Genomic DNA, 56946 nt, shown 5'->3' with positions numbered 1-56946 from the left:
GCCGCGCGAGACGCACTCATGGACGCCGCCTTCGCCGCGCTCGGCGAACGGCCCTGGGCGGCGGTGCGCATGACCGAGGTCGCGGCCGCCGCCGGGGTGTCCCGGCAGACCCTCTACAACGAATTCAGCAGCAAGGACGGCCTGGCCAGGGCGCTCGCCCGGCGCGAGGCCGAGGACTTCCTCGCCGGCCTGGACACCGCGCTGGCGGCGGCACGTGTTGCGGGCGGCGACGCCGGGGACTGCTTCGCCGCGGCCGCGCGCTGGACGCTGTACAGCTCCCGCCGCAGCCCGCTGCTGCACGCGGCCCTCACCGGCCCCGGCGCCGCCTCGCCGGTGCCGGGCGCGGGGCTGGTGGCCGCGCTGCACGCCCGTACGGTCGCCGTCCTGTTCGACGGCTGCCCGCGGCTGCTCCCGGAGGACGTCGGCTGGGCGTGCGAGGCGGCGCTGCGGCTCACGCTGTCGTACGTGATCGCGCCGAGCGCCGACGACGAGGAGTCGTGCCGGCGGATCGGCCAGCTGATCCGCGGTCTGCTCGACCCGCCGGTACGGCGCGGGCGGTGAGCGGGACCGGTGCGGTCAGTGCGAGGAGCCGGAGATCTGCAGGCCGATGACGCCGACGATGACCAGCGAGATCGAGGCGAGCTTGAGCGCGGAGACCAGGTCGCCGAGGAAGGCCATGCCGTAGATCGCGGTGCCCGCGGCGCCGATGCCGGTCCACACCGCGTAGGCGGGGCCGACGTCCAGCTTCTTCAGCGACAGCGTCAGCAGGCCGAAGGAGGCGAGCGCGAACGCGGCGAAGGCGATGGTCGGCCACAGCCTGGTGAAGCCGTGGGACAGCTTCAGGCAGACCGCGAAGCCGGTCTCCATGAGACCCGCGACCACCACCAGGAGCCAGGCCATCGGGCGCCTCCGTTTCGGCTCGTTCGTCGGCTCGTTCCAGCGCGCCGGCACGCACCTCGTCCGTACCGTACGCCGGTTGGCGCCGCTCGCCCCGGCGTGCGCTGCTGATCATCACACAGCGCGGCCGGGGAGTGGAGCGGACTACCGAACCGTACCGGTCAGTCGCCCTCGCGCCGCTCCCGGGTGGCCAGCAGGCGGCGCAGCGAGTCGAGCCGGGCCGGTTCGGCGTGCCCGGCGGCGACCCAGGCGTCCAGCGCGCAGTCCTTCTCGTCGTGCGAGCAGCCGCGCGGGCAGTCCACCGTGCCGGGCTCCAGGTCCGGGAAGGCGTGGATGACGCGCGAGGGGTCGATGTGGTGCAGCCCGAAGGAGCGCACGCCGGGGGTGTCGATCACCCACCCGGCAGCGCCGTCGGGGCCGTCGCCGGGCAGCGGCAGCGCGAGCGCGGAGGTGGTGGTGTGCCGGCCGCGGCCGGTCACCGCGTTGACGTGGCCGGTCGTGCGCTGCCGCTCCACCAGGGCGTTGACCAGCGTCGTCTTGCCCACGCCACTGTGCCCGACGAAGGCGGTGACGCGTCCGGCGAGGCGCTCGTGCACCGCGTCCACGCCCCCCGTCAGCAGCGTGTCGCGCCTGGTCACGACGTAGTCCAGGTCGAGGGCGCCGTACGTCTCCAGCAGCGGGCCGGGCGGTGCCAGGTCGGACTTGGTGAGCACCAGGAGCGGCCGGAGCCCGGCGTCGTAGGCGGCGACCAGGCAGCGGTCGATCATCCGCGGGCGCGGCTCGGGGTCGGCGAGCGCGGTGACGACGGCCAGCTGGTCGGCGTTGGCGACGACGACCCGCTCGTACGGGTCGGTGTCGTCGGCGGTGCGCCGCAGCACCGACCGGCGCTCCTCGACCCGGACGATCCGGGCCAGCGTGTCCTTCGCGCCCGACAGGTCGCCGACGACCGCGACCCGGTCGCCGACCACCGCGGACTTGCGGCCCAGCTCGCGCGCCTTCATCGCGGTGATCTCGCGGTCGCCCACGAGGACGGTGAGCCGGCCGCGGTCGACGGTGAGCACCATGCCCTCGGCGGCGTCCGAGTGCTGGGGGCGGATGTTCGTCCGCGGGCGGCTGCCCTTGCGGTTGGGGCGGACCCTGATGTCGTCCTCGTCCGGGTTCTTGCCGTAGCGCCGCACCGCTCAGCCCCGCCCCGCCGTGCCGCCGCCGTCCGCGGGGCCGGGTGCCGGCCCGGGCCGGGCCGACGCCGCCGACGCCGCGCCGCCGGTCGCGTCGCCCTCCGCCACGTCACCGCCGCCGAGCATCGCCGTCCACAGCTCGGGGAAGTCCGGGAGGGTCTTGCCGGTCGTCGCCACGTTCTCCACCCACACCCCTTCCACGGCCAGGCCCAGCACGGCCGCGGCGGTCGCGAGGCGGTGGTCGTCGTAGGTGCGGAACTCGCCGCCGTGCAGCGGGCGGGGGCGGATGCGCAGGCCGTCGGCGGTCTCGCTGACGTCGCAGCCGAGCGCGCCCAGCTCCTTGGTGAGCGCCGCGAGCCGGTCGGTCTCGTGCAGCCGCAGGTGGGCGATGCCGGTCAGCTCCGACTCCTCCTCGGCGAGCGCCGCGACGGCCGCGATCACCGGGGTCAGCTCACCGACCGCGCCGAGGTCCGCGGTGATGCCGCGCACCCGGCCCGTGCCGCGGAAGGTCAGCGCCCGGTCGCTCTGCTCGTACGCGCCGCCCATCCGGGTGAAGATCTCCCGCAGCGCGTCACCCGGCTGGGTGGTGCGGCGCGGCCAGCCCGGCACGGTGACCCTGCCGCCGGTCACGAGCGCGGCGGCGAGGAAGGGCGCGGCGTTGGACAGGTCGGGCTCCACGGTCAGGTCGCGGCCGAGCAGGGCACCCGGGGTGACCCGCCAGACGTTGCGCTCGCCGCCGTCCTCCGCGGCGTCGACCCGGGCGCCGGCCTTGCGCAGCATGTCGACCGTCATCCGGATGTGGGGCAGGGAGGGCAGCGTCCGGCCGGTGTGCCGGACCTCCAGGCCCTTGTTGAAGCGCGGCCCGGACAGCAGCAGCGCGCTCACGAACTGCGACGAGGACGACGCGTCGACGTCCACCGCGCCGCCGGTCAGCGACCCGGCCCCGTAGACCGTGAGCGGCAGCGAGCCGCGGCCCTCGTCGTCTATCCGGGCGCCCAGGGCGCGCAGCGCGTCGATCACGCCGTGCAGCGGGCGCTCGTAGGCGCGGGCGTCGCCCTCGAAACGGACCGGCCCGTCCGCGAGCGCGGCGACGGGCGGCAGGAAGCGCATCACCGTCCCGGCGTTGCCGACGTCCACGGTGGCCGGGCCGTGCAGCCCGGCGGGGATGATCCGCCAGGCCTCGCCGCCGTCCGGGTTGACGGTCTCGTCGATCTGCACGCCCATGGCCCGCAGCGCCTCCGCCATCAGGACGGTGTCCCGGCTGCGCAGCGGGCGCCGCACCCATCCGGGTTCGGCGGAGTGCGCGGCGAGCACCAGGGCGCGGTTGGTCACCGACTTCGATCCCGGCACCGTGACGGTCGCGTCAACGGCGCCCGGCGCGGTGGGGGCGGCCCACCAGAGGGGGGAGTGCGCGGCGCTGTCGCTCATGAGCCCCAGCGTAGTGGGTCGGGTACGGGGAGATAAGTTGGCGAATGCGTCGAAACCTCCCGGAAACCTGAGGTCATCCGGCGGTCATCGGACCGGAAGGCCCGGTTCCGCGATCGCGTACGGTCATCGCCGGTCATCCGGCGGCGGTACGGGCCCGTCCGCCGTCCGCCCCCGGCGTGCGGCGGGCCGATCAGCGGACCAGCCGGTCAGCGGGTGGGCGGACGAGCGGCTCAGCGCATGAGCAGCCAGCGCCCGCCGCCCACCAGGGAGCACACCGCCACGACGTAGAAGAAGAACAGCCACAGCGCCGCCGGCGTGCCGGTCAGCCGTGCCAGCTGGTCGGCGTCCGACGAGCCGCTGCGGTCCCGGCGGCGGCTCGTCTGCAGCTCCGCGACCGGCCGGGCGCCGCCCGCGAGCAGGAACCACACCACCAGGTACGCGAAGGCCGCCTGCACCTGCGCCTTCGTCAGCCACGACACCAGCAGGAACAGCGCGCCGGTCAGCACCACGGTGAGGGCGCCGTACGCGTTGCGGATCATGACCAGCATCACCAGCAGCAGCGCGGTGGCGCCCCACAGCAGTGCCGTTATGTGGCCGGCGGCCAGCAGGGCCGCGCCCGCGAGGCCCAGCAGCGGCGGTGCGGTGTAGCCGGCGGCGGCCGTGAGCACCATGCCCGGGCCGTGCGGCTTGCCGCGCGAGACCGTCAACCCGGAGGTGTCCGAATGCAGCCGTATGCCGTCGAGCCGCCGTCCCATGAGCAGCGCCACCAGGCCGTGCCCGCCCTCGTGCGCGATCGTGACGGCGTTGCGCACGACCCGCCACACCCCGCCGGAGAGCACCGCGGCCAGCGCCACCAGGGCCGTCGCGCCGACCAGCCAGCGCGGCGGGTCGGCCTGGGTCCCCGTGAGCCGGTCCCACATCTCACTGATGTCCGCGACGTTCATTCGGCGCCCGTCTCCCCACAAGCCGGTGGTTCGTCCACTTTTTTCGTACGTCCGTGCGAGTCGGTTCCCGGTGCCGCCCGCGGTCGTGGCAGTGTGTCATTCATGTGCGGTCGATATGCGGCGAGCCGGAAACCCGAAGATCTCACGGCCGTCTTCGACGTCCGGAAGTGGGACCCCACCGAGGCCCTCGCCCCGGACTACAACGTGGCGCCCACCAAGGACGTCCCTGTCGTACTGGACCGCCCGGTGAAGGACTCCGGTTCCCCGGATCCGGTGCGGCAGCTGCGCGTGCTGCGCTGGGGACTGGTGCCGTCCTGGGCGAAGAGCCCGGACGTCGGCGTCAAGATGATCAACGCGCGCGCCGAGACGGCCGCCGAGAAGCCGTCCTACCGCCGCGCCCTGGCCGCACGGCGCTGCCTGATACCCGCCGACGGCTACTACGAGTGGGTCACCGGGGCGGGCGAGCGGCAGCTGGAGGAGCAGGGCAGGCGCAAGCGCGCCCGCAAGCAGCCGTACTTCGTCACCCCCGCCGACGGCTCGGTCTTCGCCATGGCCGGGCTGTACGAGTTCTGGCGCGACCGCACGCTGCCCGACGACCACCCGCGCGCCTGGTGGACGACGTGCACCGTCATGACGACCGCGGCCGAGACCACCGACCTCGCCGGCTACGACGGGCACGGCCCGCGCGCGCTCGCCGACATCCACCCCCGCATGCCGCTCATGCTCACCCCCGACCGCTGGGACGCCTGGCTCGACCCGCGCACCACCGACCCGGACACCCTCCAGGCCCTGCTGGCCCCGCCGCCGCCCGGCCTGCTGCGCGCCTACCCGGTCGGCACCGCGGTCAGCAACGTCGCGAACAACGGGCCCGAGCTGCTGCACGAGCTGCCCGCGCCCGAGGAGGAGACGCTCTTCTGATGCCCCCCGCACCACCCGCCGGCCCCGGCCGCGTCCAGGACGTCGACACCCCGGCCGGCCCGGCCCGGGTCAGCTGGTACGGCGCCGCACGGCCGCGCAGCGTGCTCGCCCTCGGTCACGGGGCGGGCGGCGGCATCGAGGCCGCCGACCTCGTGGCCCTGGCCGCGGTCCTGCCCGCCGCGGGCGTCGAGGTCGCCCTCGTCGAGCAGCCCTGGCGTGTCGCCGGCCGCAAGCTCGCCCCCGCGCCCGCGACCCTGGACACCGCCTGGGGCGCCCTGTGGCCCGCGCTCGCCGCCCCCGGCCTGCCCGTCGTCGCCGGCGGCCGCAGCGCGGGCGCCCGGGTGGCGTGCCGTACCGCCGAGGCGCTCGGCGCCGCCGCCGTCCTCGCCCTGGCCTTCCCGCTGCACCCGCCGGGCCGCCCCGCCTCCTCCCGCGCCGCCGAGCTGACCGGGGCCGCGGCCGTCCTTCCGCTGCTGGCCGTGCAGGGCGGCCGGGACCCCTTCGGCGCGCCGGCCGAATTCCCGCCGGGCCACCGGCCCGTCGAGGTGCCCGGGGCCAACCACTCCTTCGCCGTCCCCAAGCGCGCCGCCCTCACCCAGGAGGCCGCACTCGCCGTGCTGACCGGTGCCGTCACCGACTGGCTCGCCGGGCTCGGCCACGCCACCGCCCCGTCCGGCGGCCGCACCGGCACCCGCAGCGGCCGCCGCTGAGCCGTGCGGCGCCCGGCCGTACCCGGCCACCGGCCGGGAATGGGTGCAGCCGCACCGGCGTTGTGGCAAGCGTCAGGACGAACAACAGCACCGCAGCAGCTTTGGTGAAGTGGCGAGAGAGGCACCCGCATGGTTTCAGCCGCATGCCGGTCCCGGGCCGGGGCCGCCGATCGGGGGGCGGCAACCGCCCCCTACGTGAACTGGGCCGAGTGGACCGCCGGCGGCGAGCGCAAGGACGCCGCCACGGGTGGGTCGGGCATGTCCCTCGCCAGTGCAATATCCTCCGAGACGAGCGTGTCCGCTTTGGGGCTCGCCGGCGTTTCTGAGGAGGTGGGTCCGGTCACCGGCACCGACGACAGCACGGCGGGAACCGCGGGTGCGTCCGGTCAGGAAGCAGCGGAAAGCAGCGCGGAGCGCGCCCTGCGCTTCGAGCGGGACGCCCTCGGGTTCCTGGACCAGATGTACTCGGCCGCGCTGCGGATGACCCGCAATCCGGCCGACGCGGAGGACCTGGTCCAGGAGACGTACGCCAAGGCGTACGCGTCCTTCCACCAGTTCCGCGAGGGCACGAACCTCAAGGCCTGGCTCTACCGCATCCTCACCAACAGCTTCATCAACTCCTACCGCAAGAAGCAGCGCGAGCCGCTGCGCAGCGGCTCGGAGGACATCGAGGACTGGCAGCTGGCGCGCGCCGAGTCGCACATGTCGACGGGGCTGCGCTCCGCGGAGTCGCAGGCGCTCGACCACCTGCCCGACTCCGACGTCAAGGCGGCACTCCAGGCGATCCCCGAAGAGTTCCGCATCGCGGTCTATCTCGCGGACGTCGAGGGCTTTGCGTACAAGGAGATCGCCGACATCATGGGAACGCCCATCGGCACGGTGATGTCCAGGCTGCACCGCGGCCGCCGTCAGCTGCGCGAGCTGCTGGAGGACTACGCACGTGACCGCGGACTGGTCCCGGCGGGCGCGGGAAGCGAGAAGGGCGCGGATTCATGAGTTGCGGCAACGCGCATGAGACGGACTGCTCGGAGGTGCTGGGGCACCTGTACGAGTACCTCGACAACGAGATGTCCGAGGACGCCTGCAGCAAGTTCCGGCAGCACTTCGAGGAGTGCCACCCGTGCCTTGAGAAGTACGGGCTGGAGCAGGCCGTGAAGAAGCTCGTCAAACGGTGCTGCGGCTCCGACGACGTCCCCACCGACCTCCGGTCGAAGGTCATGATGCGGATCGAGTCCATCCGCGCCGAGCAGTCCACCGCCGAGCCCACGGCGTAGTCCCGTCCCCCGCGGGGGAGTTCCACCCCTGCGCCCCCGGCGGCCGCCCCGCGGGGCGGCCGCCGCCGTATCCCCCGTTCGGGGGACGGAGGGGCGTTGCCCCGCGGGGAGGCGGGGCGGGCCCCTACGGTGGGAAGCGTCAAGGGGGACCCACCCGGCGAGGAGGGGGCGACGTGGCCGAGCGGCGAGCGGAAAGCTTTCTGCCGCGCGCCGCCGCCCTGGTCGCCGCGATGCAGCTCAAGGACCCCTACACCCGCGGCCACGGCGACCGCGTCGGCCAGGCCAGCGCCCTCATCGGCGCGGAACTGCACCTCGCCGAGGACCTCGTGGCGGAGCTGCGGCTCGCCGGCACCCTGCACGACATCGGCAAACTCGCCGTCCCCGGCCGCCTTCTGCGCAAGCCCGGCCCGCTCACCCCCGCCGAGCAGGACACCGTACGGCGCCACCCCCGGCACGGCTACGCGCTGGTGTGCGGCGACCAGGTGCCCGCGGTCGCGCGGGTCGCGGTGCTGCACCACCACGAGCGTTTCGACGGCGGCGGCTACCCGCACGGCCTCGCCGGGCAGCGCATCCCGTGGCCGGCCCGCATCGTGTCGGTCGCCGACGCGCTCGACGCCATGACCTCCGACCGCAGCTACCGCGCGGCGCGCCCGGTGAGCGCCGCGCTCGCCGAGCTGGGCCGGTGCGCGGGCAGCCAGTTCGACCCCGCGGTGGTCGCCGCGCTCTGCCGGGCGCTGGCGCGTCATCCCTGGCCACCGCCCGTGACCCGCACGGTGTACGGACGGCCCGCGTACCGCTCGTAGGCCTTTCGGGTGACGGCGACTCGCCCGGGCGCTGGTGGAGCGGCTCGCCCCGGCATGGTTGGATGCCCACGGGTATGGCAAGGAGGCAGGGAGAGCCCGCTGCCGTACGGCGGCGGGGAGCACACGGAAGTCGGGCTGAGAGCGCGGCCGAAATGTGCGAGGTTGGTGTGTGGAGCCGCTTGTCCGACGACGTACGGGCGGTACGCAATGGGGCCGCACCCCCGCGGTGCGGGCCCTCCGGGGGACGACGTGATCGTGGTGCGGAAGGCGACGTCCTGGCAGTGATCGGCTGAGCGGGCAGGCGGTAACGACGTTGAAGATCTTCGGCAGAGTGCGGCACCGGCCGTCACCCACCTGGCGGCAGGCCACCGACCAGGCGTTCTCACTGATCGACGACGGGCGCTACGAGGACGCGGGCGCGCTGCTGACCCGGGCGGCGGACCTGGAGCCCTGGCTCTCCGAGTCCTGGTACAACCTCGCGCTGCTGCACAAGTACCGGCACGACTGGGCACAGGCCCGCATCGCCGGGCTGCGCGCCGTGGCGCTGCTGGACCGGCCGGTCGGCGCGCCCGACTGGTGGAATCTGGGCATCGCCGCGACAGCCCTCCAGGACTGGCCGCTCGCGCGCCGCGCCTGGCAGGCGTACGGCCTGCGGCTGCCGGCCGGCACCGCCGCCCGCAGCGGCGAGGAGTCGGCGCGGCTGCCGCTGGGCAGCGCCACGGTGCGGCTCTCGCCGGAGGGCGAGGCGGAGGTGGTGTGGGGCCGGCGGCTCGACCCGTGCCGGGTGGAGGTGCTGTCGATCCCGCTGCCGTCGTCCGGGCGGCGCTGGGGCGAGGTCGTGCTGCACGAGGGCGTCGCGCACGGTGAGCGCGCCACCGCGGGCGGTTCGGCCGGGTCGGTCTACCCGGTCTTCGACGAGATCGAGCTGTGGGCGCCGTCCCCCGTCCCGACGTGGCTGGTGCTGCTCGAAGCGGAGGAGCCGGCGGACCGGGACGCGCTGGAGCGGCTCGCCGCGGAGGCCGGCTACGCCGCCGAGGACTGGTCCTCGTCGGTACGCCTGCTGTGCCGGACGTGCTCCGAGAGCCGGATGCCCACCGACGACGGCTCCGCGCACCGGGACCCGCACGACCACGGCGAGCCGGGGCACCCCGGGCACCTCAGCCACCTGAGCGACTCCGGGGGCGGCTCGCACTGGTCCCAGGAGCGCGAGTGCGGGATCGCCGCGCCCGCCGGGCTGGTGCGCGGGCTGCTCGACAGCTGGGTCGCGGACTCGCCCGCCACCCGCGCGTGGCGCGACCTCGAAGAGGTCTGCTGAGCCCTGCGGGGCTCGCGCCCCGCGCCCCGGGCTGCCTCCGGGAGGTGCTCCGGGCGGCCTTCCGCGCGCCCGCCACCGGGGAGGAGCCCCCGTCCTGCCGGGAGAGGCGGCCCGCGGCGTCCCCGGCCGCGCCCGCGCACCGTACCCTGGACGGATCAGTGAACCGGCCTGGAAGGCGATAGCAGAACGATGGCGCAGACCGCTGACACCGCCCCTCCGGAGGAGGGGGAGACGTTCGTCGACGACGTGACCGACGGCGCCGCCCGTGAGGAAGCTCACCGTGCGCGCGGCACCGCGCGCCCGATCACGGTCGTCGGCAACCCCGTGCTGCACCGCGAGTGCCGTGACGTCACCGACTTCGGCCCCGAGCTCGTCGCCCTCGTCGACGACATGTTCGCCAGCCAGCGCGCGGCGGAGGGCGTGGGCCTCGCCGCGAACCAGATCGGCGTGGACCTGAAGGTCTTCGTCTACGACTGCCCGGACGACAACGACGTCCGGCACGTCGGCGTGGTGTGCAACCCCGTGCTGGAGGACCTGCCCGCGGACAGGCGGCACCTCGACGACTCCAACGAGGGCTGCCTGTCGGTGCCGGGCGCGTACATGGAGACACCGCGCCCGGACTACGCGGTGGTCCGCGGGCAGGACCTGGAAGGACGGCCGATCGTCGTGCGGGGCACCGGCTTCTTCGCCCGGTGCCTCCAGCACGAGACCGACCACCTCTACGGGCGGCTCTACATCGACCGGCTCTCCAAGCGCGACCGCAAGGACGTCATGCGCCAGATGGCGGAGGCGACCCCGAAGTTCGCGACCGTGCCGAACGACTGACCCGGCGCCCGGGAGCTCAGAAGTCCTCGTCGAGCGCGACCGAGCCCTCCACCGCCACCTGGTAGGCGGAGGGCCGGCGCTCGAAGAAGTTCGTGAGCTCCTGCACGCCCTGGAGCTCCATGAAGGAGAAGGGGTTGCGGGAGCCGTACAGCGGCGGGAAGCCGAGGCGGGCGAGCCGCTGGTCGGCGACGCACTCCAGGTATTCGCGCATGGAGTCGGTGTTCATGCCCGGCAGCCCGTCGCCGCACAGGTCGCGGGCGAACTGCAGCTCCGCCTCGACGGCCTCCCGCAGCATCTCGGTGACCTCGGCCTGCATCCGCTCGTCGAAGAGCGACGGGTCCTCCTTGCGCACGGTGTCGACGACGTCGAAGGCGAAGCTCATGTGCATCGTCTCGTCGCGGAAGACCCAGTTGGTGCCGGTCGCCAGGCCGTGCAGCAGCCCGCGCGAGCGGAACCAGTAGACGTACGCGAAGGCGCCGTAGAAGAACAGGCCCTCGATGCAGGCCGCGAAGCAGATCAGGTTGAGCAGGAAGTTGCGGCGGTCCTCGTGGGTCTCCAGGCGGTCGATCCTCTCGGCGCCGCGGCCGTCGAAGTTCGCCATCCAGCGGAAGCAGAACTGCGCCTTCTCGCGGATCGACGGGATCTCCTCGACCGCGTCGAAGGCCGCCGCCCGGTCGGCCGGATCGGGCAGGTAGGTGTCCAGCAGCGTCAGGTAGAACTGGACGTGCACGGCCTCCTCGAAGAGCTGGCGGGACAGGTAGAGCCGCGCCTCGGGGGAGTTGATGTGCTTGTAGAGGGTGAGCACGAGGTTGTTGGAGACGATCGAGTCGCCGGTGGCGAAGAACGCCACCAGCCGCCCGATGAGGTGCTGCTCGCCCGGTGTGAGTTTGGCGAGGTCGGCGACGTCGGAGTGCAGGTCGACCTCCTCCACCGTCCAGGTGTTCTTGATCGCGTCCCGGTAGCGCTCGTAGAAGTCCGGGTAGCGCATGGGGCGCAGGGTGAGTTCGAAGCCCGGGTCGAGCAGGTTCTTGGTGTTCGTGGTGCTGGTCATCACTGGCAGGCCTCGCAGGACTCGGGGTTTTCCAGGGAGCACGCGACCGCGTCGGCGGCCGCGGGAGCGGGTACGGGGGCGGGCGCGGCGGCGGGCGCGGAGCCCTGGGCGGCGCGGGCGATCCGGGTCGCCGGGCGCGAGCGCAGGTAGTACGTGGTCTTCAGGCCCTGCTTCCAGGCGTAGGCGTACATCGAGGAGAGCTTGCCGATGGTGGGCGTCTCCATGAACAGGTTCAGCGACTGGCTCTGGTCCAGGTACGGCGTGCGGGCCGCGGCCATGTCGATGAGCGCGCGCTGCGGCAGCTCCCACGCGGTGCGGTACAGCTCGCGGACGTCCGCGGGGATCCAGCCGAAGCCCTGGACGCTGCCGGACGAGTCGCGCAGCGCCTCGCGGGTCTGCTCGTCCCACACGCCGAGCCGCTTGAGGTCGGCCACCAGGTAGGAGTTGACCTGGAGGAACTCACCGGACAGCGTCTCGCGCTTGAAGAGGTTGGAGACCTGCGGCTCGATGCACTCGTAGGAGCCGGCGATCGAGGCGATGGTCGCGGTCGGCGCGACGGCCAGCAGCAGCGCGTTGCGCATGCCGCTCCGCGCGACGCGCTCGCGCAGCGCCGCCCAGCGCTCGGGCCAGGCGGTCTCGACGCCGTAGTGGTCCGGGTGCAGCACGCCCGCGGCGGCCCGGGTCTCCGCCCACGCGGGCAGCGGGCCGTGCCGCTCGGCGAGGTCGCAGGAGGCCTCGTAGGCGGCGAGCATGACCCGCTCGGCGATCTTCGTGGACAGCTCGCGGGCCTCGGCCGAGGCGAAGGGCAGCCGCAGCTTGAAGAAGACGTCCTGCAGGCCCATGACGCCCAGGCCCACCGGCCGCCAGCGGGAGTTGGAGCGGCCCGCCTGCTCGGTCGGGTAGTAGTTGATGTCGACGACCCGGTCCAGGAACGTCACCGCGGTGTGCACGGTCTCGTCCAGCCGCGCCCAGTCCATCGTCCCCGCGGCGGTGACGAACGAGGAGAGGTTCACCGAGCCGAGGTTGCACACGGCCGTCTCGGAGTCGTCGGTGACCTCCAGGATCTCCGTGCACAGGTTGGAGGAGTGGACGGTACGGCCGGGCAGCGCGGTCTGGTTGGCGGTGCGGTTGGCGGCGTCCTTGAACGTCATCCAGCCGTTGCCCGTCTGCGCCAGGGTGCGCATCATGCGGCCGTACAACTCCCGTGCCGGGAGGGTGCGCTGGGCCAGCCCGGCCGCCTCGGCGGCGCGGTAGGCCGCGTCGAAGTCGTCGCCCCACAGGTCGACGAGCTGCGGCACGTCGGCGGGTGAGAACAGCGACCACTGCGCGTCCGCCTCGACCCGGCGCATGAACTCGTCCGGTACCCAGTGCGCCAGGTTCAGGTTGTGCGTACGCCGGGCGTCCTCACCGGTGTTGTCGCGCAGCTCAAGGAACTCCTCGACGTCCGCGTGCCACGTCTCCAGGTAGACCGCCGCGGCGCCCTTGCGGCGGCCGCCCTGGTTCACGGCCGCCACGGAGGCGTCCAGCGTCTTCAGGAAGGGCACGATGCCGTTGGAGTGCCCGTTGGTGCCGCGGATGAGCGAGCCGCGGGCGCGGATCCGGGAGAAGGGCAGGCCGATGCCGCCCGCGTGCTTCGACAGCCGGGCCACCTGGTGGTAGCGGTCGTAGATCGAGTCCAGCTCGTCCAGCGGGGAGTCCAGCAGGTAGCACGACGACATCTGCGGGTGCCGCGTACCGGAGTTGAAGAGCGTGGGGGAGCTGGGCAGGTAGTCCAGCGCGCTCATCAGCCGGTAGAGCGCGGCCACCTCGTCCAGCGCCGGCGCGCTCTCGTCCTCGGCCAGCCCCGCGGCCACCCGCAGCATGAAGTGCTGCGGGGTCTCGATGACCTGGCGGGTCAGCGGGTGGCGCAGCAGGTAGCGGGTGTGGAGGGTGCGCAGGCCGAAGTAGCCGAAGCGGTCGTCGGCGCCCTCGGCGAGCGCCCGCTCGACCAGGGCGTCGAGCCGGGCCGCGTGCCGGGCGGCGAAGGCGGCGGTGCGGTCGGCGATCAGGCCCTCGCGGTGCCCCACCGCGATCGAGGCCGTGAAGGACACCGCGCCCTGCGACGCCGCCTCCTCCGCGATCGTGGCGGTCAGCAGCCGCGCCGCCAGCCGCGAGTACGCCGGGTCCTCCGGGATCAGCCCGGCCGCCGCCTCGGTGGCCAGCGCCCGCAGCTCCGCCGTGTCCGCGGCCGCGGAGCGCCCCCGCAGCGCCGCGGCGGCGACCCTGCCGGGGTCGGTGTCGGGAAGGTCGGTACACAGCTCCACGAGGGTGCGCAGCAGTTCGGCGCTGTCGGGCGCGCCGGGGGTGGCGTGGGCTGCGGGGGCTTCGGGCGCGATGGTCACGGTGATGCGGTCTCCCTCGTGAGCGGCGGCGGCCACGCGGGAGGGACGGAGGGGGCCGCGACCGCCGGTGAGGGCATGCCGGACCGCGTCCGCGAGCCCACTCCACGAGGCCCGGACACAGCGGCGTCACGGTCTGCCGACCGGGGCGCCGTCTGCCGGCAGGCGATCGGGCTCCGCCGCCGCGCGCTCCGGCACGCGGCAGCTCACCGTTGCGGGGCAGCGCCGGATTCGCACCGGCTTCCCCTGCGGGCAGCGGAGTTGAGCATACATCTTGTGTCGCGGTGTGCCGCGCAGCCCCAGATGTTGTGTCGCGAGGCCGTGTGTTTTCGGGGGCGCCGCTGCCCCGCCGGATACACCACGGGCGCGGGCCGTGACGGCCCGCGCCCGTGGTGGCGGCTTGCCCGCGCGGTTTCCCGCGCGGCCGCTACGCGGGCTCGGGCAGGCCCGGGGCGACGGCCGGGTCGGCCGGCGCGGTGGGGTTCGGGACCTCCGCGGACGCCTCGGCGGTGTAGTCGGCCGGCACCGTCTCGTCCTCCCCGGCGGGAGCCTTGAACGCGCGCAGAACGAGGGTCAGGACGATCGTGACGCCCGCGTTGAGCACGAAGGCGGTCAGGCCGATGTAACCCTTCTCACCGATCCAGGGGATCATGTCCGCGTTGCCGCCGAAGTGCGACTGCGCGGGGCTGGACTGCTCGTACGCCTTCCACGTGCCGTAGAACATGCCGGCCGCCCAGCCGGCGAGCAGCGCCCAGCGGTGGAACCAGCGGGTGAACAGGCCGCCCACTATGGCCGGGACGGTCTGGAGGATCCAGATGCCGCCCAGCAGCTGGAAGTTGATGGCCACGGTCTTGTCCATGGTGAGGACGAAGACCAGCGCGCCGACCTTGACCACCAGCGAGACCAGCTTGGAGACCTTGGTCTCCTGGGCGGGGGTGGCGTCCGGCTTGATGAGGTCCTTGTAGATGTTGCGGGTGAAGAGGTTGGCCGCGGCGATGGACATGATGGCCGCGGGGACGAGGGCGCCGATGCCGATCGCGGCGAAGGCGACACCCGCGAACCACGAGGGGAAGACGTTCTCGAAGAGCTGCGGGATGGCCAGCTGGCTGTTGTAGCCCTTGCCGCCGATGCCGTCCGCGATGGCCATGAAGCCGAGCAGCGCCAGCAGGCCGAGCATGAGCGAGTACAGCGGCAGGATCGTGGTGTTGCGGCGGATCGTGTCGCGCCGCTTGCCGGACAGCACGGCGGTGACCGAGTGCGGGTAGAGGAAGAGGGCCATCGCGGAGCCCATCGCCAGCGTGGCGTAGGCCCACTGGGCCTGCGGGCCGGTCACCAGCGAGCCGCGGGGTGCGCCGGTGGCGGGGTTCTTGACCTTGAAGGCGTCGTCCGCCTTGCTGAAGATGTCGTCGAAGCCGCCGAGCTTGTAGGGGATGTAGATGATCGCGACCAGGATGACGATGTAGATCAGCGCGTCCTTGACGAACGCGATGAGGGCCGGCGCGCGCAGCCCGGAGGAGTAGGTGTACGCGGCGAGCACACCGAAGGCGATGAGCAGCGGCAGGTCCTTGACGAACCAGTTCGTCCCGTCGCTGCCGCCGACGCCCATGACGTCCAGCACCGACTGGATGCCGACGAGCTGGAGCGCGATGTACGGCATCGTGGCGATGATTCCGGTGACCGCGACGGCCACCGAGAGGCTCTTCGAGCCGAACCTCCCGCGGATGAAGTCCGAGGAGGTCACGTAGCCGTGCCGGTGCGAGACCGACCACAGCCGGGGGAGGAAGAGGAAGACCATCGGGTAGACGATGACCGTGTACGGGACCGCGAAGAAGCCCGCGGCGCCGGCCCCGAAGATCGCCGCCGGAACGGCGACGAAGGTGTACGCGGTGTAGAGGTCGCCGCCGAGCAGGAACCAGGTCACCCAGGTCCCGAAACTCCGCCCGCCCAGGCCCCATTCGTCCAGGTGCAGCGGGTCGGCGGCACGCCGCCAGCGCGCGGCGAAGAAGCCGAGCACCGTGACGGCCAGGAAGAAGAAGATGAAGACGCCGAGTGCGACGCCGTTGACGCCGTCCTTCACTTCCCGTCACCTCCCTTGCGTGCCCGCTCCTCGCGCCGTACGAGGACGTACGCGGTGGAGGTGAGCGCGGCCGCCACCGGCACCCAGGCCATCTGGTACCAGTAGAAGAAGGGGATGCCGATGAAGGCGGGCGTCAGCCGCGCGTAGGAGTCGACCCAGAGCAGGGCGACGATCGGCGCGAGCAGGCAGAGCGCGGCGACGACCCGGGTGGGGGTGACGACCGGTGGCCGTGGGCCCGGAGGTGCTTGTGACATGGTGAGGTGCTCCCGTCCCCTAGAACAGCGTGTAATGGCCAGGAAATCTAGGGGAGGCTAGCGGCGGCCGTCACTACCCGTGCACGGATCCGTTCCCAGGTCAGCCGCGAGAGTGACCGGGAAGCACCGGTACGTGCACCGGTTCAGTCGGTGGGGCGGCTGAGGCGGGCGACGAACTTGTACCGGTCGCCGCGGTAGACCGACCGCACCCACTCGACCGGCTCGCCCGTGGTGTCGATCGAGTGCCGGGAGAGCATGAGCATCGGCAGGCCCACGTCCGTGCCCAGCAGCCCGGCCTCGCGCGGGGTCGCCAGCGACGTCTCGATGGTCTCCTCCGCCTCGGCGAGCCGGACGTCGTAGACCTCGGCCAGCGCGGTGTAGAGCGAGGTGTACTTGGCGAGGCTGCGGCGCAGCGCCGGGAAGCGCTTGGCGGACAGGTGGGTGGTCTCGATCGCCATCGGCTCGGAGTTGGCGAGCCGCAGCCGTTCGATGCGCAGCACGCGGCCGCCCGCCTTCATGTCCAGCAGCCCGGCGAGCCGGTCGTCGGCGGTGATGTAGCCGATGTCCAGCAGTTGGGAGGTGGGTTCGAGGCCCTGGGCGCGCATGTCCTCGGTGTAGGAGGTCAGTTGCAGCGCCTGCGAGACCTTGGGCTTGGCCACGAAGGTGCCCTTGCCCTGGATGCGCTCCAGCCGGCCCTCGACGACCAGCTCCTGGAGGGCCTGCCGGACGGTGGTGCGGGAGGTGTCGAACTCGGTGGCGAGGGTGCGTTCGGGCGGCACGGGCGTGCCGGGCGGCATGGTCTGCGTGATGTCCAGCAGATGGCGCTTGAGCCGGTAGTACTTGGGCACCCGCGCGGTACGGCCGGCGGTGCCGCCCGTCGTTGTGTCCGCACTGGTGACCGCGTCGCTCTCCATGACGTCTACTCCCGACTGGGCTCGTGCTGCCGTGGTCCGGCTCCTCCGCTGATCGCGGCTCACATGGTGGCACGCGCGGCTCCGCGGGAGAGAGGCGGCGGGGTCCTGGTCCCCCTCAGGTGTCGGTCCGATAACAGACCCGACGGGTGTTCTTATACACCCTTGACACCCCTAAAGGTCTAGGCCAAGCTCCCCGTACTGGTCTAAACCATTAACGACCAAATCCCAGACCCACGAGCAAGTATCGGACTCCGCGTCGTACGCGGAGTCCGGCATTTCGGGCGGTGGGGGGAGTTTCGGGCATCCTGAGGAGGGTGGCGTGAAGCGCAAGCTCATCGCGGCGATCGGCGTCGCGACCATGATCGTCGGCATCGCGGCATGTGGATCGGACAAGAAGGACGACAGCAAGGCGTCGTCGGGGGGCGACAAGGGTTCCAGCGCCTCGTCCATCACCGTCTGGCTGACGGTGGACGCCCAGCACAACTGGCCGGAGCTCATCAAGACGGCTGACGACGCCCTCACCGCCAAGCACCCGGGTCTGAAGGTCAAGCACGAGTACTACGCCTGGCCGGACAAGAATGCCAAGCTGGACGCCGTGCTCGCCACCGACAAGGCACCCGACGTCGTCGAGATGGGCAACTCCGAGATGGTGCCCTACATGGCCGAGGGCGCGTTCGCCGAGGTCGACCCGTCCAAGTTCGACAACTCCGCCCAGTGGCTGGACGCCCTCAAGCAGTCCGTCACCTACGACGGCAAGACCTACGGCGTGCCCTACTACGCCGCGGCCCGTATCGCCACGTGGCGCAAGGACATCGCCGCCGCGTCCGGCATCAAGGACACCCCGAAGAACTGGACCGAGCTGACCCAGGCCCTGGACAAGATCCAGTCCAAGCAGGGCCCGAAGTTCAACGCCTGGTACCAGCCGTCGCGTGACTGGTACGCGGCCATGTCCTTCGTCTACGACGCCGGCGGCGCCATCGCCACCAACGAGGGCGGCCAGTGGAAGGGCTCGCTGGAGTCCCCGCAGGCGATCCAGGGCCTCACCGCCTGGAAGGACGCCATGGGCAAGTACATGCATGGCGACCTCACCAAGGACGAGGCGGACCGCTACATCGTCTACGGCCAGGGCAAGTCCGACCTGATCTTCGCCCCCGGCTGGGAGGGCCCGTCGGCGGCCGACCCGAAGTTCGACAAGACCGGCGGCAAGCTCAAGGACAACCTGGTCAACTTCGTGATGCCCGGCCCGTCCGGCAAGAACCTGCCGGTCTTCCTCGGCGGCTCGGACCTGGCGGTCCCGACGAAGTCGAAGAACGCCGACCTGGCGGCCGAGTGGATCAACGACTTCACCAACACGGCCGGCCAGAAGGTCCTGATGGGCAAGGGCAACCTGCCGAACAACAACACGCAGCTGGCCACGCTGAAGAGCGACCCGGCCTCCGCGGTCACCGCGACCGCCGCCGGGTCGAGCTGGTTCGTGCCGACCGCGCCCGGCTGGGGCACCGTGGAGAAGGCGCAGACCCTGCAGACCATGCTGCAGAACATCGCCACCGGCAAGGCCTCCGTCCAGGACGCGGCCAAGACGGCTGAGGAGGCCATGAACAAGGTCCTCAACGTCAAGAACTGACCATCCTCGCAACGTAGACCAGGACCGCTGAGGAGCACGTGATGAGTGCCGCCGAGACCACCACCACCAAGGTGCCGCCGCAACGGCGGCACTCATCACCTCCCGGGCAGGGCTCCGGGAGACGCCGCGCCGCACGAGGCCGCCGCCTCCACCTCAGCCGGGCGTTCACCCCCTGGCTGCTGCTGGCGCCGTGCCTCCTGGTGCTCGTGCTGGTGCTGGGCTACCCGCTGATCAAGCTGGGCGTCCTGTCCTTCCAGGACTACAAGAAGCCGCAGCTGTGGGGCTTCAAACCCGCCACCTGGGTGGGCTTCGACAACTACTCGGCCATCCTCGAGGACGGCGAGTTCTGGGACGTCGTCGTCCGCACGGTCGTCTTCGCCGGTGCCGCGGTCCTCCTCACCATGGTCCTCGGCATGCTGATCGCCCTGCTCCTCCAGCGCGTCTCCGGCTGGGTGCGGACCCTGGTGAACATCGCGCTCGTCGCGAGCTGGGCGATGCCGGTGGTCGTGGCGGTCACCGTCTTCAAGTGGATGTTCGACAGCGACTACGGCGTCGTGAACTGGGTGCTGACCAAGCTGCCGGGCGTCGACTACACCGGGCACAACTGGTTCGCCTCCGGGCCGGAGGGCCTGTCGGTGATCATGCTCCAGGTGGTGTGGGGCGCGATCCCGTTCGTCGTGATCACCCTGGGCGCCGGCCTCACCCAGGTGCCCAAGGAGCTGGAGGAGGCGGCCCGGCTCGACGGCGCCGCCGCCTTCGGGGTCTTCCGCTACGTGACCTTCCCGATCATCAAGCCGCTCGTCGTCATGATGACCACCCTCTCGGTCATCTGGGACATGGGCGTCTTCGCCCAGGTCTGGCTCATGCGCGGCGGCCACCCCGAGCCGGAGTTCCAGCTGCTGACCACCTACTCGTACGAAAAGGCCTTCGGCGTCAACGACTACGCCGCCGGCTCCGCGATCGCGCTGCTGACCGTCCTGCTGCTGCTCGGCGTCGTCGCGGTGTACATGCGGCAGATGCTGAAGATCGGAGAGGTGGAATGAGCGCCCTGACCTCGCGGCCGAGCGCCGCCCCGGTGATCACGGCCACCGCGGCCGAGCGCCGCAGGCGCAAGGCGAAGATCGGCTGGAACGCCCTCGGCCTGCTGGTCTTCGCGGTGACCGCCTTCCCGGTCTACTGGATGATCAACACGGCCTTCAAGCCGGCCAAGGACGCGATCGACCCCGAGCCGCACTTCTTCCCGTTCCCGGTGTCGCTGGAGAACTTCCGCCGCGCCCTGAACATCAGCGACTTCTGGGGGCCGGTCGAGCGCAGCCTCGTCGTCAGCGCCGCCACCGTCGTGATCGGCGCGGTCATCGGCCTGCTCGCCGCGCTCGCGATCTCCCGCTTCGCCTTCCGCGGCCGCAAGGCCGTCATCGTGGGCATCCTGACCGTGCAGATGGTCCCGCTCGTCGCGATGATCATCCCGGTCTTCCTGCTGCTCAACCAGATCCACCAGATCGACAAGCTCAGCGGCCTGGTGCTGACGTACCTGACCTTCATCCTGCCCTTCACGGTCTGGACGCTGCGCGGCTTCATCGTCAACATCCCCAAGGAGCTGGAGGAGGCCGCGATGGTGGACGGGTGCAGCCGCACCGGCGCCTTCGTCCGCGTGGTCTTCCCGCTGCTGGCCCCGGGCCTGGTCGCCACCTCCATCTACGGCTTCATCCAGGCGTGGAACGAGTTCCTCTACGCCCTGCTGGTGATGAGCCAGGAGCACGAGACGGCCACCGTGTGGCTGGGCACCTTCACCACCCAGCACGGCACCGAGTACGCCCCGATGATGGCCGGCTCCACCATGATGGGCATCCCCGTGGTGATCCTCTTCCTGCTCGTGCAGCGCAAGATGGCCGCGGGCCTGACCGCCGGGGCGGTGAAGGGATGACCGCCGCCGTCACCGGTACGGACACGCCGGCGCCGTCGCTCGTACGCGACGCGCTCACCGTCCTGCAGCCCGGCTTCGAGGGCACCGAGGCCCCCGAGTGGCTGCTGCGGCAGCTCGCCGAGGGCCTGGGCGCCGTCGCGCTGTTCGCCCGCAACATCGAATCCCCCGGGCAGCTGGCCGCGCTCACCGCCCAGCTGCGCGAGGTACGGCCGGACGTGCTCGTCGCGGCCGACGAGGAGGGCGGCGACGTCACGCGGCTGGAGGCGCGCGGCGGCTCGTCCTTCCCGGGCAACCTCGCGCTCGGCGCCGTCGACGACGTCAAGCTCACCCGGGCGGTCGCCGCCGAGCTGGGCCGCCGGCTCGCCGAGTGCGGGGTGAACCTCAACTGGGCGCCCTCCGCCGACGTCAACTCCGACCCCGACAACCCGGTGATCGGCGTGCGCTCCTTCGGCGCCGACCCCGACCTCGTCGCCCGCAACACCGCCGCCTACGTCGAGGGCCTGCAGTCCGCGGGCGTGGCCGCGTGCGTCAAGCACTTCCCCGGGCACGGCGACACCGCGGTCGACTCGCACCACGACATGCCGCGCATCGACGTCGACCTGGCGACCCTCCACGCGCGCGAGCTGGTGCCCTTCCGCGCCGCGCTCGCCGCCGGCAGCAAGGTCGTGATGAGCGCGCACATCCTCGTGCCCGCCCTCGACCCCGAACTGCCCGCGACCCTCAGCCCCGCCGCCCTCACCGGCCTGCTGCGCGCGCCCCGTGAGAGCGGCGGACTCGGCCACGACGGCCTCATCGTCACCGACGGGATGGAGATGCAGGCCATCTCGGCGACGTACGGCATCGAGCGCGGCACCGTCCTCGCGCTCGCCGCGGGCGCCGACGCCATCTGCGTCGGCGGCGGCCTCGCCGACGAGGAGACCGTGCTCGCCCTGCGCGACGCGATCGTGGCCGCCGTCGAATCCGGCGAGCTGCCCCGTGAGCGGCTCGCCGACGCGGCCGGGCGGGTCCGCGACCTCGCCGCCTGGGCGGCGGCGCAGCGGCCGGGCGCGGTGGAGGGGACCGCGCCCGGCGGTACGGTGGCGGCTCCCGGCGAGGCCTTCGGTGTCGGCCTGGAGGCCGCCCGCCGGGCCCTGCGCATCACCCGCACGCCGGACTTCACGCCGCTGGAGTCCGCCCCCTACGTGGCGGCCTTCACGCCGGTGGCCAACATCGCCGTCGGCGAGGACACCCCGTGGGGCGTCGCCGCGGAGCTCGAACGGCTGCTGCCGGGCACGGAGACCGGGACGTACCGCGCCGCGGGGAAGGCCGGGCCGGACGCCCCCGGGACCGCCGAGCGGGTGCTGGCGGCCGCGGGGGAGCGGCGGATCGTCGCCGTCGTCCGCGACGTCCACCGGCACGCGTGGATGGCCGAGGCGCTGGCCGGTGTCGTCGCCGCACGTCCCGACACGGTCGTCGTCGAGATGGGCGTCCCCCAGGCCCCGCCCACCGGAGCGCTCCACGTCGCCACCCACGGCGCCGCCCGCGTGTGCGGCGAGGCGGCCGCGGAGGCGATCGCCGGCGCCCGCTGAGCGCCCGCGGGAGCGCTCCCCCGCCCCGGACGCCGGGCCCGGCCGACACTCCTGAGCCGGGCCCGGCGTCCGGCACGCACCCCCGCTTGCCGGGGCGGTGGCATACCTCTGGCCGGCGTTCCGGGCGGGCAGGGCGGCAACTGCCCCCTCCGGGCGGTGCCGGCTCGCGCCGCGGGGGCCTGTGCGCGCAGTCGCGCACAGGCCCGTGGCGGGCTGCCCCTTCGCCGGTGACGGCTCGCGCCGCGATGGCGGGCCGGCCGCGTGGTGTCCCGCGTCGCTGATGTGTCCTGCCCGGCGTAGGGGGTGGTTCGTGCGGGGGTGGTACGGGGGCGCGGGGCCGGTGCGCGCAGCCGCCCACCGGGCCGGTGACGCCCCGCGCCCCGGTGGCGGGCCGCCCGCGCGGTTCCCCCGCGCGCTGAGGCGTACCGCCCGGCGCGAGGGGCGGCTCCTGCGGCCGGGGGCGCGGGGCCGGTGCGCGCCGCCGCGCACGGGGCCGGTGACGGGCCGCGCCCCGGTGGCGGGTCGGCCGCCACCGTTCCCCGCGCGCTGAGGCGTACCGCCCGGCGCGAGGGGCGGCTCCTGCGGCCGGGGGCGCGGGGACCGTGCGCGCAGCCGCCCACCGGCCCGGTACGAAGGCGGGCTGCCCCCTTCGGGCGGCGGGGCGCGCCCCGTCCGCGCGCGGGACGGGGGCGGGTCCCACGCGGCAGGGGCTACAGCCCCTGCCAGCGCGGCTTGGCCGCGTAGGTGGCCCGGAAGTACGGGGCGAGCTTGAGCTTGGACGCGGCGGCCTCGTCGGCGACCACGGTGGCGTGCGGGTGGAGCTGGAGCGCGGACGCCGGGACGACCGCGGCGACGGGGCCCTCGACGGTCTGGGCGACGGCCTCGGCCTTGCCCTCGCCGGTGGCGAGGAGGACGAGGTGGCGGGCCTCCAGGATCGTGCCGATGCCCTGGGTGATGACGTGGTGCGGGACCTGGTCGATGTCGCCGTCGAAGAAGCGGGCGTTGTCGACCCGGGTCTGCTCGGTGAGCGTCTTGATCCGGGTGCGGGAGGCCAGCGACGAGCAGGGCTCGTTGAAGCCGATGTGCCCGTCCGTGCCGATCCCGAGCAGCTGGAGGTCGACCCCGCCGGCGGCGGCGAGAGCCGCGTCGTACGCGTCGCAGGCGCCCTGGACGTCCTCCGCGCCGCCGTCCGGGCCCATGAAGGACTCCGGGGACAGCCCGAGCGGCTCCACGACCTCCCGCAGCACGACCGAGCGGTAGGACTCGGGGTGGCCGGCCGGCAGGCCCACGTACTCGTCCAGCTGGCAGACCCGGGTGCGGGAGACGTCCACCGCGCCGCCGCGGACCTTGGCGGCGAGCGCCTGGTAGACGGGCAGCGGGGTGGAACCCGTGGCCACCCCGAGCAGCGCGTCGGGCTTGCGGCGGATGAGCGCGGCCATGGCCTCCGCGATCACTTCGCCGCCTGCCGCGGCGTCCGGGACGATGACAACTTCCACGCTGGGCCTGCCGTTTCTGGAGCGGTGAGTGTGGTATAGACCAATCTACCAGGTGCCCGCGCGCCGGCCGAGGGGCGTTCCGCGCCCCGCCCGCGCCCCCCGTACTCCTTTGACGCGCCCCGCTCCGCGCGCGGGCCGCCGCCTCCTGTGGTCGACTGTTGGAGTGCTCCCCGGCGGGATGGAGGCGGGTGGACATGACGGACGGCACGGCGCCCCCGGGCCCGGCGCGCGGTACGGACCGGCCCGGCGCGATCATGGCCGCGGAGATGGCCGAGCAGCCCGAGGTGCTGCGGCGCATCCTCGACCGCGCGGTCCCGCAGATCACCGAGACCGCCCGCGCCGTCGCCGCACGCCGTCCCCGCTTCGTGCTGCTCAGCGCGCGCGGCACCTCCGACCACGCGGCGCTCTACGCGAAGTACCTGATCGAGGTCGAGCTCGGGCTGCCCTCCGGCCTCGCCTCGATGTCCACGATCACGGCGTACGGGGCCCGGCCGCAGCTCGCGGACGTGCTCGTGGTGGCCGTCAGCCAGTCCGGCGGCTCGCCCGACCTCTCGGCCACCACGCAGGCCGCCCGCGAGGCCGGGGCGGTCACCCTGGCTCTCACCAACAACCCGGACTCGCCGCTCGCCGAGGTCGCCGAATTCCACATCGACCTCCACGCGGGCCCCGAGCGTGCCCTCCCGGCGACGAAGACGTACACGGCGGAGCTGCTGGCCCTCTACTTCTTCGTCACCGCCCTGGGCGGCCAGGACGGCCTCCCGGCCGCGCGGGCCCTCCCCGAGCTCGCCGAGCGCGTCCTCGCCCGCGGCGACGAGGTACGCGACCTCGCGGGCCGCTACCGCTTCGCCGAGCGCATGGTCATCACGTCCCGCGGCTACGGCTACCCCACGGCCAAGGAGGCCGCCCTCAAGCTCATGGAGACCAGCTACGTGCCCGCTCTCTCCTACTCCGGGGCGGATCTGCTGCACGGGCCGCTGGCGATGGTCGACAACATCTCACCGGTCATCGCGATCGTGACCGAGGGCCGCGGCGGCCAGGCCCTCCAGCCCGTCCTGGACCGCCTCCGCAGCCGGGGGGCCGATCTCGTGGTCGTCGGCCCCGAACACGCCACCCGCTCCGCCGCCGGCGGTTTCGCCCTCCCCACGCAGGACCTCCGGGAGGCCCTGCAGCCCGTCCTCGAAATCCTGCCCCTCCAGCGCCTGGCCTACGAGATCGCCATCGCCCGCGGCCAGAACCCCGACTCCCCGCGGGCCATCGCGAAGGTGACCGAGACCCGCTGACCCCTCCGGGGAGGTGGGGAAGCCCGCGCCTGCGCCGCGGGGCACTCGTCTGCAGGCTGCTCCCGCCGCGCCGGGCAACCACCAGGGGCGCGGGGAACCGCGCGAGCAACCCCCCACCGGCCGGTGGTCCGGATCGAACGGGAGAGACCCTCTGGGCCGGTGTCCGACCCGCGCCCCGGCGGGGGCCGGCCGCTCGTTCTCCCCCGGGGCTCCGCCCGGGGGTACCCCCACGCAGGCCGTGGGGGCGCTTGGCCGGCGGGGCAGGGGAGGGGCCGGGTCTGCGGGAGGCCCGAAGACAACTTCGGGCCGCGGTGCAGAGAGGACCCTCAGCCTCGTCGCACCGCAGCCCGGAGCCTGCGCCGGCAGCCGTGGCCGGCGGGGTGTGCGGTCCCCGCGGACCCGTCAGGCGCCGACAGTGAGGCGGCGGCGTAGTCAGGGCAGAGAACGCCCCGCCTCGTTCCGTGCTCCTGTGCGGGGAGCCCGGACGTCGTGTACTGGCGCTCATTGTGGACTAGACCAATGGCCCCTGTAAACGGGTCGGCACCGATTTCGTGCCGCGCCTGAACAAAGTGTGCCTGCAAATCGCGCCGTGCGCACCCCCCCGGGGCCTGCGGGTACGCTCGCAGGCGTGCCCTCCATGAACGACCTCGTACGCGAGCACACCGCACTCGACGCCTCCGACCTGGAATGGCTGCATCTGCTGGTGTCCGAATGGCAGTTGCTGTCCGACCTGTCCTTCGCGGACCTCGTGCTGTGGGTACCCACCCGCGACGGCACGCGCTACGTCTCCGTCGCGCAGATGCGCCCCAACACCGGCCCGACGTCGTACCAGGACGACATGGTCGGCCATCTCGTGCCGCGCGGGCGGCGGCCGCTGCTGGACGCCGCGCTCGACGAGGGGCGGATCGTCCGCGAGGGCGACCCGGAGTGGCGCGAGGAGGTGCCGGTACGGGTCGAGTCGATCCCCGTGCGGCGGGACGGCCGGGTGCTGGGCGTGATCGCCCGCAACACCAACCTGCTGACCGTCCGCACGCCGAGCCGGCTGGAGCTCACGTACCTGCAGAGCGCCAGCGACCTCGCGCAGATGATCGCGGCCGGCTCCTTCCCCTTCCCGGCCGAGCAGGTCGACATGGACGCCTCGCCGCGGGCCGGCGACGGGCTGATCCGGCTGGACGCCGACGGCACCGTGCAGTACGCGAGCCCCAACGCGCTGTCCGCCTACCACCGCCTGGGGCTGGCCGCCGATCTGGTCGGGCACCACCTGGGCAAGACCACCGCCGAGCTGGCCCCGGCGTCGAGCGGGCCGGTGGACGAGGCGCTCGTCACCATGGCGAGCGGCTGGGCGCCGCGGGAGTTCGAGGTGGAGGGCGGCGACGGCGTCATCCAGCTGCGCGCGATCCCGCTCAAACCCAAGGGGGTGCGCACCGGTTCGCTGGTGCTGCTCCGCGACGTCACCGAACTGCGCCGGCGCGAGCGCGAGCTGATGACCAAGGACGCGACCATCCGGGAGATCCACCACCGGGTGAAGAACAACCTCCAGACGGTGGCCGCGCTGCTGCGGCTGCAGGCGCGCCGGATGGACTCGGCGAGTGCCCGCTCCGCGCTGGAGGAGGCGGTGCGCCGGGTCGGATCGATCGCCATCGTGCACGAGACGCTGTCCCAGACCCTCGACGAGCGGGTGGAGTTCGACGAGATCGCCGACCGGGTGCTGGCGATGGTCGCGGAGATCTCCCCGGGCCGCGTCACCGCCCGCCGCTCCGGCCGCTTCGGCGTTCTGACCGCGCGGACGGCCACCCCGCTGTCGATGGTGCTCACCGAGCTGCTGCAGAACGCCCTCGAACACGGCTTCGGGCCGGGCGAGTCGGGCTCGGTCGACATCACCGCGACCCGGGGCCGGGAGCTGATCACCATCACCGTCCAGGACGACGGGCGCGGGCTGCCGCCCGGCTTCGACGCGCAGCAGACCGGCAACCTGGGCCTGCAGATCGTCCGGACGCTCGTCGTCGGCGAGCTGGGCGGCAGTTTCGACATGGTGCCCGCCCCGGAGCGCGGCACCCGCGTCATCCTGGAACTCCCGCTCGCCGGGTGACGGTTCACCCTTTCCGGTACGGATCCCGGGGTGCCGCCCCGGCAAGCGGGCGGGCGGAACGGCACCCGGACACGCGGAAGCCCCCCGTACCGCCATTGGTACGGGGGGCTTCCGGATGCTGCGTGCTGCGCGTGGGACAGGTGCTGCGCGCTGCGGCTCGGTCGGAAGGCGTGCGCGTCAGGCGCTGGCGTTGCGGGCCCGGTTGCGGGCGGCGCGGCGCTTCATCGCGCGACGCTCGTCCTCGCTGAGGCCACCCCAGACACCGGCGTCCTGGCCACTCTCGAGCGCCCACTGCAGGCACTGCTCCATGACGGGGCAGCGGCGGCAGACGGCCTTGGCTTCCTCGATCTGCAGCAGCGCAGGACCGGTGTTGCCGATGGGGAAGAAGAGCTCAGGGTCTTCCTCGCGGCAAACGGCGCGGTGACGCCAGTCCATGGCTGCTCCAACTCCTCGTGTGACAAGCTCGTTGCTTGTGAATGTGAACGCTTTCACGAATCCCTTCACAGGGAACGGGACGCCACCCAGTCTTCACTGGTGCAGTCCCGCTGGTGTGAGGTCTCAGATTCGGGCTCTCAAGGGGGCCGGTTGGTCGGCCGTCCCGATCGCCACCTAGAGACTCGCAAACCTGGGCTGGAGATACAACCCCTTCAGGGAAGTTTTTTTTGATTCCTCGGTGTCGCGTCGATCACAGCCGTACTTCCATGGGGTGCGGGGCAGCCTAAACGTTCGAGTAAAAGGACTTTAGGCTCTTCGACTTACACAATCACACGCAGTGCACGGCGTACGCCTGTGAAGGTCGCACTCGTACGCAGTCCCAGGTGGTCACCGTCGACCTGGAAGGGCAGTGGCGCCTGCGATTGCAAGGTGAAGTCGGTCAGGTCGTGCAGTGCGACGGTGTGCTTGCCGCGCGGTCCGCGGTCCGGGGTGGAGCGGAGCAACTGTGCCGCGTAACGCGTTCCCGACAAGGCGGACATCTTTCGGATGCCCAGCAGGTCAAGCGCGGTGTCGAAAGATGCGTCGGGAGATGCGTAAATAGGACGGTTGCCCAGATATGTCCACGGTGCGGCATTGCAGACTATCGCCGTCGACAGCCCGGCGACCGGCTCCTCGTCCGGCCGCTCCAGGGTGATCGTGCCGCTCCTGCGGTTCGGGTCCGCGACGAACTGCCGGGCCACCTGCCGCAGATACAGCGCGTGGGTCGAACGCTTGCCCAGCTCCCGCTGCTGCTCGACCCGCCCCACCACCCCGGCGTCGAAGCCCAGGCCCGCGCAGAAGGTGAACCAGCGGTCCGGGACCCCTTCGTCCTCCGTCCCCGGCGTCCCGCTCACCAGCCCCAGGCCGACCGTGCGCGACGACCCGGCACGCAGCGCGTCCAGCAGGGCCCCCGTCGCCTCCACGGCGTCGTTGGGCAGCCCCAGCGCCCGCGCGAAGACGTTGGTGGAACCGCCGGGCACCACCGCGAGCTGCGGCAGCGCCTCCGGGTCGGGCCCGCGGTGCAGCAGCCCGTTGACCACCTCGTTGACCGTGCCGTCGCCGCCGAGCGAGACGACCAGCTCGATCTGGCCGCCCTCCACCGCGCGGCGCGCGAGGTCCCGCGCGTGGCCGCGGTACTCGGTCGTGGCGACCTCCAGCTTCAGGTCGCTGGCCAGTGCGGTGCTGATCACGTCGCGCACCCGGGCGCTGGTGGTGGTCGCTGCCGGGTTGACGACGAGAAGTGCACGCATGGTCGATAGCGTACCTACGGTTTTTCGGCTCGGGCTACGCTGAGTGGTGTGAGCCAGACGCCCCAGGACCCCTCCGTTCCGCCCGCCGGGCACGCCCTTACCGGGCCCGTGGCCGAGGAGCCGGCCGCCGAAGCCGCTGAAGCCGCAGGAGCCGCCGAGGCCGCGGAAGAGACCGCCGAGCCCCTGCCGGCCGCCCCGGCGCCCGGCGGCCGTGCCCGGCTGCTCGGCGCCGCCGCCATCGCGGCCCTCGAAGGACTCGTCATCGCCGTGTGGGGCGTCACCATGTTCTTCACCGGCAGTGACCACGCGGTGCTCGCCGGGCTCACCGTCCTGGTCCTCGCGGCGATCCCGCTCTCGGCGGCGTACGGACTGCGCGAGGCACGCCGCTGGAGCCGCGGGCCCGCGCTCATCATGCAGCTGCTGGCGCTGCCGGTGGCGTGGACGATGCTCCACTCCTCCGGCGGGGTGGTCGCCGGGGGCGCCGTGCTGGGCCTCCTGGCCCTGCTGGGCCTCGTCCTCCTCGCCCACCCGGCGACCACCGACGCGCTCGGCATCCGCCGGCTCAACGCGTAGGAGCCCGTCCTCGCCCCGGGCGGCGAGCGCCCTCGGGGGCGCGGGGAACCACGGGCTCAGCCCCCACCGGAGCGCGGGCCGTCACCGCCCCGCAGGGGCGGTCCGGGCCGGCGGGTGGTGGCCTGCGCGCTTCCCCGCGGCACGGGCGGGCGCCGCCCCGCGCGGGGGCGAGTCCCGGAGCCCGCCGGCGGCGGCTACTCGTCGATCAGCAGCTTGTCGCGCAGCTGCGCCAGGGTGCGCGCCAGCAGTCGGGAGACGTGCATCTGGGAGATGCCGACCTCCTGCGCGATCTGGGACTGCGTCATGTTCCCGAAGAAGCGCAGCAGGAGGATCGTCTTCTCCCGCGGCGGCAGCTGCTCCAGCAGCGGCTTGAGGGACTCGCGGTACTCGACGCCCTCCAGGGCCTCGTCCTCGGAGCCGAGGGTGTCGGCGACGGCCGGGGACTCGTCGTCGGTGTCGGGGACGTCGAGGGAGAGCGTGCTGTAGGCGTTCGCGGACTCCAGGCCCTCCAGGACCTCTTCCTCGGAGATCTTGAGGTGCTCGGCGAGCTCGTGCACGGTGGGGGCGCGGCCGTGGCGCTGGGAGAGCTCGCCGGTCGCGGTGGTGAGGGCGAGGCGGAGCTCCTGGAGGCGGCGGGGGACGCGGACGGCCCAGCCCTTGTCGCGGAAGTGCCGCTTGATCTCGCCGACGACCGTGGGCGTCGCGTACGTGGAGAACTCCACGCCGCGGTCGACGTCGAAGCGGTCCACCGACTTGATCAGGCCGATCGTGGCGACCTGGGTGAGGTCGTCGAGGGGCTCGCCGCGGTTGCGGAAGCGGCGGGCGAGGTGCTCGACCAGCGGGAGGTGCATGCGGACGAGCCGGTCGCGCAGCTCGGCCCGCTCGGGGGAGCCCTCCGGGAGCTTGTTCAGCTCGACGAAGAGGGCCCGCGCGCCGGACCGGTCCTGCGGGTCGTGCTCCTGGTCCTGGCCGTGGTCGTCGTCCCGCTCCGGCTGCCGCGGGTCGTGCGCGTGCCCCTGGTCCATCGTCGTCGCCTGCTCCGCCGCGTCTTCATCCACGTCGTTGTCGTCTGCGTGATCGACGGGGTGGGGCCGGGGCCCCTCGCCCGCCGTACGGCGCCGCTGCCGCCCGGCCGGGGCCGAGCGGTCCGTGGCCTGGGCGGGCAGGGCGGCGCGGCCGCGTGCCGCGGGCACGTCGTGCTCCGCGGGTGTGCCGGGGTTGTCGTCCCGGGACAGCTCAGCACTCATCGCGATATCCCCGTCTTCCCCGTCGATTCCTGCCCGGTTGTACCGTCCCCGGCCCGCAGCCGGACCGGGGACACGCTGGTCCGGGCGGTGCGGGCGGCGGGGCCGCCGCCGCGCCCGCCGGTGTCACGACAGCCCTGGTACGGCGCCGCGCTTCTTGTGCAGACTGATGCTGACCGTCTTGTCCTCGGCGACCGTGGAGTCCACCTCGCCGGCCAGCGCGGAGAGCACCGTCCAGGCGAAGGTGTCGCGCTCCGGTGCCCGCCCGTCGGTGGTGGGGGCCGAGACGGTCACCCACAGCGAATCCCCGACGAGCCGGAAGACGCAGCTCAGCACACTGCCGGGGACCGCCTGCTGGAGCAGGATCGCGCACGCCTCGTCGACGGCGATCCGCAGGTCCTCGATCTCGTCGAGGGTGAAGTCCAGCCGTGCCGCCAGTCCGGCCGTGGCCGTCCGCAACACCGACAGATACGCCCCTGCCGCGGGCAGCCGGACCTCGACGAAGTCCTTCGACCCGGGGTCGCCTGCGCTCTGGGACACCCTCACCTCCACGGTGGCACACAGTGATTGCTCTGGTTCGCAGCGACGCTATCGCGATCCGCGCCCCGCTGTCGCCCGGACGGAGGACGGTCGCCGCCATGGGTGAACCGGTCCGCCGGTCGCGCGGGGTGCGGGCGCGCTGCCGCCCTGTCACCCATGGTAAGCGCAAGGGCACGGACGGTCTGTCCGGGGTGGGGGTCTCAATTCGCATACGGACCCGCCGGGTTGCCGCCGTCCGCGGGCGCGGGTGCCTGGGCGGCCAGCGCGGCCAGGGCGGGCCCGGTCAGCCGCTGCACGGTCCACTCGTCCTGCGGGCGGGCGCCGACGGCGCGGTAGACGGCGAGCGCCTTCTCGTTCCAGTCGAGCACCGCCCACTCGAAGCGCGACCAGCCGCGCGCCACGCAGATCGCGGCGAGCGCGGACAGCAGCGCCTTGCCGTGCCCGGCCCCGCGCGCCTGCGGACGTACGAACAGGTCCTCCAGGTAGAGCCCGGGGGTGCCGGTCCAGGTGGAGAAGTTGCGGAACCACAGGGCGAAGCCGACCGGCTCGCCGCTCGCGTCGTCCGCGGCGATGAGCGCGTGGGCGGCGGGGTCGGGGCCGAAGAGGGCTTCGCGCAGCTGCTCCTCGGTGGCCCGGGCCTCGTCCAGCGCCTTCTCGTACTCCGCGAGTTCGCGGATCAGGGCGTGCAGGACGGGTACGTCGGCGGGGGTCGCGGGGCGGATCATGCCCCAAGATTACGGTCGCCTCATGTGACGGGCCCAAGGGGCGCAACCGAACGCGTCAGCCGGTGATCACCGCGGCGACGCGGGTCCCCGGCGGGAAGGCGCCCTCGGCGGCGAGGGTCACGACGCCGTGCAGCATCTTCGCGACGTACACCGGCTCGGGCGCCAGGCCGTGCCGGGCGGCGAAGCCGGCCGCGAAGGCGGCCAGCTCGGGCGTGGTGCGGGCGAAGCCGCCGTGGTGGAAGCGGGGTTCCAGCCGCCAGCGGCCGCGCCGGGCGCCGTACGCGGCCTGCTGCAGACGCAGCACCTCCGCGTCGAGGAAGCCGCCGCGCAGCACGGGGAAACCCAGGGCCTGCGTATCCTCCAGCCCCGCGGCCAGGCCCGCGAGCGTGCCGCCCGTCCCGCACGCGACGGCCACCACGTCGGCGGCGCCGCGCAGCTCCCGGCCGAGCTCCTCGCAGCCCCGTACCGCGGCCGCGTTGGAGCCGCCCTCCGGGAGGACGTAGGCGCGCCCGTGGCGGGCCAGCAGCGCGGCCAGCACCTCGGGGGAGTCCTTGCGGCGGTAGGCCGCGCGGTCGGTGAAGTCCAGCTCCATGCCGTCGGCGGCGGCCTGCGCGAGCGACGGGTTGAGCGGCCGGCCGGCCAGCTCGTCGCCGCGGACGACGCCGACCGTGCGCAGCCCCAGCAGCCGTCCGGCGGCGGCGACCGCGCGCAGGTGGTTGGAGTAGGCGCCGCCGAAGGTGAGCAGCGTGTCGTGGCCCTGCTCCAGGGCGGCGGCGAGGTTGGGCCGCAGCTTGCGGAACTTGTTGCCGGGCAGCGCGGGGTGCACCAGGTCGTCGCGCTTGAGCAGCAGCCGCACCCCGTGCCGGGACAGCCGCTCGTCGGCGACCTCGACGAGCGGCGAGGGCGGCCTCGGGCCGAGCGGCGAGGGCGGGGGAGGGGCGGGGGCGCTCACCCGGACATTGTCCCCCGTGTGTCACACGGACGTGTGACACGCGTAGCGCGGTCCGGGGCGTCCCGGGGTGCCCGGCGCGGGCTGTCCACGAATCGGGATATCCCACCCGCGCGTCCCAGAAGCAGGTTTGGCGGGTGCATCCTTGGTGGGGTGTACCACATAGTCCAGGAACCACCCACCGACCGGTCCCTCGACGCCACTGCGCCCAGTGACTCGGCCGACGCCCTCACCGCGATGGTGCGGGGGCTGATGCCCTCGCTCACCCCCGCCGCCGCCCGGATCGCCACGCTGATCGTGGAGGACCCGGCGCAGGTGGCCCGCAGCACGATCTCCGAACTGAGCGCGCTGGCCGGCACCAGCGAGTCGTCGATCGTCCGCACCGCCCGCGCGCTCGGCTTCGCCGGCTACCCCGAGCTGCGGCTCGCGCTCGCGGTGTCCGCCGCCAAGCAGGAGCCGCGCTCGACGCTCAGCTCGGGCATCAGCCCGGACGACTCGGCGGCGACGGTCATCGGCAAGCTCGTCCACACCGAGACCCAGGCCGTCCGCGAGACGGCGACCCAGCTCGACCCCGAGGCGCTGGACGGTGCGGTGCGCGCGGTGTGCGGCGGCGGGCAGCTGCACATCGCCGGTGTCGGCGCCTCCGGGCTGGTCGCCCAGGACCTCCAGCAGAAGCTGGCGCGTATCGGCCGGCCCTGCCACGCCCACACCGACTCCCAGTCGGCGCTGACCAGCGCGGTGCTGCTGGGCGCGGGCGACGTCTTCCTCGCGGTGTCGCACTCCGGCGAGAGCCGCGACGTCCTGGAGCCCCTGCGGCGGGCCGCCGCCGAGGGCGCCACGACCGTGGTGATCACCAACCACCCGCTGTCGACGGCGGCCAGGACCGCCGACCACGTGCTGGTCTCGGCGGGCCGCGAGACGACCTTCCGGCCGGGCGCGATGGCCTCGCGGATCAGCCAGCTCGTGGTCGTCGACTGCCTGTTCGTGTGCGTGGCGCAGCGCACGTACGAGAAGTCCTCGCGCGCCCTGCACCTGACGCACGAGGCCCTGGAGTCCGACCGCCCGGCCTGAGCCCGGGAGCTGGACGGCGCCCACCCGCGGTCCCCCGCGCCCCCCATCGGCGCGGGGAACCGCGGGGCGTCAGCCGGCGGGGACGAGGTCCACGTCGGCGGCGTTCACGAAGGCGACCCGGTGGTTGTAGACGATCTCGTACACCTTGGTCTGCCCGAGGAAGTCGTGCCGGTCGTACGGCGCGGAGCCGTCGTAGTAGAGGGCGAAGTAGGAGTCGGTGCGCACCGCGGGACCCGCGGCGACGTAGGACTGGCCCGCCGGGATCGTGTACTTGGCGCGGGGCAGCTGCGGGCGCGGGGCGGTGCCGCCCTCGAAGGCGACGAAGTCCGCGGGGTAGGCGGACGCCTCCGGGTAGGCCGTGGTGTAGACGGGCACCGAGGCCCGCCCCGGCTTGGGCACGATCCGCGCGGCGCTCACCGGCACCGTCGACGGGTGCGCGGCGGAGTCCTGGAGCCACGCCTCGGTGCCGCCCCACCAGATCGCCGTCCAGCCCGGCACGCGGTCGGCGACGACGTACCTCTCGCCGGCGGGCGCCTTGTCGCCCCAGTCGTTCATGGCCGTCGTCCCGGCCGAGCCGTCCGGGTGCAGGTAGGGGTCGGCGACCAGCGGCGCGCCGGTGCTGGGCGCGGTGTGCAGCGGCACGAAGGACGCGGGCCGGTCGGGCGCGGCCACCGGGCAGTCGAAGCTGCGGTAGGGGCCGGGGAACTGCTTGTAGCCCTGCACGTCGTCGCAGTAGGTCGTGGACTGGAGGTTGTGCGCGTAGCCGGGCCTGATCGCGACGGTGTCGCTGCCGGCGGGCGCGGTCGCCCGGACGGGTGCGCCCAGCAGGTCGAAGAAGTGCTCCCAGTCCCAGCCCGGGCCCGGGTCCCAGTGCTGGGTGGCGACACCCGCCTCGCTGCCGCCCGGGATGTTGTCGTGGCCGAGGATGTGCGCGCGGTCCAGCGGGATGTCGTACTTCGCGGCCAGGTAGCGCACCAGCGAGGCGGTCGAGCGGTAGAGCGGCTCGCTGAACCAGGTGGCCCCGTGGGTGGCCCACGCCTCCTGCTCGATGGCGACGGAGTGCTGGTAGAAGGAGCGGTTGGCGCTGTCCCAGGCGATGTCCTTCGTGGGGATCATCTGGGTGACGTGGCCGTCGCCGGACCGTACGACGTAGTGCGCGCCGGCCGCGTAGGTCGGGTCGCGGAAGAGGTCGAGGGTGCCGTCGTAGGTCTCGTCGGTGCTGTGCAGGGTGATGTAGCGGATGTCGAGGTCGCCGTTCGGGCGGTCGGCGAGGTCGTGGCTGCCGTAGTCGGCCGGGTCGGCCGGGTCGAGCAGGGTGTACGCGCCGGGGATGACGTCGCAGTGCAGCGACTCCGGGCATTCGGCGGGAGTGCTGCTCCTCGGCGGTGTCACCTCCGTGAGACCGAGCTTGCGCACGTCGCCCCGGTCCGGGTGCAGGTGGCGCACGGGGGCGAGCGTGACCAGCCGCCCGTCGTCGGTGGTGCGGGAGGCGCCCGCGGCCATCGTGGACCACACCCCGTCGGCGAAGACCTGGGCGACGGTGTCCTCGGTGGACCGGCTGTAGCGGGCGGCCGCCGCGTACCAGCCGTCGGTGGTGCGCGGCAGCCGCCCGTGGCCGTAGCCGCGTGCGTAGGAGGCCAGCAGCGCGGCGCCGCCGCGGATGTTCTGCGCCTCGTCGCCGGTGACGGCCGCGGTGTCCGTGCCCAGCAGCGCGGCAGCGGCGGCCGCGGTGTGCTCGGCGGGGGCGGTGAGCAGGTCGGCGTAGCGCGGGGACTGCGTGCTCAGGCCGTCGCCGTCGAGGGTGGCGGCGGTCAGGTCGGTGAGGTTCATCGGGCCGTATCCCGCCTCGGCGTTGGGCAGGCCGGAGTGCGCCTCCCAGCGCGTCTCCTCGTACGACACCGCCTCCAGGACGGGCAGCGGCACGCCGAACTCCCGTGCCGCCGCCGTGAACTCCGCCTGCCGGTCGGACTGCGGGCCGGCCGCCCCGGCGGTCGCCGCGCCGCCCGCGGCACTCGTGAGCCCGCCGAGCAGGGCCAGTGCAGCGGCCAGCGTCAGGGCGCGGGTGTGGCGGGCGGGGCGGTGCGGGCGGCGCGGCATTCAGGCTCCCTCGCGGTGCGGGGTGGGGCGTGCGGTGAGCGTCGGAGAGATACGTGCAGTGCGCAGCCTGACGAGCCCGAGCGGCAACGAGCAACACCCGTGGCGTAAATCCTGGAAGTTTTTGCCAGACCCTTGGCGAGGGGGCGGCGGGCCCCGCGCCGGGCGGGGCGGCCGGACGGCGGTGCCGGCGGCGGACCGGCCCGCCCCGTACGGGGGGCGGGCCGGCCGACTGCGGCACCCCCGTCCGCCGGTACGGGGAGCCGGCGCGCGGGGGTGCCCGGGGTGCCGGGTGTCACTCCGGACGCCCTTAAGACCGCGGCGTCCCGGAATCCGTGACACCTTGCCGGTGTGACGCTCGTCACATCCCCGCCGGGTCCGCGAGGTGCCGCTCAGCGGCGGGCGACGCCCTCCGCGCGGGCCGCGGCCGCGACCGCGGCCGCCACCGCGGGTGCCACCCGCGGGTCGAAGGGCGAGGGGATGACGCACTCCGCGCTCAGCTCGGCCGCGACCACGCCCGCCAGCGCCTCGGCGGCGGCGAGCTTCATGCTCTCGGTGATGGCGCGGGCCCGCACCTGGAGGGCGCCGGCGAAGATGCCGGGGAAGGCCAGCACGTTGTTGATCTGGTTCGGGAAGTCGCTGCGCCCGGTCGCGACGACGGCGGCGTGCCGGCGTGCCACGTCCGGGTGGACCTCCGGTGTCGGGTTGGCCATGGCGAAGACGAAGGCGCCCTTCGCCATGCCGGCGACCGCCTCCTCGGCGACCGTGCCGCCGGACACCCCGATGAAGACGTCCGCGCCCGCGAGGGCGTCCTCCAGCGACCCGGACAGCCCCGCGCGGTTCGTGTACGACGCCAGCTCGCGCTTGACCGGGTTGAGGTCGTCGCGGCCGGCGTGGACCACGCCCCCGCGGTCCGCCACCGCGACGTCCCCGATGCCCGCCTCGCACAGGATGCGCGCGATGGCCACGCCCGCCGCCCCGGCGCCGGAGATCACGGCCCGCAGCTCGCCGAGCCGGCGCCCGGTCAGGGCGGCGGCGTTGCGCAGCGCGGCGAGCGTGACGACCGCGGTGCCGTGCTGGTCGTCGTGGAAGACCGGGATGTCCAGCCGCTCCTTGAGCCGCCGCTCGATCTCGAAGCAGCGCGGTGCCGAGATGTCCTCCAGGTTCACCCCGCCGAAGGACGGGGCGAGCCGGACGACGGTCTCCACGATCTCGTCGACGTCCGTGCAGTCCAGTGCGATGGGCACCGCGTCGACCCCGCCGAACTGCTTGAAGAGGATCGCCTTGCCCTCCATGACCGGCAGCGAGGCGCGCGGGCCGATGTCGCCCAGGCCCAGCACGGCGGTGCCGTCGGTGACCACGGCCACCGCCTGCGACGTCCAGGTGTAGTCGTGCACCAGCTCGGGCTGTTCGGCGATGGCCGTGCAGACCTCGGCCACCCCGGGCGTGTAGGCGAGCGACAGGTCGGCGGCGTCCCGCACCGGCACGGTGGAGGCGATCTCCATCTTGCCGCCGCGGTGCAGGGCGAAGACCGGATCGAGCGGGATGTCCTCCGCGTCGCCGGCGGTATCGCCGTCCGTCCTGGGATTGACGGTCTCGATTGCCACGTGTTGACCCCTTTGTCAGTGGTTGAGGGAAATGCTCCCCCGTGCGCGCGACGCGCGCGCACGGAAGGGAGGCGGGCCGGCGTCCTGCCCACGTCGAACGAGTGAGCGAATCGGCGGACTGGGGACGCCTGGTGCGCCGCACGCGCACCGGCCCCGGATGAGGGGTGAGAATCCGTTCTACCGGATGACTGTTTCAGGGAGCCGCAACCGTGCGTGGCCGTGCGGCCCTGACAGGCATGGCCCCATCGTGGTCCTGCCGTGGTGTGCCGGCCCGATGGGAGCCCGGGGATCGCCCGTTATGCGATTTTGACACAACCGGGACCCCGAGCGGCGCAGTCCGGATGGCAAGATGCACAGATCACACACGGTGGCGACACTCGAAGGCGTGTGCCAGCCCCTTTGCACCACGACTCACCTCTTCAGGAGGACACAGCGATGACGGCACGCATGTCCAGGCGTACCACCGCCCTGTCCCGGCTCAGTGCGGTCGCCGCCGTCGCGGCGGCCGGCGCCCTGGTACTCACCGGGTGCGGCGACCAGACCAAGGACGACTCGCCCGCTGCGGGCAGCAGCCCCTCCACGGCCGCCGGCGGCGCCACGACCAGCGCGGCTGCCGACTCGCTGTTCGCCAAGCTGCCGCAGAAGTACCAGTCCTCGAAGGTCATCCAGGTCGGTACGGACGCCTCGTACGCCCCGATGGAGCAGACCAAGGACGGCCAGATCGTCGGCATCGACCCCGACATCGGCGCGGCGCTCGGCGAGAAGCTCGGGGTGACGTTCAAGTTCACCAACGGCAAGTTCGACGGGCTCATCACCTCGCTCCAGACCGGCCGTTCGGACATCGTGATGTCCGCTATGAGCGACACCAAGGCCCGCCAGCAGGGTCTGGACGACAAGGGCAAGACGATCGGCAAGGGCGTCGACTTCGTCGACTACTACAACTCCGGCTCCTCGCTGCTGGTGCGCAAGGGCAACCCGAAGGGCGTCAAGGCACTCGCCGACCTGTGCGGCATGACGGTGGCCGTGCAGCGCGGCACGATCTACGAGGACGCCTTCAAGAAGCAGAAGACCGCGTGCGGCGCCAAGGGCCTGACCATCCAGGCCTTCGACACCGACGCCGAGGCGCAGACCCGGGTCAAGGCCGGCGGCGCCGTCGCCGACCTCAACGACACCCCGGTGGCCGCCTACATCGCCCAGACCTCCGGCAACGGCACCGACTTCGAGGTGGCGGGTGCCCCCTCCGACGCCGGGCCCTTCGGTATCGCGGTGAGCAAGGACGACCCGCAGCTGCGGGACGCGCTGAAGGCCGCCATGGACGCGATCGTCGCGGACGGCACCTACGCGAAGATCCTGCAGAAGTGGAACGCCTCCAGCGGCGCGATCCCCACCGTCTCGATCAACGGCGGCTCGTGACGTGAGCGGGACGTCCGCCGGCCGCGTCCCCGAGGACGCGGCCGGCCCCTCCACGGAACCCGCCCCCGCCCCCGCCGGGGTGCCGTACGAGGCCATCCGGGCCGTCCCGGTACGGCACTACGGGCGGTGGGCCGCCGCCGTCGTCGTGGTGGCGCTGCTGGGCTGGCTGGCGTACGGCTTCTCCCAGGGCGAGATCATCTGGCACACGGTCGGGATCAAGCTCTTCGACCACACCGTGCTCACCGGCGTCTGGCACACCGTGCTGATCTCGGTGTGCGCGATGGCCATGGGCCTGGTGCTCGGCGTGCTGTTCGCCGTGATGCGGCTGTCGAAGAACCCGGTGACCGGCGCGGTCGCGTGGCTGTACATCTGGTTCTTCCGCGGCACCCCGGTGTACGTGCAGCTGCTGATGTGGTTCAACCTGTCGTTGATCTTCCACACGATCAACCTGATGCCGCTGTACAAGAACGACACCGTCGCCGTCATGACGCCCTTCGTGGCCGCCCTGCTGGGCCTGGGCCTCAACGAGGGCGCGTACATGGCCGAGATCGTCCGGGCCGGCATCCAGTCGGTCGACGAGGGCCAGACGGAGGCCGCGCACGCGCTCGGCATGACCGGGCCGCGGACGATGGGCCGGATCGTGCTGCCGCAGGCGATGCGGGTGATCATCCCGCCGACCGGCAACGAGTTCATCAACATGCTCAAGACGTCGTCGCTGGTGTCGGTCGTGCAGTACTCCGAGTTGCTGCGCGCCACGTCCGACATCGGGGTCGGCTCCAACGCCATCATGGAGATGTTCTTCGTCGCGTCGCTCTGGTACCTGGCGCTGACCAGCGTCTTCAGTGTCGGCCAGTTCTACCTGGAGCGGCGTTTCGCGCGCGGCTCGCAGCGCTCGCTGCCGCTCACGCCGTGGCAGAAGGTCAGGGCGAACCTGGCCGGCGCGGCCACCCTGCGACGACCGAAGGTGACCTGACCCGTGAGTACTCCCAGCCTCGACAAGTCCGTGCCGCCCGCCTCCGGGGTGGAGCCCATGGTGCGGGCCGAGAGTGTGCACAAGTCCTTCGGAGCCGCGCACATCCTCAAGGGCATCGACCTCCAGGTCGCCCCCGGCGAGGTGTGCTGCCTCATCGGCCCGTCCGGCTCCGGCAAGTCCACCTTCCTGCGCTGCATCAACCACCTGGAGAAGATCAACGCCGGGCGGCTGTACGTGGACGGCATGCTCGTCGGCTACCGGCAGCGCGGCGACCGGCTCCACGAGCTGCGCGACCGCGAGGTCGCCGCCGGACGGCGCGGCATCGGCATGGTCTTCCAGCGCTTCAACCTCTTCCCCCACATGACGGCGCTGGAGAACGTCATGGAGGGCCCCGTCCAGGTCAAGCGCGAGTCCCGGGCGGCCGCCCGGGAGCGGGCCGGGGCGCTGCTGGAGCGGGTGGGCCTGGCCGACAAGGCCGCGAACTACCCCGCGCAGCTCTCCGGCGGCCAGCAGCAGCGGGTGGCCATCGCCCGGGCCCTGGCCATGGAGCCCAAGCTCATGCTCTTCGACGAGCCGACCTCCGCGCTCGACCCGGAGCTGGTCGGCGACGTCCTGGACGTCATGCGCGGGCTCGCCGAGGACGGTATGACCATGATCGTGGTGACCCACGAGATGGGCTTCGCGCGCGAGGCCGGCGACTCGCTCGTCTTCATGGACGACGGTGTCGTGGTCGAGTCCGGCCGGCCGCGCGAGGTGCTGGCCGACCCGCAGCACGAGCGCACCCGGGCGTTCCTGTCCAAGGTGCTCTAGGACGGGTGCCGCCGGGCGGCCGGCCCCGGGCGTGTCGTCTGGCGTAATAGCCTGGAACCCGACCGGGCTGTTACGCCGCCCGGCGGCACCCGTCGAGCACCGACGACCGAGGGACCAAGAGGACCACCGTGGATCTGGCCTACTACGCGGACCTGGCCGTACGCCTGGTCAACACCGAGGCGCCGCTGCGCGGCGGCGACACGCTCACCTCGGTGGACGCCGTACGGGAGCTGCTCGGGCCCGGCACGCACGCCGCCTCCCGGGCGGTGGAGGCCGACGTCCCGCGGCTGCGTACCGTACGCACCCGGATGCGCGGCGTGTTCGAGGCGGCCGACGAGGGCGACGAGGTCCGGGCCGTGGACCTGCTCAACGCCCTGATGCTGGAATTCCCCGTCAGCCCGCAGATCTCCGGCCACGACACCCTCGACGGCGAGACCGGGCGGCCCGACTGGCACATGCACCTCGCCGACCAGGCCGCCAACGCCACCGCGGGCTACTCGGCGACGGCCTGCATGGGCCTGGCCTTCCAGCTCACCACGCTGGGCGTGGACCGGCTCGGTGTGTGCGAGGCGGCACCCTGCCGCAACGCCTATGTCGACACATCGACGAACCGGTCCCGCCGCTACTGCTCGGACCGCTGCGCCACCCGCGCCAACGTCGCCGCCTACCGGGCCCGCAAGCGCCTGGAGAGCGAGCGGTCCGGGCGCAGCGGCCGCACGCAGGACGCGGCCCAGGAGGCCACCCCCGCGAACGACCGCTGAAGCTCGCGCGGCGGCCGGAACCGGCCGCGGGCCCGGGCCGTCACCAGGTCGTCGGGCACCACGCCGAACTCCCGGCTGTCGTTCTCCACGAACGTGTTGTCGCCGCGTACCCACCAGCCGCCCTCGCGGCGCTCCACGGCCCGTTTCACGATCAGCAGGTCCTGCTGCAGCGGATGCCGCATCACCACGACGTCGCCCTCGCGTACCAGCTCGGCACCGCTGCTGATCTTCTGCACCAGCAGCCAGTCCCCGTTCAGCAGCGTGGGCGCCATCGACGGACCCGTGACCTCGACCAGCTGCCACGACAGCCTGGCCCCCTGCTCCCGCATTACCGCCTCCCGGCTCGTTCCTCCACCAGCCCCAGGGTGTCACCAGACTTTTGGCCTAAGCCACCTGGGGCACCCGAGAAAACGACTCCTCCAGGGAGTAATGTCCCACCTGAAAGACGATCACGAGGAAGGACAGCCATGTTCACTCGCCTGTTCGCGCCCAAGGTGAAGGTAAGCGCACACTGCGACCTCCCCTGCGGCGTGTACGACCCGGCCCAGGCCCGCATCGAGGCCGAGTCCGTCAAGGCGGTCCAGGAGAAGTACCAGGCCAACGAGGACGCGGACTTCCGTACCCGCGCCGTCCTCATCAAGGAGCAGCGCGCCGAGCTGGCCAAGCACCACGTCTCGGTCCTCTGGAGCGACTACTTCAAGGCCCCGCACTTCGAGAAGTACCCCCAGCTGCACCAGCTGGTGAACGACACCCTCAAGGCCCTCAGCGCCGCCAAGGCCTCCAACGACCCGGCCACGGGCCAGAAGGCCCTGGACCTGATCGCCGAGATCGACAAGATCTTCTGGGAGACCAAGAAGGCCTGATCCGGACAGCCGCCCGGCCCGCACTCCCGCGGGGCGCGGCGACTGCCTGACCGCACCCGGTCCGCGGGCCGCCGAACACGGCGGCCGGGCGGAACGGGTGCGGTCTTCTGCGTGCGGCCGCGGCCCGCGGAAAACCCTGTGCCGGCGTGGCGCCCGCCCCTAGGCTGGGCAGGTGCTCGCCCGGATACGCCGGCGCACTGCCGGGTACCTCTCGGAGCCCCTGCCGCCGCGGCGGCTGATCGGCTGGGCTGCCGCCCTCGGACTGCTGCCCGTCCTGCTGACACGGCTGCGCGTGGTGAACGCGGGCCCGGGGCCCTACGGCCGCGTCGCCACCGTGCTGGTGCTCGACGCGATCGCCGGCGGGCTGGCCGCGGCCGGGACGCTCCTGCTCCAGCACATGGGCCGGGAGTGGTACCGGTTCGCCGCGGGGCACCGCCGGGCCGTGTGGACGGGGCTCGCGGCTGCGAGCGCGTGGGCGGTGCTGCTCGCCGTGACCGGCGTCGTGGCCCTGGGATGGTCGGGCGGACCGGTCGGCGGCGCCGCCTCGTCGGTGGTCACCGCGCTGTGCGCGATCGGGGTGGCGGCCGTCTCGGTGCTGCTCCTCCTGGGCCGGCTGCTGGCCGGGGGCCGGCGGGCCGTCCGCCGCACCGCGGTGGCGCTGGGCCTCTACCTCTCGGCCGCCCTCTTCCTGCTCCTCACCCACCGGCCGCCCGGCGTGCTCCTCATGGGGGCCGTCCTGGCCGTGGTGTTCCTCTCGGTCTCGTCGCTCGCCCAGTCGCGGACACACGAGGCGGCCGCGCCGTACCTCGCGTTCGTCCTGCTGCTCGGGGTGCTCGTGCTGTCGGAGACCGGCGGCTACGGCGGCGCGGCGCGGGTCGCGGTCCAGGCGCTCCTCGCGGCCGTCCTGGGCACCGTCACCGTCCTGTCCGTACGGCGCCTCGCCCACTGGCACGGCCGGATGGCGCGCTACGCCGGCGCCGCGGCGATCGTGCCGCTGGCGTACGTGCTGTACGTGTGGTGGGACGGCCAGCTGCTCGGCGGCCCGTGGGAGGCGCCGCTGTTCGTCCCGATGCTGTGGCTCGCCGTCCGGCTGTGGCGGCGTATGCAGGAGGACGCGCGCCCACTCGTGTCAGCGGCGGCCGACATCGTCTTCGCGGTGCTCCTCGGCGCCGTCCTGGTGCTGTTCCTGGCCTGGCTGGCCAACGTGCTCGACCTGCCCGCCGCCGAGGTCAGGGCACTGCGCGGCGCCGCGGAGGCGCTGGGCGGGCTGATCGACCTGCCGTGGTGGACGTGGGCGGCCGCCGACGTCCTGCTCGCGGCCGCGTTCCTGGCGGCCGCGCTGGGCCCCCGGCGGCTGCGGCGGGCCGGGGAGGTGCTCGGCCGGCTGCGGCTGCCCGGGGTGCTCGACGTGCTGGGCCGCACGCTGTCCGTCCTGAAGATCGTCCTGATGTCCCTGGTCTTCCTCGGCCTGGCCGGGCCGCCCGCGGTGGGGCCCGTGCTCGGCCACCGCATACGCGAGCACTACACCGTGGACCGGCAGGAGGAGCTGGACGCCCGCGGCCGGACCGCGCTCTACCAGCAGATCACGCTGCGCTTCACCGGCTCCCCGCAGGCACTGCCCGTCCTGGCGGAGATGCTGACGCAGGTCCACGACCGCTCCGCACCGCGCCCCGGGGAGGAGCAGCCGACCGCGTCCGCACGCGATCTGGCCCACCGGATGGGCGAGTTGCAGGCCCGCACCTTCCCGCTCTCCTCGCTGTTCGACCCCGCGCCGCCGAGCACGGCGGCCACGGCGGCCGGGGCGGCGGCGCGCGAGGCCGGGATGGACGCCCCGGTCGCCGGCTCCGCCGACCTCACCGCCCGGCTCACGCGGGAGGAGGAGCAGGCCGCGGCGGCGGACGCGCGCGAGCAGGAGGCCGAGCGCGCCGCGGAGCACGCCGCGGCCGCCGTCACCGCGGCGCTGGGCAACCTCACCTTCGGCCACGGCGTGGTGGTCGAGCTGGTCCGCGAGTACCTGGACGGCCTCGCCGAGGGAGGGCTGGGCGACCTCTTCCTGTCCTGGATCCGCCCGGCCCTGTCCCGCTCCGCCCCGGAGCCGCCGCCCTCCGGCGACCGGCTCGTGGAGCCCGACGCGGCCGCGCTCCGGCAGGCCGCGGACTACCGGCTGTCGGACGCGCTCCGAGCGGCGGGCATCCTGCCCGGCACCGACCCGGAGCAGGCCCGCTACGACGGCGAGCCGCCCGTGGCCGCCGCCGTCGACCTCGCCGCCCGCGCCCGCGACGTCGAGCACGGCACCGCCCGCTGCGGGGCCTGCGTCCACTTCCACGAACCGGGCGAGCGGGGCGGCCGCCGCGGCGGGGAGGAGGGCGGCGTCCACGTGCGGTGACCCGCACGACGGCGCGGCGGCCGTACCGGACGGGGAGGTGCGGCGGCGTGTGGGGCGTTCGCCGGGGGCGCCGCGCGTGGGCAACGGGCTGCGGCTCTCCGGCACGGTGCCGGGGCGGGTCCGCGGGTGCGGAGGTGTGCCGACGTTCGCCGGGGGCGCCGCGCATGGGCAACGAGTTCCGGCTCTCCGGCACGGCGCCGGGGGCGGGTCCGCGGGTGCGGAGGTGTGGCGGCGTTCGCCGGGGGCGGGTGCGGAGGTGCGGCGGTGTGGGGGTGTTCGCCGGGGGCGCTGCGCGTGGGCAACGGGCTGCGGCTTTGGGCCGGAGCCGGGGAGCGGGACGCGGCCGGCCGTACGGGCTCACGGGGGCGACGCTCGATGATCCTGCTCGTGCCCGCTCGTGCCGCGGGGCTGAAAGTCTACGCAACGAGCCGTGACGCGGGGAAGAGGCAGTGTGGGCGCTCGGCCCCGTCCTCCCTGCCCGCGCGCTCAGCGGGGTGCGCCCGTCCTCGGCCCGCCTGCCGGTGGACCCGGCCCCGCGAGGGGGCCGGGCGGCGGGCGGTGGCGTCTGCGGAAGTCCGTGCCCGCCGTCTGCCGCCCGCCGCCCGCCCGGCAGGTCAGGGCCGGGGGCCGCCGTGCAGGGCCGCCGCGATACGGGCCGACGCCGTCTTCAGATGGCGGCGGACCTCGCGCAGCTGCGGGTCCGTCACCCCGCGGTCGCGGGCGGTGTCGCGCACGTCGTCGCGGAAGCGGTCGAGCAGCCGCTCCAGGTCGCGCACCGGGTTGTCGGACGGCGGCAGCTCGTCCTCGTCCTCGTCCTCGCCTGCGGTGGCACCGCTGGTGGCACCGCCGGTGCCGCTGCCGTCACCGGCGTCTCCCTCCCCGGGGGGCGGCTGCGGGGACGCCGCCCACGGGGACTTCGGGGCGTCCGCCGGGCCCGCGCCCGTGCCCGGGACGCCGAAACGCCCCAGCCCGCGGCTCAGCTCGGCCAGGCCCTCGCGCAGACCGGTCTGCCAGTCGCCGTTCCGGGCGTGCTCCTGGACCTGGCTCTGCACCTGGTGCGCGATGCGCTGGAACTCGTCCCGCGCGCTGTCCACCGCGTCCCGTGCCGCCTTGGCCTGCTTGCGCGCCGCCTTCGCCTCCTCCTTGGCCCGGCGGCTCTCCTCGCGCGCCTGCCGGGCCTGCTCCTTCCACTCCCTGGTGGCCTCGCCGTACGGGTGGCCGGCGTCCTCCGGCCTGCTCCTTGTCTGGCGGGCGGCGGCCCGGACCTCGGCGCGCAGGTCGCCCGCGGCGCCGCGGACGTCCTCGCGGATCTCGGCGGCCAGCGTGGAGACCGACGCGCGGATCTCCGCCTCCAGGCCGGCGATCTCGTCGGCCCGCGCGGCCAGTTCGGCGCGGCCCTCGTCGGTGAGGGCGTAGACCTTGCGGCCGCCCTCGGTGGAGTGCGTGACCAGGCCCTCCTTCTCCAGCTTGGCCAGCCGCGGGTAGACGGTTCCGGCCGAGGGGGCGTAGAGGCCGTGGAAGCGCTCCTCCAGCAGCCGGATGACCTCGTAGCCGTGCCGCGGCGACTCGTCGAGGAGCTTGAGCAGATACAGCCGCAGCCGGCCGTGGGCGAAGACGGGCGCCATGGTCAGAGGTCCTTCCGGAACGAGGGCGCGTCCTCCACGGGCGGCCTGCGCAGCAGTGCGATGGCGCCGGAGACGGTGGTGGCGCGCAGCCGGGTGCCGCCGTCGCCGACCCGGCCGGTGATGCGTCTGGTCCCCCACATGCCGCTGACCTCCAGCTCGTCGAAGGCGCAGGAGACCTTGCCGCTCGTGGTGTTCGCCTCGACGTCGGCGTCGCCCGGCTCGGGGATGCGGATGGCGATCTCACCGGAGACCGTCGTGAGGTGGACGTCCGCGCCGGCCGCGGGGTCGAGGTCCAGCACCATGGAGCCGCTGACCGAGTCCGCGCGCACGCCGGGGCCGCTGCCCTCGACGACGGTGAGGTCCCCGCTGACGGTGTTGACGCGCAGGTCGCCGGAGAGCGACTGCGCCTCGACGTTGCCGGCCACCGTGTGCGCCTTCACCGGGCCGGTGAGCCCGACGAGGGTGGTGTCGCCGTTGACGCCCTGCACCACGGTGGAGCCGCTCAGGCCGGAGATCACCGCGCCCGCGGTCACCACGCCGACCTCGACGGAGGTCTGCTGCGGCACCGCGAGCGAGATCACCGCCCGGCGCCGCCAGCCGTGCCGGTCGCGCCACTTGAGGAAGCCCTTCCAGTTCAGGTCCTCGTACGCGACGGTCAGGGTGCGGCCCTTCCGCGTCACGATCAGCGGAGGGCCGTCCAGCTCGGTGACCTCCAGCCGCGCGGGTCCCCCGGCGGTGCCCACGACGTTGACCGCGCCGCCGACGATGCGGACGCAGAGCGTGTCGAGGGCGCCCTCGAACTCGAACGTGCCGGGTTCGGTGACGGTGCGGTCGGTCATCGTGCGCCTCCTTCGGGCGTGCAGGACGCGATATACCGCGTCCGCTTCGAGTAACACGATATATCGCGTCCCGCACGTGTCAAGGAGAGGCCCCCTCCTCAGCCCCCGCGCGGCAGGCGCGCGCCCTCCCTTCGCGGGGGAGTGCCCGCGCCGTCGCGGGGCGCGGGCACCGCCCGGGCAGCCCCGCGGCGGGGAGGCCGCGCGGGTCACCGCAAGAGGCGGGCCCGGGGCGCAACCGCCGGGTCAGACGTCGGCGTCGTCATCCTCGTCGAGGCGGGCGAGCCAGGTCGCGAGGCGTTCGACCGGGATCTCGAACTCGGGGTTGAGATCGACGAACTCGCGCAGGCGGTCGGCCAGCCATTCCAGCGTGACCTCCTCCTCTCCGCGCCGGTCGGCGAGTTCCTCGATGCCGCGGTCGGTGAAGTACAAGATCTGCTCCAGAACAGGGGTGGGAGGGTCACAGGACGGGGAAGAACTGCGGAGGACGGGGACGGACAGGACGTACAACCGCAAGGATAGGAGCAGCCCCGGAGGGGGAAGCGAGCGACGGCGTGAGGGGGACGCGGTGACACCGCACAGCGGCGATTCCGACCCCGCCGACGCCCCCGACCCGGCCGACTACCTCGTCCCGCTGGCGCGCAGGGCCACCGTCCGGATCCACGGCGCCGGTCCCGGCCACCCGCTCTACGGCAGCGGCTTCTTCGTCGCGCCGCAGTGGGTCCTCACCTGCGCCCATGTGGTGAGCCGCGCGCCGGGGGAGACGGCGGGCCCCGACGGTGCGCCGGAGGCGGCTGGGGACACGGTGGAGGCCGCGGAGGCCAAGGTCACCGTCGGCTGGGGTGCGCGGCTGCTCGACGGCGTCGTCGAGTGGGCCGAGCCCGCCGTGTGGGAGGGCCGCGGCGCCTGGCCGGCGCCGGACCTGGCCCTGGTGCGGCTGCTGGACCCGGTGGACCACCCGTGCGTGTACCTCAGCGAGCGCACCCCGCGCACGTACCCCGCGAGCCTCGTCGCGTACCTCGGCTTCACCGAGCTGACGGGGGAGGTCGAGGCGTTCGACGGCCGCTGCACCGTCCGCGGCCAGCTCGGCAGCATGCTGCGGCTCGGCGACGACGAGATCCCGCACGGCGTGTCCGGCGGCCCCGTGCTGGACCTGGCGCGCGGCGAGGTCATCGGCGTCGTCAAGGCGCAGCGCACCGCGCACCAGGACGGCGGTCTCGCGGTTCCCGTCCAGCAGTTACGGCGGCTGCCCGGCGCCGAGCGGGGCCAGGCGGCAGGCCGCCGCCGCCGGGAGCCGGCGGCCGATCTCTACCAGCGGGTGATGTCCGCCCACGACCTCCACCACGCCGACCGGCACAACTCCGTCAGCGGCAGCGGCGACACCTGGACCGACGTGCACAGCGAGATCGACGCGTGCGCGGGCAGGGCCCTCACCCCGGGGCTGCGCACCAAGCTGCTCGGCCTGCTCGCCCAGCTCCCCCCGCCCGCCGACGCCGAGACCCTGCGCAAGATCGTCGAGGACGCCCGCGGCGCGTCCTTCGAGGTGGACCTCGCCCCCCGCTCGTGGCGCGACGGCCTGGGCCTGCTGTACGAGCTGCGGCGCGGCACCACCGAGGTGAAGGCCGTACTGCGCTACGCCGTGCTCGCCGCGACCGCCGACCGCCTCGGCGACCTCGACGACCCGGCCGAGCGCGCGCTGTGGGAGTGGGCGGAGGGCCACGCCGGCGAGGCCGCCCTGGAGCGCGTCTTCCGCTACGCCCTCGGCGAGGAGCGGCGGGCCCGCGCGGGCTCCCGCGGCGCGTCCGGCGTCGACCTCACCCCCGAGCAGTGGAGCGGGCCCGAGGCGATCCTCCAGATCTTCCCGGACGGCTGGGCGCCGGGCCACTTCGACTGGCGGGTCACCGTGATGCACCCCGAGGGCCGGGTGCAGGTCGTCGACGAGGGCTTCCGCACCGAGCTGGCCGCACTGCCCGGCGTCCTGCGCCAGCCGCTGCGCGAGGCCTTCCGCCGCTGCGACTCCGCCCGCGTCCTGGCCCCGCTGCAGCTCGCGGTGCCCGGCGACTTCATCGCGCTCGCCGCCGCCGACTGGCCGTTCGGCCCCGGCGGCGGCACGCTGACCCCCGACCGGCCGGTCGTCATCCGGCGCACCGACGTACCCGCCGAGGACGCCGTGCAGGCCGCCCGCCGGGCCGCCCGCTGGACCGTGCTCACCACCCAGCGGCCCCGCCCCGACGTGCTGGACTGCGAGGACGGCGTGCCCGGCGAGCTGCCCGGCGAGGCCGCGCTGCGCGCCCGGCCGGACGACACGCTGCCCGTGCTGTGCCGCAGCGCCGGCACCGCGCACGACGCCCTCAACCGCGTCTTCCTGAGCGGCTACAGCGTGGCCCTGTGGCGCCACGAGCCCGTGGGGCAGGACATGCTGTGCGCCGACTTCCACCGCGGGGTGGCCCACACGGTACGGGTCGCGCGCACCGCGGGCCGGCTGCCTGCGGCGCTCGCCGACCTGCGCGCGAAGGTGGCCCGCAAGGTGCCGGAGAGCTACTGGGCGACCGGCCTGACGATGCTCTGCACGGATCCGACGCGCCCCCTGCCGGGGGCGGACGACCTACTGGAGGCACCGTGACGACGGATGCGAGGTACCGGGGTGAGTGAGACAGCCGACACGCCAGGCGTGACGGAGGCGGCGCCGGGCGGCCAGGCCGGCGACTGGCTCATCTACCGCGGCACCGGCGAGCCGCACACCCGCATCGACGCGCTGCCCGACCCGCCGCCCTGGCGCGACTTCGACGGCGGCCCGCTCGTCGCCGCGGGCCCCGGCCCGGACAGCTCCTCGGCACGGCGCCTCGGTGCCTACCGGCACATGGCCGAGATGCACCGCCCCAGCCCCGAGGAGCTGGAGATGGTCAACGCGGCGCTGTACCTGCGCCGCCCGCTGCTGGTGACCGGCAGCCCCGGCGCCGGCAAGAGCACCCTCGCGCACGCCGTCGCGCACGAGCTGGGCCTCGGCAGGGTGCTGCACTGGCCGATCGTCAGCCGCAGCGCCCTCCAGGACGGGCTCTACCGCTACGACGCGATCGCCCGCCTCCAGGACACCCAGATCGCCGCCAACACCGGGACGGCCCCGCCCGGCGGCATCGGCAGCTACATCCGGCTCGGCCCGCTCGGCACCGCGCTGCTGCCGACCAGGAAGCCGCGCGTGCTGCTCATCGACGAGCTGGACAAGAGCGACATCGACCTGCCCAACGACCTTCTCAACGTCATGGAGGAGGGCGAGTTCGGCATCCCCGAGCTGGAGCGGCTCGCCGAGCGCGAACCGCACGTCGACGTCATGACCGACGACGGCGCCAAGGTCACCGTGCACGAGGGCAGGATCCGCTGCCACGCCTTCCCGTTCGTGATCCTCACCAGCAACGGCGAACGGGACTTCCCGGCGCCGCTGCTGCGCCGCTGCATCCACCTGGAGCTGGACCGCCCCGACCACCACCGGCTGTCCACCGTCGTACGCGCCCACCTCGGCGACGAGGCGGCCGAGCTCGGCGAGGAACTGGTCACCCGCTTCCTGGACCGCTCCCGCAGCGAGCTGCTGGCCACCGACCAGCTGCTCAACGCGATCTACCTCACCCACCATGCCGCGCCCCCCACCCGCTCCCGGCTCGCGGACATGCTCATCCAGCGGCTCGACCGGCCCAGGTGAGGCTGCCGTGGACGCCGAGCACGCGATCCCCGGGCCGCCCGAACAGCCCGCGCCCGCACCGCCGGACGCCCCCGACCCGCTCGCCGAGCTGGTCGGACGGCTGAGCGGCGCCGGTCTGGAGCCGGGCCACGACGAGCTGGCCGACGCCCTGTGGCTGGCCCGCTGGTCGCAGCCCACCGCGCGCGAGCCCGTCCCGCCGGCCGCCCCCGGCGACCGCCCGCCGCCCGCGGGCGGCGGCCCCGGCACGCCCGGCGACCTGCCGCAGGTGCCCGCGGACGGCAGCGACGGCGCCGGGAGCCGGCTCGCCCCGCCGGAGGAGCAGCCCCCCGGAGTGCTGCACCTCTACCCGGGCGGCGGCGACACCGGCCGCGCCCGGTCCGGTCCCGCGGGCCTCGCCGTCGCCGTGCCCGAGGCGCCCGCGCTGCCCCGGCTGCTGGAACTCCAGGCCGCGCTGCGCCCGTTGCAGCGCTACCACACCCCGGCCCGCCCGCTGCGCAGCCGGCTCGACGAGGCCGCCACCGCCGAGCGCACCGCCCTGGCCGGCGGCCTGCTGCTGCCCGTCTTCCGCGCCGTGCGCCGCGGCAACGCCACCATGCAGCTGCTCATGGACGCGTCCTCGTCGATGTACGTGTGGGAGCGGATGCTGCGCGACCTCGGCGGGGTCTTCGAACGCCTCGGCGCCTTCCACGAGGTGCAGGTCCGCTACCTGCACGCCGGGCCCGGGGGCAGCCCCGCCGTCAGCCGGCACTTCGACCCCGAGCCCGCCGAACTGCGCTCCGCCGACCAGCTCGGCGACCCGACGGGGCGCCGCATCACCCTGCTGGTCAGCGACTGCGTGGGCCCGCTGTGGCGCTCCGGGCAGGCGCACCGGCTGCTGCACCGGCTCGCCGCGTACGGGCCCGTCGCCGTGCTCCAGCCGCTGCCGACCCGGCTGTGGGCCCGCACCCGGCTGCCGGTGTCGTACGGGGTCCTGCACCGCGCCGAGGGGCCGCTGCCCGCGGCCGCACTGGGCTTCTCCGCCGGCGCCGGGGGCTTCACCGTCCCGCCCGCGGGCGACGCGCTGCCCGTACCCGTCCTGCCGCCCACCGCACGGGCGCTCGGCGCGTGGGCACGGCTGCTGGCCGGTTCGGGCGCCGGGGAGGTGCCCGCCGCGGTCGGCTGGGTGCGCTCCGACCAGCCCGCGAGCCCCGGCCGTCCGCGCCGCGCCGCGCCGACGCCGGGACCGCTCGTCGAGACCTTCCGGTCCTCCGCCTCGCCCGCCGCCTCGTACCTGGCCGTCTACCTCTCGGCGGCGCCGCTCTTCCTGCCCGTCATGCAGATCGTCCAGCGCACCATGCTGCCGCTGTCCGGCCCCGCCGAACTGGCCGAGGTGCTGCTCAGCGGGCTGGTGGTGCGCAAGGAGGGCGACGACCACCGGTGGTACGAGTTCGCGCCCGGCGTACGCGACGAGCTGCTGCGGCCGCTCGGCAGGGACGAGGCCGCCCTCGTCCTCAAGCACTGCTCGGCGTACGTGGAGCAGCGCTTCGGCCGCGGCGGGCCCAACTTCCTCGCGATGGCCGTCAACCAGCTCGCCGACGGGCCCGCCGACCCGGCCGCCGACGCCGCCGTGGCCGCCGCCGCGCGCAGGGCCGCGCTCGCCGAGGGCGGCACCGCGGGCTCGGACGGCTCCCAGCCCTTCGCCGAGGTGGCCGCGCAGGTGCTGGAGCGCTTCGTCGCACCGGACGGCACGGACACCCCGCCCGGCACGGGGGGCGGCGCGCCCGGCGCCGGCGCCGGCCGGGTGGCCGCCGCGGGCCGTTCCGGCGACAGCACCGCCGCACTGGCCGAGGCCAGGGAACTGGTCGCGGCCTTCCTCGCCGAGGACACCGTGCAGGACCTGATCGACGCGGTGGCGCTGCTGCGCGCCGCGACCCGGCAGGAGCGCCGCCACGCCACCGACCCCGAGCTGTGGGCGGAGTTCGCCGAGCAGCTCATCCGGCTGTGGCGGCTGCGCCGCAGCCCGGGGCTGCTGCGGGAGGCGCAGGAGGCCGCCGAGATCGCCGCCGCGCACCCCGGCTCCGTCCGCGCCCGCGAGGTCCGCGCCTGGGTGCTGCGCGCCTCCGCCGACGACCGCACCGCGGTCGGCGACGTCCGCGGCGCCCTGGAGCAGCTGCGCCGCGCCGACCGCGAACTCACCGCCGTCTGCTCGGCCCCCGGCCTGGACGCGGGCGGCGTGCTGCGCGCCACCCTGGAACGCGTCCAGGTGCTGGAGAGCCAGTGGGAGCTGAGCGGCGACACCGCGCTGCTGGAGGAGACCGTCGGCATGCTGGAGGCGTTCGCCGACGCCTGGTCGCCCGTCGAGGCGCGCCCCAGCGAGCTGGCCATGGCCCACGGCCGCGCCCTCCTCCGGCTGGCCGGCGCCGCACCGGACCGCGAACGCGAGCAGGTCTACGCGCAGCAGGCCGCGGAGTCCTTCGCGGCCGCGCTGGAGGAGCTGGAACGGGCCGGCGCCGCGGCCGCGGGCCCGGCGCACGACAGCATCATCCGCGCGCTGCTCGCGCTCGTCGACGCGCTGCTCGCGGCCGGCGGCAGGCTCCCCGAGGCGCAGCGGCACGTCGACCGCGCGCTCGGCCTGACCCGCGACCGGCTCCAGCGCGCCGCGATCTTCGCCCGGGCCGGCCGGATCCGCGCCGCACGCCACGCCGAGGGCGGCCCGCCCGGCGAGCTGGAGGCCGCCGCCGGGCGCTTCGCCGAGGCCTGCCGCCTCACCCCGCGCGACCGGCCCGAATACAGCGGCCTGGTCGCCGAATGGGGCGCGGCGCTGCTGGACCGCTCCGGGCTCCCCGGCGGCGAGACCTTCGTCAACACCGCGGTGCAGGTGCTGCGCGAATGCCGCACCGAGACCCCGGAGAGCGACCCGCGGCTGCCGTGGCGGCTGCTCATGCTCGGTCAGGCACTCGTCCTGCGCTACACCGCCGAGGGCGACCTCGTCGACCTGCGGGAGGCGGAATGGGTGCTCAGCCGCGCCGCGCAACCGGCCGTCGAGCCCGCCCAGATCGCCCGCATCGCCTTCGAGCTGGGGCAGGTGCACCGGCTGGCCCACGCCTACACCGGGCGGGCCGAACGCCTCGACCTGGCCGACGACGCCTACCGGCGCGCCGCGGAGACCGCGGCCGGCGCCGCGTCCACCGCCGCCGACCCGCTGCCCATGGTGCGGCTGGCCGCGCAGGCGCATCATTGGCGGGGAGAGGTCAACGAAGCCGCGCACCGCAAGCGGGCCGCGACCGACGCGTACCGCGCGGCGGCCGGCTGCTGGCGCAGGCTGCCCGACGAGGGCGGCGAGCTCGGCCGGCGGACCGCGGCGCGGCTGGCGGCACTGAGCAACGACGTCTGAAACCGACTCAACCCCCCACGGAGGGCCGCGATGCACACCGACCCGCACGACCCCGAGCCCGCCCCCGACGTCCTCGCCCTCGACCTGGAGTCCCTCCGCACCGTCGACCACCCCGTGCTCGCCGCCCTGGTGGAGGACCTGCGCGAGCGCGTCGCCGCCCCCGGCGGCGGGGCACTGTGGGGCTTCGACAACGCGATGTGACCCGGCGGCACCCACGCGTCACCCCCACCCCGCCAAAACCCCCGTCAACAGGACGCGCGTCGCGGACTTACGGCCAAAAGCCGTGCCCGGGCGTTTGCACCGGGCCGCCCGACGGGAATCACCGCGGGGGCCGGCGGGGCGGCCCCGACGGACGGGGAGGCGGAAAGTGGCGCAGCGACCGACACACAGGGTCCTGCGAGCCGACGTCGCGAAGGAGCGGACCTCCGGCGCCGCGGACGCTCCGCGCCCCGGCGGCCCGGGCACCGTGCGGGCCAAGGGCGCGGGCGGCAGGTCCGTCAGCAGGACGGACGGCGCGCCGGGCGCGGGCGCGGCCCCCGTGGGCGGTGCGGCCGAGGGCGCCGAGGGTGCGGACGCCGTGCGGGAGGTGGCCGGCGGGCCCGCCCTGCCCGTACGGCAGTTCATCCTCAAGACCCACAGCCGGTGCAACCTCGCCTGCACGTACTGCTACCTCTACGCCGGGCCCGACCACGGCTGGCGCGGGCGCCCCCGGCAGCCCGCCGCCGAGGTCGTACGGCGCACCGCGGAACGCATCGCGGAGCACGCCGCCGCGCACGGGCTGCGCGAGGTCGCCGTCGTCCTGCACGGCGGCGAACCGCTGCTGGCCGGCGCCGGACGGCTCGCCGCGGACGTCGCACTGATCCGCCGTACGGTGCCCGCGACCGTGCACGCCACCGTCCAGACCAACGCCACGCTGCTGACCGGGGACGCCGTCCGCACGCTGGCCGACGCGCGGATACGCGTCGGCGTCAGCCTCGACGGCGGGCGGGCCGCGCACAACGCCGCGCGGGTCGACCACGCCGGGCGCCCCGGCTGGCCCGCCGCGGCCGCCGGGCTGCGGCTGCTCGCCGAGACCGCCCCCGAGGCGTACGCCGGTGTGCTGAGCGTCGTGGACCTGCGCCACGACCCCGCCGAGGTCTACGACTCGCTGCTCGGCCTCGCGCCGCCCGCGATCGACCTGCTGCTGCCGCACGGCAACTGGTCCACCCCGCCGCCGGGACTGCCCGCACCGCCCGGCGACCCGGCGCCGTACGGCCGCTGGCTCACGGCCGTCTTCGACCGCTGGTGGCAGGCCGACCGGCGGCGCACCCGGGTGCGGCTGTTCGAGGAGTGCGTGGCGCTGCTGCTCGGGGTGCCCGCCGCCACCGAGCGGCTGGGGCTCCAGCCCTTCACCGCCGTCGTCGTCGAGACCGACGGCAGCATCGAGCAGGTGGACTCGCTCAAGTCCGCGTACGAAGGCGCCGCCGCCACCGGCATGGACGTCTTCCGGCACAGCTTCGACGACGTGCTCGCCCACCCCGGGGTCGCCGCCCGCCAGGCGGGCCTGGCCGCCCTCGGCCCCGACTGCCGGGCCTGCCCGCTGGTGACCGTCTGCGGAGGCGGCCACTACGCCCACCGCTACCTGGCCGGCGAGGGTTTCCGCAACCCTTCCGTCTACTGCGCCGACCTCGCGTTCCTGATCCGCCACATCGGCGCCCGTCTCGCCGCGGCGGCGGGCGCCGGATCCGGTGGCCACGCCCCCCGGGAGACAGTCCGGTGAACGTACCCGATGCCCTGCTCCGCAGCCTCGGCACCACCGGCGGCGACGCCGCCGTGCTGGAGATGCTCGTGGCGCAGCAGCGCCGCCGCCGGCGGCTGATGCTGCGCGCACTGCTCGACGCCGTCGCCGCGGCCCCGCCGTCCGTGCTGCCGCCCGCCGCGGCGGCCCGCGTCCTGGCCGACTGGCAGCTGCTCGCCGCCGCCGAGCGGGCCGACCCGCCCGCCGCCCGCCGCGTCGTCGACTACCCGCTGACCGGCGCCTGGGCCGAACGCACCCTGCGCGCGCTGACCTCCGCGCGGCCCCCGGCCCCGCGAGACGGCGGTCCGGCCCCCGCGCCCGGCACACCGGCCGGCCTGCTCGCCCACCTCGGGGCGCTCGCCGCGGCGGCCGCCGCACGGGCCGGGCTGCGGTTCGGCGCGGAAGTGCCGGTGGCCGACGGTGTGCTGGTGCTGCCCACGCTGGGGAGCTGCGCCGTCGCGGGCGCGCCCGCGAGCGTGCGGGTGACGGGGGAGGGGAGCCGGCTGTGGCTGCACGCGGCGCCCGGCGGGAACGGTCCCGCGGGGCACGACGGCCCGCACCCGGGGGGCGCCGGGGCGCGCACGCGGCGGGTGGAGGTGCGGTGCGGGCCGGACGGGGTGTGGCGTTCGGCCGCCGCGGCCTGGCGGCCCATCAGGGCGCTGTGGAGCCCCGCCGGCCATCCGGTGCTGGTCGACGACAGCGACCCGTACCGCGACGAGGAGCGCAGCTCCAACCCGTACGGCCTGATCGCCTCCGGCGTCCTGGACGGCGCCCGCCACGCGCGGTGGCGCACCGCGTGGCGCGACGCCCGGCCGCTGCTGCGTCTCGGCGCGGGCGAGCGGGCCGCCGAGGCCGACACCCTCCTGGACTGCTTCGTACCGCTCGTGGACTCGCCCACCGCCCGCTCCAGCGCGACCCGCAGCGACGCCTTCGGGGCGGTGCTCACCAGCATCCCGCGCAG

49 protein-coding genes, 1 pseudogene and 1 riboswitch (2 of these 51 cut by a window edge) are annotated in these 56946 nt (G+C 74.1%); of the genes and pseudogenes, 28 read left to right on the top strand and 22 right to left on the bottom strand.

Annotated elements, in window-relative coordinates; all coding sequences use genetic code 11:
- Positions 1 to 561, top strand: partial view of a TetR/AcrR family transcriptional regulator gene (locus ACH4SE_RS27065; protein WP_398546086.1) — the 3' portion only. It extends 6 nt beyond the left edge of the window; the window shows 561 of its 567 coding nt (coding positions 7–567); its start codon lies off the left edge, out of view; the stop codon is at positions 559 to 561.
- A 15-nt stretch (positions 562 to 576) separates the two neighbouring features.
- On the opposite strand, the gene ACH4SE_RS27060 is transcribed toward ACH4SE_RS27065, so the two are convergent.
- From ACH4SE_RS27060 to ACH4SE_RS27045, 4 genes are all read right to left on the bottom strand, one after another.
- Complete coding sequence (locus ACH4SE_RS27060; RefSeq protein WP_398546085.1) at positions 577 to 900, bottom strand: DMT family transporter; 324 nt, start codon at positions 898 to 900, stop codon at positions 577 to 579.
- Between the two features lie 158 nt (positions 901 to 1058).
- A complete protein-coding gene (gene rsgA, locus ACH4SE_RS27055; protein ID WP_398546084.1) occupies positions 1059 to 2075 on the bottom strand; it encodes a ribosome small subunit-dependent GTPase A in 1017 nt (338 codons plus the stop codon).
- A gap of 3 nt (positions 2076 to 2078) precedes the next feature.
- Complete coding sequence (gene aroA, locus ACH4SE_RS27050) at positions 2079 to 3503, bottom strand: 3-phosphoshikimate 1-carboxyvinyltransferase (protein WP_398546083.1); 1425 nt, start codon at positions 3501 to 3503, stop codon at positions 2079 to 2081.
- Between the two features lie 230 nt (positions 3504 to 3733).
- Entirely contained in the window at positions 3734 to 4447 is a 714-nt protein-coding gene (locus tag ACH4SE_RS27045) for a M50 family metallopeptidase (protein ID WP_398546082.1), read from the bottom strand.
- Positions 4448 to 4549: 102 nt separating this feature from the next.
- Between ACH4SE_RS27045 and ACH4SE_RS27040 the strand changes: the two genes are divergently transcribed.
- The 7 genes and pseudogenes from ACH4SE_RS27040 to def all read left to right on the top strand — a co-directional run bounded on the left by ACH4SE_RS27040 (position 4550) and on the right by def (position 10292).
- The gene (locus ACH4SE_RS27040; protein WP_398546081.1) at positions 4550 to 5365 is read left to right on the top strand and encodes an SOS response-associated peptidase; all 816 of its coding nucleotides are present in this window, start codon (positions 4550 to 4552) and stop codon (positions 5363 to 5365) included.
- Positions 5365 to 6075, top strand: coding sequence for an alpha/beta family hydrolase (locus tag ACH4SE_RS27035; protein WP_398546080.1), 711 nt, complete (start codon positions 5365 to 5367; stop codon positions 6073 to 6075). Before ACH4SE_RS27040 ends, ACH4SE_RS27035 begins: the two co-directional genes overlap by 1 nt.
- A gap of 330 nt (positions 6076 to 6405) precedes the next feature.
- Positions 6406 to 7071 carry a sigma-70 family RNA polymerase sigma factor gene (locus tag ACH4SE_RS27030; RefSeq protein ID WP_398546199.1) on the top strand — a complete coding sequence of 222 codons (666 nt, stop codon included), beginning with the start codon at positions 6406 to 6408 and terminating at the stop codon, positions 7069 to 7071.
- Positions 7068 to 7349, top strand: a complete 282-nt coding sequence (gene rsrA / locus ACH4SE_RS27025; protein ID WP_398546079.1) for a mycothiol system anti-sigma-R factor — start codon at positions 7068 to 7070, stop codon at positions 7347 to 7349. Before ACH4SE_RS27030 ends, rsrA begins: the two co-directional genes overlap by 4 nt.
- A 218-nt stretch (positions 7350 to 7567) precedes the next feature.
- Positions 7568 to 8116, top strand: a pseudogene (locus ACH4SE_RS27020) (HD-GYP domain-containing protein); the annotation flags it as partial.
- Positions 8117 to 8465: 349 nt separating this feature from the next.
- The gene (locus ACH4SE_RS27015) at positions 8466 to 9467 is read left to right on the top strand and encodes a tetratricopeptide repeat protein (RefSeq protein WP_398546078.1); all 1002 of its coding nucleotides are present in this window, start codon (positions 8466 to 8468) and stop codon (positions 9465 to 9467) included.
- 189 nt (positions 9468 to 9656) lie between these two features.
- A complete protein-coding gene (def, locus tag ACH4SE_RS27010) occupies positions 9657 to 10292 on the top strand; it encodes a peptide deformylase (protein WP_398546077.1) in 636 nt (211 codons plus the stop codon).
- 16 nt (positions 10293 to 10308) lie between these two features.
- Here def and ACH4SE_RS27005 read toward each other — a convergent pair whose 3' ends face one another.
- The 5 genes from ACH4SE_RS27005 to ACH4SE_RS26985 all read right to left on the bottom strand — a co-directional run bounded on the left by ACH4SE_RS27005 (position 10309) and on the right by ACH4SE_RS26985 (position 16966).
- Positions 10309 to 11343: a ribonucleotide-diphosphate reductase subunit beta gene (locus tag ACH4SE_RS27005; protein ID WP_398546076.1), complete on the bottom strand. Its 1035-nt coding sequence runs from the start codon at positions 11341 to 11343 to the stop codon at positions 10309 to 10311.
- The gene (locus ACH4SE_RS27000) at positions 11343 to 13724 is read right to left on the bottom strand and encodes a ribonucleoside-diphosphate reductase subunit alpha (RefSeq protein ID WP_398546075.1); all 2382 of its coding nucleotides are present in this window, start codon (positions 13722 to 13724) and stop codon (positions 11343 to 11345) included. Before ACH4SE_RS27000 ends, ACH4SE_RS27005 begins: the two co-directional genes overlap by 1 nt.
- A 160-nt stretch (positions 13725 to 13884) precedes the next feature.
- Positions 13885 to 13996: riboswitch (cobalamin riboswitch) on the bottom strand.
- 152 nt (positions 13997 to 14148) lie between these two features.
- A complete protein-coding gene (mctP, locus tag ACH4SE_RS26995) occupies positions 14149 to 15798 on the bottom strand; it encodes a monocarboxylate uptake permease MctP (RefSeq protein WP_398546074.1) in 1650 nt (549 codons plus the stop codon).
- Positions 15795 to 16052, bottom strand: coding sequence for a DUF3311 domain-containing protein (locus ACH4SE_RS26990; protein WP_398546073.1), 258 nt, complete (start codon positions 16050 to 16052; stop codon positions 15795 to 15797). Before ACH4SE_RS26990 ends, mctP begins: the two co-directional genes overlap by 4 nt.
- Before the next feature lie 143 nt (positions 16053 to 16195).
- Positions 16196 to 16966 (bottom strand): GntR family transcriptional regulator, encoded by a 771-nt coding sequence (locus tag ACH4SE_RS26985; RefSeq protein ID WP_398546072.1) that lies wholly within the window; start codon positions 16964 to 16966, stop codon positions 16196 to 16198.
- A gap of 319 nt (positions 16967 to 17285) precedes the next feature.
- Here ACH4SE_RS26985 and ACH4SE_RS26980 point away from each other — a divergent pair, with 319 nt between their 5' ends.
- The 4 genes from ACH4SE_RS26980 to ACH4SE_RS26965 are packed head-to-tail and all read left to right on the top strand — an operon-like array spanning position 17286 to position 22082.
- Positions 17286 to 18590 (top strand): extracellular solute-binding protein, encoded by a 1305-nt coding sequence (locus tag ACH4SE_RS26980; RefSeq protein ID WP_398546071.1) that lies wholly within the window; start codon positions 17286 to 17288, stop codon positions 18588 to 18590.
- 41 nt (positions 18591 to 18631) lie between these two features.
- Complete coding sequence (locus ACH4SE_RS26975; RefSeq protein ID WP_398546070.1) at positions 18632 to 19633, top strand: carbohydrate ABC transporter permease; 1002 nt, start codon at positions 18632 to 18634, stop codon at positions 19631 to 19633.
- Positions 19630 to 20514, top strand: a complete 885-nt coding sequence (locus ACH4SE_RS26970; RefSeq protein ID WP_398546069.1) for a carbohydrate ABC transporter permease — start codon at positions 19630 to 19632, stop codon at positions 20512 to 20514. The genes ACH4SE_RS26975 and ACH4SE_RS26970 overlap by 4 nt, the downstream gene beginning before the upstream one ends.
- The gene (locus tag ACH4SE_RS26965; protein ID WP_398546068.1) at positions 20511 to 22082 is read left to right on the top strand and encodes a glycoside hydrolase family 3 protein; all 1572 of its coding nucleotides are present in this window, start codon (positions 20511 to 20513) and stop codon (positions 22080 to 22082) included. Before ACH4SE_RS26970 ends, ACH4SE_RS26965 begins: the two co-directional genes overlap by 4 nt.
- Before the next feature lie 710 nt (positions 22083 to 22792).
- Here ACH4SE_RS26965 and nagB read toward each other — a convergent pair.
- The gene (gene nagB / locus ACH4SE_RS26960) at positions 22793 to 23578 is read right to left on the bottom strand and encodes a glucosamine-6-phosphate deaminase (RefSeq protein WP_398546067.1); all 786 of its coding nucleotides are present in this window, start codon (positions 23576 to 23578) and stop codon (positions 22793 to 22795) included.
- A 194-nt stretch (positions 23579 to 23772) separates the two neighbouring features.
- Between nagB and ACH4SE_RS26955 the strand changes: the two genes are divergently transcribed.
- Positions 23773 to 24858 carry an SIS domain-containing protein gene (locus tag ACH4SE_RS26955; protein ID WP_398546066.1) on the top strand — a complete coding sequence of 362 codons (1086 nt, stop codon included), beginning with the start codon at positions 23773 to 23775 and terminating at the stop codon, positions 24856 to 24858.
- 637 nt (positions 24859 to 25495) lie between these two features.
- Positions 25496 to 26947 carry a sensor histidine kinase gene (locus ACH4SE_RS26950; RefSeq protein ID WP_398546198.1) on the top strand — a complete coding sequence of 484 codons (1452 nt, stop codon included), beginning with the start codon at positions 25496 to 25498 and terminating at the stop codon, positions 26945 to 26947.
- Between the two features lie 177 nt (positions 26948 to 27124).
- Here the strand turns inward: ACH4SE_RS26950 and ACH4SE_RS26945 are convergent, their stop codons facing one another.
- Together ACH4SE_RS26945 and ACH4SE_RS26940 are read right to left on the bottom strand one after the other, a co-directional pair.
- A complete protein-coding gene (locus ACH4SE_RS26945; protein ID WP_031520293.1) occupies positions 27125 to 27382 on the bottom strand; it encodes a WhiB family transcriptional regulator in 258 nt (85 codons plus the stop codon).
- Positions 27383 to 27702: 320 nt separating this feature from the next.
- Complete coding sequence (locus ACH4SE_RS26940; protein WP_398546065.1) at positions 27703 to 28671, bottom strand: diacylglycerol/lipid kinase family protein; 969 nt, start codon at positions 28669 to 28671, stop codon at positions 27703 to 27705.
- A gap of 48 nt (positions 28672 to 28719) precedes the next feature.
- On the opposite strand from ACH4SE_RS26940, the gene ACH4SE_RS26935 reads away from it, so the two are divergent.
- Positions 28720 to 29244, top strand: a complete 525-nt coding sequence (locus tag ACH4SE_RS26935; RefSeq protein WP_398546064.1) for a hypothetical protein — start codon at positions 28720 to 28722, stop codon at positions 29242 to 29244.
- Between the two features lie 194 nt (positions 29245 to 29438).
- On the opposite strand, the gene ACH4SE_RS26930 is transcribed toward ACH4SE_RS26935, so the two are convergent.
- The 4 genes from ACH4SE_RS26930 to ACH4SE_RS26915 form a co-directional block, all read right to left on the bottom strand.
- On the bottom strand, positions 29439 to 30491 hold the full coding sequence (locus ACH4SE_RS26930) for an RNA polymerase sigma factor SigF (RefSeq protein ID WP_398546063.1): 1053 nt from the start codon (positions 30489 to 30491) through the stop codon (positions 29439 to 29441).
- A 123-nt stretch (positions 30492 to 30614) separates the two neighbouring features.
- Entirely contained in the window at positions 30615 to 31028 is a 414-nt protein-coding gene (locus ACH4SE_RS26925; protein ID WP_398546062.1) for an anti-sigma regulatory factor, read from the bottom strand.
- A 200-nt stretch (positions 31029 to 31228) separates the two neighbouring features.
- On the bottom strand, positions 31229 to 31753 hold the full coding sequence (locus tag ACH4SE_RS26920) for a GNAT family N-acetyltransferase (RefSeq protein ID WP_398546061.1): 525 nt from the start codon (positions 31751 to 31753) through the stop codon (positions 31229 to 31231).
- Between the two features lie 55 nt (positions 31754 to 31808).
- Positions 31809 to 32705: a 1-aminocyclopropane-1-carboxylate deaminase/D-cysteine desulfhydrase gene (locus ACH4SE_RS26915; protein ID WP_398546060.1), complete on the bottom strand. Its 897-nt coding sequence runs from the start codon at positions 32703 to 32705 to the stop codon at positions 31809 to 31811.
- 150 nt (positions 32706 to 32855) lie between these two features.
- Between ACH4SE_RS26915 and ACH4SE_RS26910 the strand changes: the two genes are divergently transcribed.
- Positions 32856 to 33773 (top strand): MurR/RpiR family transcriptional regulator, encoded by a 918-nt coding sequence (locus ACH4SE_RS26910; protein ID WP_398546059.1) that lies wholly within the window; start codon positions 32856 to 32858, stop codon positions 33771 to 33773.
- Between the two features lie 69 nt (positions 33774 to 33842).
- On the opposite strand, the gene ACH4SE_RS26905 is transcribed toward ACH4SE_RS26910, so the two are convergent.
- On the bottom strand, positions 33843 to 35870 hold the full coding sequence (locus ACH4SE_RS26905) for an N-acetylmuramoyl-L-alanine amidase (protein WP_398546058.1): 2028 nt from the start codon (positions 35868 to 35870) through the stop codon (positions 33843 to 33845).
- A 389-nt stretch (positions 35871 to 36259) separates the two neighbouring features.
- Complete coding sequence (locus ACH4SE_RS26900) at positions 36260 to 37474, bottom strand: NADP-dependent malic enzyme (protein WP_398546057.1); 1215 nt, start codon at positions 37472 to 37474, stop codon at positions 36260 to 36262.
- A 435-nt stretch (positions 37475 to 37909) separates the two neighbouring features.
- On the opposite strand from ACH4SE_RS26900, the gene ACH4SE_RS26895 reads away from it, so the two are divergent.
- The 4 genes from ACH4SE_RS26895 (at position 37910) to ACH4SE_RS26880 (ending at position 41431) form a co-directional block, all read left to right on the top strand.
- A complete protein-coding gene (locus ACH4SE_RS26895; RefSeq protein WP_398546056.1) occupies positions 37910 to 38887 on the top strand; it encodes an ABC transporter substrate-binding protein in 978 nt (325 codons plus the stop codon).
- A 1-nt stretch (position 38888) separates the two neighbouring features.
- Positions 38889 to 39860, top strand: coding sequence for an amino acid ABC transporter permease (locus tag ACH4SE_RS26890; protein WP_398546055.1), 972 nt, complete (start codon positions 38889 to 38891; stop codon positions 39858 to 39860).
- A 57-nt stretch (positions 39861 to 39917) separates the two neighbouring features.
- Complete coding sequence (locus ACH4SE_RS26885) at positions 39918 to 40670, top strand: amino acid ABC transporter ATP-binding protein (RefSeq protein ID WP_398546197.1); 753 nt, start codon at positions 39918 to 39920, stop codon at positions 40668 to 40670.
- A 128-nt stretch (positions 40671 to 40798) separates the two neighbouring features.
- Positions 40799 to 41431 (top strand): CGNR zinc finger domain-containing protein, encoded by a 633-nt coding sequence (locus tag ACH4SE_RS26880; protein ID WP_398546054.1) that lies wholly within the window; start codon positions 40799 to 40801, stop codon positions 41429 to 41431.
- On the opposite strand, the gene sodX is transcribed toward ACH4SE_RS26880, so the two are convergent.
- Positions 41335 to 41760 carry a nickel-type superoxide dismutase maturation protease gene (gene sodX / locus ACH4SE_RS26875; protein WP_398546053.1) on the bottom strand — a complete coding sequence of 142 codons (426 nt, stop codon included), beginning with the start codon at positions 41758 to 41760 and terminating at the stop codon, positions 41335 to 41337. The two genes, ACH4SE_RS26880 and sodX, sit on opposite strands and share 97 nt — an antisense overlap.
- A gap of 138 nt (positions 41761 to 41898) precedes the next feature.
- Between sodX and sodN the strand changes: the two genes are divergently transcribed.
- Positions 41899 to 42294 (top strand): superoxide dismutase, Ni, encoded by a 396-nt coding sequence (gene sodN, locus ACH4SE_RS26870; RefSeq protein WP_069465350.1) that lies wholly within the window; start codon positions 41899 to 41901, stop codon positions 42292 to 42294.
- 172 nt (positions 42295 to 42466) lie between these two features.
- Positions 42467 to 44680 (top strand): hypothetical protein, encoded by a 2214-nt coding sequence (locus tag ACH4SE_RS26865; protein WP_398546052.1) that lies wholly within the window; start codon positions 42467 to 42469, stop codon positions 44678 to 44680.
- Between the two features lie 614 nt (positions 44681 to 45294).
- Here the strand turns inward: ACH4SE_RS26865 and ACH4SE_RS26860 are convergent.
- From ACH4SE_RS26860 to ACH4SE_RS26850, 3 genes are all read right to left on the bottom strand, one after another.
- A complete protein-coding gene (locus ACH4SE_RS26860) occupies positions 45295 to 46305 on the bottom strand; it encodes a helix-turn-helix transcriptional regulator (protein WP_398546051.1) in 1011 nt (336 codons plus the stop codon).
- Between the two features lie 2 nt (positions 46306 to 46307).
- A complete protein-coding gene (locus tag ACH4SE_RS26855) occupies positions 46308 to 47144 on the bottom strand; it encodes a DUF4097 family beta strand repeat-containing protein (RefSeq protein WP_398546050.1) in 837 nt (278 codons plus the stop codon).
- A 243-nt stretch (positions 47145 to 47387) separates the two neighbouring features.
- Positions 47388 to 47573 (bottom strand): DUF6104 family protein, encoded by a 186-nt coding sequence (locus tag ACH4SE_RS26850; protein WP_398546049.1) that lies wholly within the window; start codon positions 47571 to 47573, stop codon positions 47388 to 47390.
- Positions 47574 to 47709: 136 nt separating this feature from the next.
- Between ACH4SE_RS26850 and ACH4SE_RS26845 the strand changes: the two genes are divergently transcribed.
- The 6 genes from ACH4SE_RS26845 to ACH4SE_RS26820 form a co-directional block, all read left to right on the top strand.
- Complete coding sequence (locus tag ACH4SE_RS26845; protein WP_398546048.1) at positions 47710 to 49764, top strand: trypsin-like peptidase domain-containing protein; 2055 nt, start codon at positions 47710 to 47712, stop codon at positions 49762 to 49764.
- Between the two features lie 21 nt (positions 49765 to 49785).
- Positions 49786 to 50835 carry an AAA family ATPase gene (locus ACH4SE_RS26840; RefSeq protein ID WP_398546047.1) on the top strand — a complete coding sequence of 350 codons (1050 nt, stop codon included), beginning with the start codon at positions 49786 to 49788 and terminating at the stop codon, positions 50833 to 50835.
- A 7-nt stretch (positions 50836 to 50842) separates the two neighbouring features.
- Positions 50843 to 54208 carry an SAV_2336 N-terminal domain-related protein gene (locus ACH4SE_RS26835; protein ID WP_398546046.1) on the top strand — a complete coding sequence of 1122 codons (3366 nt, stop codon included), beginning with the start codon at positions 50843 to 50845 and terminating at the stop codon, positions 54206 to 54208.
- Between the two features lie 30 nt (positions 54209 to 54238).
- Positions 54239 to 54409, top strand: a complete 171-nt coding sequence (gene fxsA / locus ACH4SE_RS26830; RefSeq protein WP_398546045.1) for an FxSxx-COOH cyclophane-containing RiPP peptide — start codon at positions 54239 to 54241, stop codon at positions 54407 to 54409.
- Positions 54410 to 54785: 376 nt separating this feature from the next.
- Positions 54786 to 55967, top strand: a complete 1182-nt coding sequence (locus ACH4SE_RS26825) for an FxsB family cyclophane-forming radical SAM/SPASM peptide maturase (RefSeq protein WP_398546196.1) — start codon at positions 54786 to 54788, stop codon at positions 55965 to 55967.
- Positions 55964 to 56946 carry the 5' portion of an aKG-HExxH-type peptide beta-hydroxylase gene (locus ACH4SE_RS26820; protein WP_398546044.1) on the top strand. 454 nt of this gene lie beyond the right edge of the window, so only the first 983 of its 1437 coding nucleotides appear in the window; the start codon lies at positions 55964 to 55966; its stop codon lies off the right edge, out of view. The genes ACH4SE_RS26825 and ACH4SE_RS26820 overlap by 4 nt, the downstream gene beginning before the upstream one ends.

This window comes from Streptomyces sp. NPDC020983 (genome assembly GCF_044333485.1).
Lineage (GTDB): Bacteria > Actinomycetota > Actinomycetes > Streptomycetales > Streptomycetaceae > Actinacidiphila.
Note: the sequence above shows the minus strand (reverse complement) of the source record. Positions and strands in the feature narration are given on the sequence as shown.

Bases quoted from the DNA above. Each gene is read 5' to 3' on its own strand.
- ACH4SE_RS27060 (WP_398546085.1), bottom strand. From the start codon at position 900: ATGGCCTGGCTCCTGGTGGTGGTCGCGGGTCTCATGGAGACCGGCTTC.
- aroA (WP_398546083.1), bottom strand. From the start codon at position 3,503: ATGAGCGACAGCGCCGCGCACTCCCCCCTCTGGTGGGCCGCCCCCACC.
- ACH4SE_RS27045 (WP_398546082.1), bottom strand. From the start codon at position 4,447: ATGAACGTCGCGGACATCAGTGAGATGTGGGACCGGCTCACGGGGACC.
- ACH4SE_RS27040 (WP_398546081.1), top strand. From the start codon at position 4,550: ATGTGCGGTCGATATGCGGCGAGCCGGAAACCCGAAGATCTCACGGCC.
- ACH4SE_RS27035 (WP_398546080.1), top strand. From the start codon at position 5,365: ATGCCCCCCGCACCACCCGCCGGCCCCGGCCGCGTCCAGGACGTCGAC.
- rsrA (WP_398546079.1), top strand. From the start codon at position 7,068: ATGAGTTGCGGCAACGCGCATGAGACGGACTGCTCGGAGGTGCTGGGG.
- def (WP_398546077.1), top strand. From the start codon at position 9,657: ATGGCGCAGACCGCTGACACCGCCCCTCCGGAGGAGGGGGAGACGTTC.
- ACH4SE_RS27005 (WP_398546076.1), bottom strand. From the start codon at position 11,343: ATGACCAGCACCACGAACACCAAGAACCTGCTCGACCCGGGCTTCGAA.
- ACH4SE_RS26990 (WP_398546073.1), bottom strand. From the start codon at position 16,052: ATGTCACAAGCACCTCCGGGCCCACGGCCACCGGTCGTCACCCCCACC.
- ACH4SE_RS26985 (WP_398546072.1), bottom strand. From the start codon at position 16,966: ATGGAGAGCGACGCGGTCACCAGTGCGGACACAACGACGGGCGGCACC.
- ACH4SE_RS26975 (WP_398546070.1), top strand. From the start codon at position 18,632: ATGAGTGCCGCCGAGACCACCACCACCAAGGTGCCGCCGCAACGGCGG.
- ACH4SE_RS26970 (WP_398546069.1), top strand. From the start codon at position 19,630: ATGAGCGCCCTGACCTCGCGGCCGAGCGCCGCCCCGGTGATCACGGCC.
- ACH4SE_RS26965 (WP_398546068.1), top strand. From the start codon at position 20,511: ATGACCGCCGCCGTCACCGGTACGGACACGCCGGCGCCGTCGCTCGTA.
- ACH4SE_RS26955 (WP_398546066.1), top strand. From the start codon at position 23,773: ATGACGGACGGCACGGCGCCCCCGGGCCCGGCGCGCGGTACGGACCGG.
- ACH4SE_RS26950 (WP_398546198.1), top strand. From the start codon at position 25,496: ATGAACGACCTCGTACGCGAGCACACCGCACTCGACGCCTCCGACCTG.
- ACH4SE_RS26945 (WP_031520293.1), bottom strand. From the start codon at position 27,382: ATGGACTGGCGTCACCGCGCCGTTTGCCGCGAGGAAGACCCTGAGCTC.
- ACH4SE_RS26940 (WP_398546065.1), bottom strand. From the start codon at position 28,671: ATGCGTGCACTTCTCGTCGTCAACCCGGCAGCGACCACCACCAGCGCC.
- ACH4SE_RS26930 (WP_398546063.1), bottom strand. From the start codon at position 30,491: ATGAGTGCTGAGCTGTCCCGGGACGACAACCCCGGCACACCCGCGGAG.
- ACH4SE_RS26920 (WP_398546061.1), bottom strand. From the start codon at position 31,753: ATGATCCGCCCCGCGACCCCCGCCGACGTACCCGTCCTGCACGCCCTG.
- ACH4SE_RS26905 (WP_398546058.1), bottom strand. From the start codon at position 35,870: ATGCCGCGCCGCCCGCACCGCCCCGCCCGCCACACCCGCGCCCTGACG.
- ACH4SE_RS26895 (WP_398546056.1), top strand. From the start codon at position 37,910: ATGACGGCACGCATGTCCAGGCGTACCACCGCCCTGTCCCGGCTCAGT.
- ACH4SE_RS26885 (WP_398546197.1), top strand. From the start codon at position 39,918: ATGGTGCGGGCCGAGAGTGTGCACAAGTCCTTCGGAGCCGCGCACATC.
- sodX (WP_398546053.1), bottom strand. From the start codon at position 41,760: ATGCGGGAGCAGGGGGCCAGGCTGTCGTGGCAGCTGGTCGAGGTCACG.
- sodN (WP_069465350.1), top strand. From the start codon at position 41,899: ATGTTCACTCGCCTGTTCGCGCCCAAGGTGAAGGTAAGCGCACACTGC.
- ACH4SE_RS26860 (WP_398546051.1), bottom strand. From the start codon at position 46,305: ATGGCGCCCGTCTTCGCCCACGGCCGGCTGCGGCTGTATCTGCTCAAG.
- ACH4SE_RS26855 (WP_398546050.1), bottom strand. From the start codon at position 47,144: ATGACCGACCGCACCGTCACCGAACCCGGCACGTTCGAGTTCGAGGGC.
- fxsA (WP_398546045.1), top strand. From the start codon at position 54,239: ATGCACACCGACCCGCACGACCCCGAGCCCGCCCCCGACGTCCTCGCC.